A 54,780-nucleotide genomic window follows, 5' to 3' on the forward strand; every position below is an offset into this window, starting at 1 on the left:
AGAATTGAGCAAGATCAATAGGATGCACGGCGGCAGCAGGGAGTGGGGGTTGGTTCGTTTGGCGACTGCCAATTTACCCACTTCCCTGACTGTCAACTCGCTCTTCCCCCAGACTCCGCGAAGAACCCGAATTTACTCGCCAAGCAGGCCGAAGGTCTGCCCTGTGAGGTGAAAGGGGCAGCTGCGCTGCCCTTGGCGAATAAATTCGCCCCCACAGGTAAAGCCGCTAAGAGTCCGCCGTCAGGGCACCAGCATCGCCTTGGCGATCTCGTTGCGCTTGGCCTTGCCGCACAGCTGCTCCACCAGGGTCAGGGCGAAGGCCAGGGCGTTGCCCGGCCCCTGGGCGGTGATGCAATTGCCATCCACCACCACCGGCTGGTCGACGAAGGTGCAGCCGGAAAGGCGGTCGCTGAAGCTCGGGTAGCAAGTCATGCGGCGCTGGCGCAGGACGCCGAAGGGCTGCAGGGCCATGGCCGGCGAGGCGCAGATGGCGGCGAAGAAGCGGCCGGCCTTGGCCTGCTCGCGAACCTTTTCGCCCAGCGGCTCGTGCTCGCCCAGACGCTGGGCGCCGGGCATGCCGCCGGGCAGGACGATCAGGTCGTAGTCCTTGGCCAGCACGTCCAGCAGCATGGTGTCGGCGGTCAGGCGGGTGCCGCGGGCCAGGGTGATCATGCGGCGAGTCTCGATGCTGGCCACCACCGTCTTGATCTCGGCGCGCCGCAGCACGTCGATCAGGGTCACTGTTTCCAGGTCTTCCACGCCTTCGGCGACGGCGAGCAAGGCCTGGAGATGGGGTTGGGTTTGCATGGCGTTCTCCTGTTCCTGGATACCGAAGCTGTCCGTCCGGTCACAAATTCACCGCTCCCGGGTGAGCTGGTATGATGCGCGCCTTTTTTCAGACTGGCAGAGAAAACGCCACGGCGCCCGCGTGCGCCGTGCATTTGTGCTTTTCTTTTCGCCAACTGGATGACAACGACGCACGGCGTCACGGGGAGCCACACATGCTGGAAAAGCTGTTCCAACTCAAGGCGCACGACACCAATGTGCGCACCGAGATCCTGGCGGGTCTGACGACCTTCCTGACGATGGCCTACATCCTCTTCGTCAACCCGGCCATCCTCGGTGAAACCGGCATGGACAAGGGCGCGGTGTTCGTCGCCACCTGCCTGGCCGCCGCCATCGGCTCGGCCATCATGGCGCTGATCGCCAACTACCCCATCGCCCTGGCGCCCGGCATGGGCCTGAACGCCTTCTTCACCTACACCGTGGTGCTGCAGATGGGACACACCTGGCAGGTGGCCCTGGGCGCGGTGTTCCTCTCCGCCTGCATGTTCTTCCTGCTGTCGATCTTCAAGATCCGCGAATGGATCATCAACAGCATCCCGCTGGAGCTGCGCTCGGCCATCGCCGCCGGCATTGGCCTGTTCCTCGGCCTGATCGCCCTGCAGAAGGCCGGCATCGTCAGCGCCCACCCGGTGACCATGGTGACGGTCGGCGACCTGTCCAAGCCCGAGCCGATCCTCGCCGTGCTCGGCTTCTTCCTGATCGTCGCCCTGGAAGCGCGCAAGGTGACCGGCGCCGTGCTGATCGGCATCCTCGCCGTGACCATCGCCGGCATCGTGCTGGGCGTTTCCCAGTTCGGCGGCATCTTCTCCATGCCGCCTTCGCTGGCTCCCACCCTGCTCCAGCTGGACATCGCCGGTGCCCTGGAGATCGGCCTGGTGAGCGTGATCTTCGCCTTCCTCTTCGTCGACCTGTTCGACAACTCCGGCACCCTCATCGCCGTGGCCAAGAAGGCCGGCCTGATGCGCGCCGACGGCTACATGCCGAAGATGGGCCGCGCGCTGATCGCCGACTCCACCGCAGCCATGGGCGGTTCCCTGCTGGGCACCTCCACCACCACCAGCTACATCGAATCCGCCGCGGGCGTCAGCGCCGGCGGCCGCACCGGCCTCACCGCCCTGGTGGTCGCCGTGCTGTTCCTGCTGGCCCTGTTCCTCTCGCCGCTGGCCGGTAGCGTGCCGGCCTTCGCCACCGCACCGGCGCTGTTCTTCGTCGCCGTGCTGATGGCTTCGGGCCTGGCCGAGATCGACTGGCATGACCTGACCACCGCCGCGCCGGTGCTGATCACCGCCCTGGCCATGCCCTTCACCTATTCCATCGCCGACGGCATCGCCTTCGGCTTCATTGCCTGGGCCGCGATCAAGACCCTGGCGGGCCGCTTCAAGGAACTCAGCCCGGCGCTGGTGATCCTGGCCGTGCTCTTCGTTATCAAGATGGGTTTCTTCCACTGATGAGTCGTCCCCAGTTCGACCCGGCGGCCTACGCCGCCCAGCTCACCGAGAAGACGCAGCGCCTGAAGGCGCTGCTGGCGCCCTTCGACGCCCCGGAACCGGAAGTCTTCGAGTCCCCCCGCGAGCATTACCGCCTGCGCGCCGAGTTCCGCCTGTGGCGCGAGACCGGCAACGAAACCCGCCACTACGCGATGTTCGAGGCCGGCGACAAGTTCACCCCGGTACTGATCGAGGACTTCCCCATCGCCAGCCGCCGCATCAATGAGCTGATGCCGCGTCTCAAGGCTGGCTGGCAGGCGAGCCACGCGCTGTCGTTCAAGCTGTTCCAGGTGGAGTTCCTCACCACCCTGGCCGGCGATGCGCTGATCACCCTTTGCTACCACCGCCCGCTGGACGAGGCCTGGCAAGTCGAAGCAGAGAAGCTCGCCGCCGACCTGGGCGTGAGCCTGGTGGGCCGTTCCAAGGGCAAGCGCATCGTCATCGGCCGCGACTATGTCGAGGAAGCACTGACCGTCGCCGGCCGCGTGTTCCGTTATCGCCAGCCGGAAGGTGCCTTCACCCAGCCCAACGGCGAGGTGAACCAGAAGATGCTGGGCTGGGCCTTCGATGTGCTGGGCGAACGCCAGGACGACCTGCTGGAGCTGTACTGCGGCAACGGCAACTTCACCCTGCCGCTGGCCACCCGCGTACGCAAGGTGCTGGCCACCGAGATCAGCAAGACCTCAGTGAACGCCGCGCTGGCCAACCTGGCCGACAACGCTGTGGATAACGTAACCCTGGTGCGCCTCTCCGCCGAGGAGCTGACCGAGGCGCTGAACGAGGTCCGCCCGTTCCGCCGCCTGGCCGGCATCGACCTCAAGGGCTACGAGTTCGGCAGCGTCTTCGTCGACCCGCCGCGTGCCGGCATGGACCCGGACACCTGCGAACTGACCCGCCGTTTCGACCGCATCCTCTATATCTCCTGCAATCCGGAAACCCTGGCGGCGAACATCCAGCAGCTCCACGACACCCACAAGGTCGTGCGCTGCGCATTGTTCGACCAGTTCCCCTATACGCACCACATGGAATCGGGCGTGCTGCTGGAGCGGCGCTAAAGCTCGCCCCCTCTCCCCCAGGGAGAGGGGCTGGGGGTGAGGGTAGCCACGCCCGGCTCGGTATCCCCGGAATCGTTGGGCTTCGCTGCGCTCAGACCAACCTACCCCCGCCGGATGGGTTGAGCGAAGCGAAACCCATGCCGCTGAACATCTCCATTGGAAATATCAGCCATCCAGCCTGCGCAGTGCGACGAAGGCGAGGACCGCCGATACCGCCTCGAACAGCAGCGCGTAGAGGTTGAACGTCTGCCCCAGGCCGCCATCCAGCCAGAGCCCGCTGATCCGCCCCAGGGCCAGGGCGACGTAGACCAACACCAGCAGGTCCAGCGCGGCTCGCGTCAGTTGCAGGCGCAGTTGCGCAAGCAGGAGGAACGCGGCGATGCCGAGCGGCAGGCAGCCGTACCAGGCCCGCACATCGGTGACCGCGGCGGGGTCCATCAGCAACATGCCGCTGAGGCTGGCCATTTCTTCCGGGCGGATGAAATGGGCCAGGCCGAAGACGGCCAGGATCAGGGCCTGCAGGCCAAGCAGAATGCGGGTGAAGAGCATCGGCGATGCCTCGCGCGAAGGTCAGGGGAAAGCATAGGCCGCGCGGGAACAGCCTGAAACAGAGCTGTACTTGGTCCGAGCAAGGCACGGAGCTATGCTGCCGTTCTTTGTCTCCGGCCTGCCTGGCCGCAAGGAGTCCACATGCGTTCCCTCCTCCTGCTCACCACCCTGTTCACCGGCATCGCCCAGGCCGCCGAGCCCGTCACCATGGACGTCTACCGCGATCCCAACTGCGGCTGCTGCAAGGAATGGATCAGCCACCTGCGGGACAACGGCATCCAGGTCCGCGACCACGAGGAAAGCGATATGGCCTCAGTGAAGATGCGCCTCGGCGTGCCCTACCAGCTCGGCTCGTGCCACACCGGCGTGGTGGACGGCAAGTTCGTCGAGGGGCACGTACCGGCCAGCGACGTGCTCAAGCTGCGCGAACGTCCCGACCTGCTGGGCGCCGCCGTGCCGGGCATGCCCATCGGCTCCCCGGGCATGGAAATGGGTGACCGCCAGGACGCCTACCAGGTGGTCGGTGTCGCCCAGGGTGGCAAGCTGAGCGTACTCAACGAGTATCCTGCGCGCTGAATCCACGCGTTCACGCAACGGCCGCCCGGTGCGGCCGTTTTCATTGCCCTGGAGTCTGAAATGGAATACTGGCAAGTCGATGTGTTCGCCGAACGTGTCCTGGCCGGCAATGGCCTGGCCGTCTTTCCCGATAGCCGCGGCCTTTCCCCTGCGGCCATGCAAGCGCTGACCCGTGAACTCAAGCAGTTCGAATCGATCTTCCTGGCGCCGCAAGATACCCACAACGCCTTCTCCGCGCGGGTGTTCACGGTGGAGGAGGAACTGCCCTTCGCCGGCCACCCGATTCTCGGCGCCGCCGCATTGCTGCATCAGCTGCATGGCGGTAAATCCGAAGCCGAGTGGCTGCTGCAACTGCCGGAGAAGCAGGTACGCATCGTCACCCGCCGTCACGGCAAGGGCCTCTACGCCGAGATGGATCAGGGGCCTGCGGAATTCGGCCAGGTCCTGGACGATGCCGCCGCCGACTACTTCGCCGCGGCCTTCGGCAGCGAGCGCGACCGCCGCTTTGCGGCCCAGGTGGTCAGCACCGGCCTGCCCTACCTGCTGCTGCCGGTGACCGCCACCGGACTGGCCACGGCGAAACAACGCGAATCACTGGACGACGCCCTGGCAGGCATTGGCGCCGCCTTCGTCTTCCTGATGGATGTGGACGCCCGTGAAGGCCGCACCTGGGACCCGCTCGGCGTGGTGGAAGACGTCGCCACCGGCAGTGCTGCAGGACCGCTGGCCGCCTGGCGCGTGGCCCAGGGGCTGGAGCGCCGCGAGCAGCCCTTCGCCCTGGCCCAGGGCCGGTTCCTGGGCCGCCCGAGCCGGCTCGACGTGCGCGTCACCGCAAGCGGCAATGTGCTGGTGGGCGGCGAGGTCCAGCTCCTGGCCCACGCTCGCCTGCTGCCGCCCCTGGCGGAACTGGGCTGACGACTGGGCTGGCGGCAAGAGCCGCCAGCGTCAACACTGAATAACTTGCATTCTTTAGGGAGAGTGGTCATGCGCTGGCAACGAGCGCGTCGCAGCGACAATGTGGAAGACGCCGGAGGCATGGGTGGCGGCCGTATGCGCCTGGGCGGAGGCAGGGGACTGGGCCTGGGCGGCATCGCGATCGTGGTGGTGGTCGCTCTGCTGATGGGCGAGGACCCACTGCAGATCCTCGGACAGATCACCCAGCAGAACGCCTCGGTCAATCCCCAGCAACAGTCGGCCATGCCGACCGGTACCCCGGAGGAGCGCGAGTTCGTCCGCGCCATTCTCGGCGACACCGAGGACACCTGGCGCAGCGTCTTCCAGGCCGCCGGCCGCCAGTACCAGGATCCGACCCTGGTGCTGTTCAACGGCGGCGTGCAATCGGCCTGCGGCTTCGCCTCCTCGGCGGTTGGCCCCTTCTACTGTCCGGGCGATCGCAAGGTCTACCTGGACCTGGACTTCTTCGAGGAAATGGCCAGCCGCTTCCAGGCCGCCGGCGACTTCGCCCAGGCCTACGTGATCGCCCATGAAGTGGGCCACCACGTGCAGACCCTGCTGGGCGTCTCGGCCAAGGTCAACGCCGCCCGCCAGCGCGGTGAACGGGTGGAAGGCGACAACGGCCTACTGGTGCGCCAGGAACTCCAGGCCGACTGCCTGGCCGGCGTCTGGGCCTACCACGCGCAGAAACGCCTGAACTGGCTGGAACCCGGCGACCTGGAAGAAGCCCTGAACGCCGCCAACGCCATCGGCGATGACCGCCTGCAACGCCAGGGCCGCGGCCAGGTGGTCCCCGACTCCTTCACCCACGGAACCTCGGCGCAGCGGGTGCGCTGGTTCAAGATGGGGTTCGAGAACGGGCAAGTGGGCAGGTGCGATACGTTTTCGACGGCGAGGCTCTAGCTCGATGTCATCTACCCTCTCCCCCCGCCCTCTCCCGCAGGCGGGAGAGGGAGCCTGATCGGCGCGACCTGGTCATGCCGAACACGAACCGCCCCCTCTCCCACTCGTGGGAGAGGGCTGGGGAGAGGGTCAGAGCTTACCGAGCGCACGTGCGATCACTTCAAGCACAGCGTCCGTCTCCCCCAACACCTCATGATTCCAGAAGCGCAATACCTGATAGCCCTGTTCTGACAGCCAGCGATCGCGTTCACCATCCAGAGCCGCCTGTTCCTGATGCTGGCCACCATCCAGTTCGATCACCAGGCGCTGCTCCAGACAAACGAAGTCAACGATGTAGCGCCCCACTGGCTTCTGTCGCTTGAACTTGAGTCCGAAGAAACGATGCCCACGCAGGTAGTGCCAGAGGTGTCGCTCAGCCTCAGTCATGTTGCTGCGCAGTTCCCTGGCGAATTTCTTGAGTTCCATTGAGCCTCCTTGCTCGTAATTACCAACTCCTTACCCCCCAACCATCCCCAGCAACTCCCCACAATCCCGCGCGAACCAGTCCGCCAGCTCCGGCCAGGGGTTTTCCGGCAGGTTGACCAGCACAGTGGCGGCCCCTGCGGCGCGGCCGCAGTCGAGGTCGAAGCGGTAGTCGCCCACCATCACCAGGTCGCGGGGCGGGACCTGCCAGCGGTCGGCCAGGTGCAGCAGGCCGCCGGGGTGGGGTTTGGGCGGGGCTTCGCCGCGGCCGAGGATGTCGTCGGTGGCGAAGCAGTCGCCCAGTCCGATGGCGTCCAGGGTCAGCAGGGCCAGTTCATGGGCATTGCGGGTGAGGATGCCGAGCTGGCAGCCGCGCTGGTGCAGTTCGCGCACCAGTTCGATGGCGCCGTCGGCGGGGCGGGCGTTCAGTGCCAGTTCCCGTTCGTGGGCCAGCAGCCAGGCGTGTTTGGCGGCGGCCTCGTCTTCGGGCAGGGCGGCGAGGTGGTGGAGGATGTCGTCCTCCGGCGGGATGTCCAGGGCCACGCGAATCGCGGCGAAATCATGCACGGCGATGGTCAGGGTGCCGTCCATGTCGAACACCCAGTGGCGGTAGCGCCCGAGCCGGGCGGCCGGAAGCGTCATTTCCAGTCCTCGCGCAGGCGGATCAGGCCTTCCTGGGCCACCGAGGCCACCAGCTGGCCAGCGCGATTGAAGATGCTGCCGCGGGAGAAGCCACGGGCATTGCCCGCCCAGGGGCTGTCCATGGCGTAGAGCAGCCAGTCGTCGGCGCGCAGGTCACGGTGGAACCACAGGGCATGGTCGAGGCTGGCCACCTGCATGAACCGCTGCCAGACCGACACGCCGTGGGGGAGCATGGAGGTGGTCAGCAGGCCGAAGTCCGAAGCGTAGGCGAGGATGTACTTGTGGATCGCCGGGATGTCCGGAAGGCTGCCGTCGGCGCGGAACCAGACGTGCGTCACCGGCTCGCCCGGACGCGGGTCGAACGGGTTCCGCACGGTGACCGGGCGGATCTCGATGGGCTTGGCGCAGAGGAACTTGTCGCGCACGCGCTCGGACAGCAGGTGCGCATTCTGCTGCGCCAGTTCCAGCTCGCTCGGCAGGTTCTCCGGCCCCGGCACCTCGGGCATGGTCAGCTGATGCTCGAAGCCTTCTTCGTCCTGCTGGAAGGACGCGCTGCAGGTGAAGATCTGCTGGCCCTTCTGGATCGCGGTGACGCGGCGGGTGCTGAAGCTGCCGCCATCGCGCACCCGGTCCACCGAGTAGACCACCGGCAGGGTGGCATCGCCCGGGCGCAGGAAGTAACCGTGAAGGGAATGCACATGGCGCTCGGGCTCGACCGTCTGGCTGGCGGCGGAGAGCGACTGGCCGAGCACCTGGCCGCCGAACAGCTGGCGGAAGCCCAGGTCCTGGCTGACGCCGCGGAACAGGTTCTCTTCGATGGATTCGAGGCTCAGCAGCGCGACCAGTTCGTCGAGCACCTGGGTCATGACGTTCTCCTCTGCAAGGCTGCCGCTCCGGTCATGGCCGGGGCGGTCTTCGTAGTTCGGGATAGGCCGGCAGCGTTGTCAGGCGCTCGTCCCACAGCGCGCGGCCAATGGTGAAATGGTAAAGGCTTTGCCAGCGACTGTCGGCCATTTCCAGCAATTCATGCACCGCATCGTCGAAGTAGCAGCCGATGCCGGTGCCGGACAGCCCGGCCGCCTCGGCTTCCAGATAGAGCACCTGGCCGATCTGCCCGCACTCCCAGTACAGGCGCGGATAACGCCAGGCGCCCTGCTCCAGGGCAGTGTCGAAGCGGGCCAGCATGGCCAGGGCGACGCAGCCGTCGGCGGCGATCTCCTGGCCGCAGGAGAGAAAGCCCGCCAGGCCACGGGCGTCGCCGTCCAGCAGGCGGTACAGCGGCAGCTCGTCGCTGGCCCGCTGCCAGAGGAAATCCTTGCGCAGACCCTGGGCCAGTTCGCTTTCCGCAGTGGCGCCGCGTGCCAGCCAATAGAGCCCCGGCGCCAGACCCTGCACGCGGTGGACGAACAGCAGCAGGTCGACCCGCGCCTCGCCAAGGCTGGCGAAGGGCACCGGCGAGTGGGCCGGCATCAGGCGGCGCAGCCAGGCCAGCAACAGGTCCGCCTGGATGCCGCTGCGGCCATCCATGGACTGGGCGCTGCGTCGGCGGTGCAGCAGTGGGCGCAGCGGCAGTCCGGGGTTATCCACAACCGCGCGGGCCTCGGCTGCGTGCCAGTCGGACGGTGGCAGGCACGGGGCCCGGCACAGTCCGTGGACCCGTTCCAGTTCCGGCCAGTGACGCTGCTCGCGGGAGAGGCGATTGGGCGCGCCATGCAGCTCCAGCGCGGCGAGGCCATCCAGCAGGCACTGGTCAAGGGCGAACTCCCGTTCCTGCGCCGGGCCTATCCACAGCAGCACATCGGCGTACTCGCGCTCGACGAAGCCGGGCCGGTCCAGCCCCAGCAGGGCATCCAGGGATTCCTCCGCGACCCCGCCCATCACCCGCACCTGCCAGCCGAGGGCGCTGGCGGCGATGGCCAGCGCCACCAGGGCGTGGCCCAGGTCGTGCTGGCAATAGCGATAGGCGCGCTCGCCGTACTTCCAGGCTTCGCGCCAGGGGATGCTGGCAAGCCCCAGCAGGCATCCCCCTGCCGGCAACGCCGCGGACAGCCGTTCGGCCAGGGGGGCTGGCAACTCGCCGCGGATTTCCAGCCCGTGGACGTCCGGGGTGTAGTGGACCAGCAGGGCGCCCTCCTCCACCGCGCCCGCCGGCAGCAGCAGGTAGGCCTCGGTGGGATGCAGATTGCCGGAGGACGGATTGACCCGCAGTGCCCAGCGGCTGGCCCCCGCCTCCTTCCAGGCGGAGATGGCCAGGCTGTCGTAGAGCAGTTGCGACAGGCTCGCGCGATTCAGTGGCGCCGGCGCGCCGAGCGGGGCGGCGAACACCGCGTCGTAGGCCGGCGTTTCTTCCAGCGGGCGATGCCACAGCTCCAGCACGCGCGCGCCGCTGTAGCGGCGGAAGGGCGCCGGCTGGGTCGCCCAGTCGAGCTGGCCGGGCCCCGGCGCGAAGCGGTCCGGGCGGTGCTTGCTGAGTTCGTGATAGGCACGCACGGCATCGTTCATTGCAGGGCTTCCCACTCGGCGCGGCCCAGGCGGTAGAGCAGATGGCGGCGCAGCGGATGCCCCTCGGGCAGGAGCGGATGCTCGAAGTCGCCCTGCATGTCACGCTGCATCCCGATGCGCGTCATCACCGCCTGGGAACGCAGGTTGCCCGGAACGGTGAACGCCACGATCTCCGCCAGCTGCATGGATTCGAAGCCGAGCGCCAGGGCCGCCTGCGCCGCCTCGCTGGCCAGGCCCTGCCCCCAGTAGCGCGGCATCAGGCGCCAGCCGATTTCCACCGCCGGAGTGAAGTGCTGGTCGAAGTTCACATTCTGCAGGCCGACGACGCCGACGAAGCCGCCGTCCCCGCGGTGCTCGACCACCCACTGGCCGAATCCGTACTGGCGGATGTGCTGGTGGATGCGGGCCGCCAGGGCATCGCTCTGCTCGCGGCTCATGCAGGCGGGGAAGTGCCGCATCACCTCGGGGTCGGCATTGAGTTCGGCGAAGGCCGGCAGGTCGTCGTCGCGCCAGGCACGCAGGTGCAGGCGCGGGGTATGCAGTTCGATCGGGGGCACGGGGCTTACTCTTGAACCGGGCTCGGAGCCTCATGATACTGCCCTGCGTCCCGCCCCGAGTGCCGATCGATGTTCCTGCCGCTGGTCTATCACGACGACTACAGCCCGCCCTTTCCGGCGGAGCACCGTTTTCCGATGGAGAAGTTCCGCCTCTAGCGCTTTAAGCTATGCAGTGAAAAATTTTCAAGGAGACTCCCGTGGACCTAAGCACCTCCAAGAAGCGCTACGCAGTGCCGTACATACGGTTTTCCAGCGAGGGACAGCGCTACGGCAGCAGTCAAGAACGTCAGGAAACTCTAGTGGCCGAATGGCTGGCCCGTAACCCCGAGTACAAAGAGTACGAACGGAAGTTCAAAGACTTGGCTGTCAGCGGATTCGATGGTGTTCATGCTGAAGAAGGCGAGCTAGGCAAGCTCCTCGCTGCCATCAAGGACGGATGTATCCCCCCTGATTCTGTGGTGCTGGTAGAGGCAATGGACCGCTTCAGCCGTCTAGAGCCGATGGATACTCTGACGCACTTGCGGAGCATAGTTCAGACAGGAATCGAGGTGATCACGCTGGAGGATAACCAGCGATACGATGCAACCTGCCTGAAGGATCACCGCCTGCTGTATCTGGCAATGAAGGCTCAAGCTGCCCATGACTTCTCTCAGCGCCTATCCGGTCTAGTTGCAGACTCTTACACCGAAAGGGCCAAGGAGGCCAAGGCCGGTAATCCGATCAAGCGCCGTAACCCGTTCTGGCTCACCAGCGAAGGCAAGTGCAACGAGAAGAAGGCAGTGATCGAGCAAGCGTTCCTGATGTTCATCGGGGGGACGCCACTCAAGGCGATAGCCAACCAACTGTCCGATCACTTCGCCAACCGCCAGAGTCTGCGTCATGCCTTGAAAAACCCTGCTGCTATCGGCCATTGGCAACGGGTGAAGGTAGTGAAGGAGAACGGCAAGAATCGCCAGATACCGGGCGAGTTGATCAAGAACGTCTTCGAACCTGCCGTCTCAGACGAAGTGTTCTACCAGGCTCAGAAGATGCTGAACGACCTATCCGAGCAGGCGCCTACCGTTGCCCGGAAGTTCCCTTTGGCTGGCCTGTTGGTGTGCGGTGAGTGTGGCGCCAACATGGTATTGCTCCGGGCAGGTGTGAACGGCAAGACAGATGCTGTCCGCTGCTACAAACGCATGGCAAACAGCGCCAACTGCACCAACCAGAAGACAGTTCCGGTTCCCGTGGTGGGCTGGTTCTTCAATGAGGTCATGCGTCCACACGCTTTCCGTGCCTACCAGCGAACCAAGCTGCCCGAGACACAGCGTCAGCGGATCAAGTTAGAAGGCCAGATTGACCAGCTCCGACAGCAAAAGGCAAGGCAGCGGAAGTTCGTAGACTTGGACCCCGACGACCCAGATGTACTGGCCGAGTATGCGAGTCTCGTAGCGGAAGAGAAGGCGAAGCGACAGGAGCTAGCTTCCCTGCCCGCCATCGGCCACGTTGAGAAAGTGCCCATCGCTGAACTCTACAGGTTCGCCTATGGCGACAGATTCAAGGTGGCCAACCTGCTCCAGTTGGACGGGTTCCGGATCATCTGCCACCGGGACGGCACAATCGAAGAGAACAAGAGTGCCGATGACAATCCGCCGCAGTCAGTCCAGTACATCGGGTACAGCCGAAAGCACAAACGCTGGAGCATCCAGTACCCAGACGGAGACGTTATTTCAGTGGATAGACACGCAAACCAGTGATTCAACTCCAATAATGTTCAGGGAGCCCCCTACAAGCTCGTATACGGGGCTTTCAACGCATGAGCAATACGGTAGTAGCGGGGCGCTCTTAAAACACTCCTGCGGGCCTTGTAGAGCGGTATGGGAAACTGTGCTTATTCGCACAATTGCACACTTCCGTGCAGTTTCACAAAGTCTGCGTTGTTGCAGAGTTCAACTTATGGAGACTAGCGTGACCAATGTTGTAAATCTGCAAGACTACCAAACCCGAGAAGTGGTGATCGACGGCTTCAAGGTCCGTCAGGATGCTGAGGGCCGTTACTGCCTGAACGATGTGCATAAGGCTAGCGGGGGCGAGGAAATCAAGAAACCGAAGGAGTGGCTGAAAAATCAGCAGACTCAGGAGCTAATTACACGTCTGAAGGAAAAGGAGGGAATTCACCCCTTTACGGTAAAGGTTGGCCGTAATGGTGGTACCTTCGCTGTAGAAGAATTGGTGTACGCTTACGCGGAGTGGATCAGCCCGGAGTACCACCTAAAAGTGCTCGGTGTGTACAAGCGTGCTGTCAATGATGGTGTGGCAGTGCATGAGATTTCTGCTGCCGATCTGCTGGACAACCCGCTGAAGTATATGGAGCGATGTATGGTAAGTTGCTCCGCTAGAACCTCCCAGCTACGCCGCAAGAGCAAGCATAGCTCCGTTGTTAGTGCAAGTTTTACTTGACAAAATCATATAAAAATGTCATACTATTATCAAGCGTTGAAGAACTTTTCCCCACTCTCAAGCTGAACTTCCGCAACATCTCCCCCCGCCTCTTCTGGCAATCTCCTGAGTTTTCAGGACATTAACGAATCTCCTGCTCTGCTGGTCTTCCTCCTTTACCAGTGGCGTGCCGTAGCCAATCCGGCCAATGATTGGCATCTATTCAGGCTGGGTTTCCTTCAAGCTTCCCCAGCCAACTCCCCGCAACAAGAATTCTGGACTTCCTGAATTTTTCCAGTTTGCTTGTGCATACTCATCTTGGCCGTATGAGGCGGAAAACGGCCAACTTATTCCACGGTGGAAGTCGAAGAGCATACAGCTCTATTCCATAGAGGGCATTAGTCCTCCTTTAGCCCATCTTGCCAGCAGTAATGTTCGCAAGTTTGGGCTTTTCTTTGCCCCAACACTTTAACTCAAACACACGTTAACAACAGGAGTAACACCCTATGAAAATCCAAAAAGTCCACAAACTAACTTGCATCCAGTGCGGAAAACCATTCTTCGCCAAACGAGCAGGAGCCAAGTTCGATAAGCCAGCCTGTCAAATGGCTCACTATCGGGCATCCCACGAATACCGTCAGAAACAACTTGCCGCTGAATATGAAAAGCAACAGGCAGCCGAACAGAAAACCCAACCAACCGAAACAACAGAGGAATAACCATGACTGAAAAGATTTACCTTGAAGTCTGCAAGAAGACGACTGCCATCCTTGGAGCCACAGACATTCCATTCACCAGTGCTGAACATGATTTAGTTGAGTGCTCCGCTGAAGAATTCCTATTCCTCCAACTGCTGGATGAAACACTTCCGGACGGCTGGGTCACGAGTCTTGAAGACTTGACCACGTATCGCAAGAACAAGGCCGAGGCTGCCGCAAAGATCGCCACCAAGGCTCCCACGAAGCCCGCAGCGAAGAGTTCTGTTTCAACCAGCACCAAACCAGCCCAAAAGAACAAAGATGCTGATAGGGCAAAGCAGAGCCTGATTTCGGACATCAAGAAGCGTAACCGCAAATAATTCAATCCAGATACAGGAGAAAATGAATATGAAAGACACAACAAAACAATACGGACTCGATGTAGTGGAGTTCTTCAAATTTGATCAGGCAGAGTTCGACGCTCTACTAGAAGAGGCCATGGCCACCTACACTCACGGAGTAGAAAGCCTACTCAATAAGCGTAAAGCAGCGAACATCAGTTTCGTTCGGGAGCCGCTTGTAATCGCCCTAGATGAATTGCACAAGAAATTCCTTGCAGGTTACAAAATCCATCGGGATCGCTACTGCGGCGTGAAGGGAATTTCCTTGGACCTAGTGCTTATCAAACCAGCCGAGATGCAAGAGGCAGAAATCGCAGAACTTACGAAAGAAGTTGAAGAGCAATACCTGGCCCAGCTCTGGCAGCGCAATGTAGACGAAACAAATCGCCAAATCGCTATCACTCTTGAACGCAAGGCACGGGAAGTTGAAGCGAAGAAGGCCGCCGCTGAAACCGCTGCTGCTGAAAAGGCACATGCTGCTGCACTGAAAGACTTGCTCGACGCCTACGCCAAATAACCTAACCCACTGGAGGAAACCATGAACAGGAAAATCACTAAAGAAGAAAAGTTTGAACTTAACCGTGATGCAAACACCCGCCACCGCACTGGAGATAAGCCAGTAACCTCGATTAGCTTCCCGCTGGAGATCTATCAGGAACTGCTGACCCACGGCTATAACGCCAATATGGACCTGAGAGACTTTGTGGTGCATCTGGCGGATTGTTACTTGAAAGCCATGAAGAAGGGGTGGAAGTAATGCCGGAACAATCCGTCAGTTGACAATCCCGCCATACTTGCTGTAGATTCGCCAGCCCTCGCCATCCTGTCTATAGGATGGTTGCAGCAACTACCCCCGTATCCAGTACAGACCTCGCTTGACCCGCTCCGAAAGGAAGTCGCTGCCACGGTGGGTTTTCCTGCGCCTGCGTTCCGGGATTACCCCGAGGCTCCGCCCTTACCCCTGCTGATACCCGTGCCCAAACTTCGAAAGAAGTCTCTGGCTACAACGGCATTCTATTGTCCGGGGAAACGCGAAGGGGAAGGCGGGAGGTAGTACAGAAGTACACGTCGCTAATCAGAGCAATCCCTAGTGCCACTATGTCTCCAGTACACCTAGGCATGACCGATATCGGTCAAAACAACCAAGTCCAAGAGGAAAGAACATGAGAGTAAGTCTGAACGATCAGGCCAAGCAAGAGTTAATCGCGCTGATGGAGGCGCGAGGGATGAACAGCCCATCTTGCGTAATCAACGTAGTTATCACCGAGGCGTTCAACGCCTACTTCAATATCCCGATAGGCGAGGATCAACATGGAAGTACAGAACAACGCCGGACAGCGTGAGTACACTTGCACCACCTGTGGCACAGATTATCAAGGCAGGAAGTACATTGCCGATAAGGCCCAGCGGTTCTGCTCCCGCTCCTGTAAAGAGAAGGCAGCCCGAGCAGTCAAGGCGGTAGAGAAGGCCAAGGCCAAGGTAGTCAGTCAGCTCGAACGCTGGTGGAAGAGTGCCAAGGGCCAATACCACATCCGCAAGTGCAAAGATGCAGGTACAGCCCAGATCATGCAGGGGCACACAAAAGAATCCCTGCTCGCCAATGACGAGTTGTACAACCGCTTCTACAAGTGTTACGGCTGGGATGCTGACGAGAAGAAGTCTGTCTTCAACATCTGCCATGTGCAGAGTCAAAAGGGCCGAGATGGTTCCCGTGGCCTCCTCGACTCCCGCCAACTCTTCATCGGCGCTGCAGCCCACAATCAGGTACAGAGCGATAAGCCGGTTCCCGCTGACGCTGGCATGTCCATTCCAGCCCACAAGCTGGACAGGAAGTGGAGCATTCCTGCTGGTGCCACGAATGAGTCAGTGGCCAAGAAAATCCGCTCCCTACTGGGGAAGGAGTTCGATGCTTACCTGCTGTCGGGCACGATCAAGCTGAACAAGCGCTACGCCACGGCCCAGCGAATCTACAACCGCCAGCAGAAGGGTACGGAAGTGAATCGGCTGGATCGCGTCTGGACAAAACCAGAGCTTGAGGCGCTTGAATATGAAGTGCTGGAGGCGATGGACGCCCACCAGAGCGGCAAGGATGTATCCAACAAGTTCAAGCCAGAGGTCTACACCCGTGCCCTGCTGTGCGTGTATGCCGAAGAGCTGGAGCGATTCGGAGAAGTTCTCCCCGAGGGGCGCCACAAGGACAACTGCCGATTCATGCTGCCGCTGGTGCGAGTGCTCGGCATATACATTGCCCAGACCGAAGACGTTCTAGATCGTTCTCACCGTAGTTTCCTGAGCGTGCCGGGAGCTGAGTGGAAGCCGATTCAGCGTAACTCGGGGCTGTATTGGGGTAAGTCGCCACACTCCGTCATGGCCTGTGACTTCGCTTACATGAAGGAAACCATCCTCCAGGGCGCCTTCGATGCATTACAGGGGCTTCGCATCAACAAGGAGCGGTACGAGGACCACCTACTCAAGCGGCTGCTTCCGGGTAGTCTGGTGCCGGTGGTGGACACGCCTACGTCTTGGAGCTGGGTAGCGAGCGGCGGCAACTGGGATGAGTACATTACCCACCTGTACGCAGCCTCAGAGCCTGTGTGGCAAACGCTGCTGGACCTAGACCTGTGTACTGCTAGTGAGGTCGAAGCGGCCCGTGCCGACGTGCTGTGGGCCGTGAAAGACGCAATCGATCGGGGCAGACGGAAGTACAGGGCAGACCCGAAGTTCCAACGTGAAGTGCGTGGCAAGGTGTACACAGCATGGGGGTGGAGGGGTTATCCGCAGTGGCTGGAATACCCCGCTGCTCTGGTGGAGCAACTGGACCTGACTTCCGAGCTGATGGTTGCCTGATGGGGGGGGAACGCCGCCCCCCTTCGCCTCAGCCTCTGGCTTCTTCCAAGTTTCCGTGCAGATCGTGATTCGCCATGAACTGCCGAAGAGTCTCGCCAGCAGCATCTTTGCTCGGGAATGGCCCGATTCGTAAGTACCGGCTGGTTTCAGAGTGAACGTCATGCCCCAGTTCCCGAACCTTCTCCGCAATGGACTGGTATTCCTTGTTCGAGCTGAAGGGCAAGGTGACGAACCAGGGCGTTGATGGAATGGTGCTGCTGGCAATCTTGGGAACTTCGGCAGTCTGGACAGGAACGGGTTCCACTTCACTTCCGCAGTGCTTGCACTTGATGGCCTGTGCCTTGATCAACTCCGCACAGTACGGGCACTCCCGCAGACCATTGGTACTGACGCTCGGTTGCCCTGGAGTAGTCGAGGTAGCATCAGCCACCTCTTCCCATCCACGGCGTAGGTACGAACTGGCGAGGATGCCTCGGATGGTGATGCCATAGACGATAGTTGCGATGGGCAAAGCGAGGATCAGCCCCGGGCCACCAGTTGCCACGGTCACGCCTACCACGGCGAAGGTCCACACGAAGAAGTGAACCCACAGCCCTCGGTACGCCAGATAAAACGCTCCGAAGACGACAACATAGAGCCATGCCTCATCGGGGACTTGCTCAGTGTGACCGTTCGCAGGATTGCGGAAGGTTCTCATCACTTCATCCTCACCGCACTGTAGCCCCGACTGGTCATGCAGAGCTGATAGGTCTGGTTCTGCTTGTGCAGGATGTTCGCCCCTTCCATGAACGTGCCCCGGTACTCGTAGTCGGCCACCTGGACATTGCTCGCCATCATCCGGCAATGGGCGTCGTCTTGAACGACCTCCTGCTCAGTTGCACTCGGCTTCACCATCTGAATTTTCGGTTGAGCTGCACACCCAACCAACAATGCCATAGCCGCAACCATTACCCCGCCCTTGAGTCCCGCTTTCATTCTTCGCTTCCTTCTTCATGTGATTGCATTCCATCTCTCCGATGGAGTCGGCACACCAGACAGAGGAGGCAGGCATAGCATGATGCACCCAATGTCACGATTAGTGTGTTCACGATTAAATCACATGCCGGGACGATGGAGGAATGCCATCCCCACCCAAATCCCCGTCCCTACGCCGTCAATTCGGCAATCGAGTGCGTGAGCTTCGCCAAGCGAAGGGCATCACGCAGGAAGCGTTTGCGGATCAGTGCGGCTTTGCCCGGACGTACATGTCCAGGGTCGAGACAGGCGGTGCCAACCCCAGCCTAGATGCCATTAAGGTTCTTGCGGACGCCCTCGGTATCAGCATCTCTACATTGTTCGATGGCCTTTGAGAACTACACACCACCATCGTTGCCACCACAACGCAACCATGAGATAGGCGGTGCTGTGTTGAAATAGGGCGTGTCCTACAAACCCGCCGATACAGACTGCTCGAAAACTCGCTAGAGAAGTTCAACGAGCGTGGAAAACTTGCGGCAACGCTGATCAAAATCACCGCCACCGCAAGAACTGGCTAAGCCCTACTGAAGTCACTCGTCATACGGTAAAACTGCTGCCGCAATTTTCTCCGCAATTTCCGGTACGGAGTTATGCTCTGTTGTGAATCCAGCCAAATCAGGGAGGAAGCTACTGTACTCCTTCACGTCATCAAACGTGACGTTATGCAGTACGGGAATCAAAGTTGACTTACTCAACAGTACTCCCAGCTCACGTTCGGTCCAGAACCTTCCGGTGAGATACGCCGGGGTCAGCAGCGCAATGCCAGTCCTCGCCTTTCTTAAGCCTGCATCCATTTGAAGCGACTGACTCCGACCTGGAACTATAGCGGCTTCATCAAACCAGACAGCTACGCCAAGTTCCTCAAGGCACTCTCGCAGCTCATTAGCAACTTTCGCCCCATCGATGCGAGCATAACTCAAGAAAGAGTCATACTCCCGAGGATCGATAGTGGCAACAGCTTGATGTACGCGATCCACTAATTGCCGCTCTGAGTCCGTGTATCGAACGGCGCTGGTTGCAGATCGTAAGCTTCGGTTAAGTTCGGCAATAATCTTCCGATTATGTTCGCTAACGCGGCGATTGTGCGCATTAATCGCAGCATTGTGTTGGGCTATAACTTTTTTGTTATGAGCGTCAACCTTGCGATTATGTGCATCGGCCAAGCGCTTGTTTTCACGGTTGACACGATCGACCTCACGCTTTAACGCCTGCTCTGCCTTGCGCTGCGCTTCACGTACCCGACGGTTGAATTCAGCCTGACTGATAGCCATGGATTATTCCTCCTCAGCGTTTCTTGTCGGACTGGGAAACGACCGAACCCGCGAGCGTCTTGGTCGTCTCGCTGTATTTGTCGCTCTGGAGCGCTTTGGCGGCTTTCGCCTCCATGTCGGCCCCCGTTTGCTTACCGGTCGACGACTGAGCTAGTGCAGAAGCTGCAAGGCTCTTCGCGATGGCCGAAGCGTTGGGATCACGAAGGGTCTGAGCTGCGAGAGATGCAACGTCTTGCGAGGTTTGCTTGGAATTGCTCATAGGAATATGTCCCATAGTCAGAGCTGAGAAATCGGCCTCGACTGGGACCTACTCGACAAACGAGCATTGACGTTACCGCCAACAGTTTGGCTGAATAGATACCCCAATCGGGCCACGCGGTTTCCTGCCGTAGTGCGTCTGGTATGGAGCGGGTGATCGCGCTTCGGTCGCCAAACTTGACGTGATCACTCGCTAGCTTCCTTCCCTTCCGCTCATGCCTTCAAGGCGAGCAGGGCTGATAATGCCCCTTCGCTGTCTCTGGGCTTTATCTGTGCACCACGTTAATGCGCTCCTTGGGACATTGCAAGGCGACCCACAACATCTAGCCTGTGGATAACTTGTGGGTGAATTGTGGGTGACTATAAAGTGATCAGCCCAGACACCTAGTGCCACAAGGACCTTGCCGTTCGTCGCCGATGAAAGGACGTTTTGCGAGGTGCGATGGAGCTGTCAATGGCGTAGCAAGCAAACACAATATCTTGTGTTTTTTGTTCTGGTTGGCACGTGCTGTGCTGTGGAGCTGTTCTACTTACAGCCGGGGCATGAGGCGAAACTATCTTGGTGTAGCACGATTGTGGCCATCAGGACTCAATGAATGTGAACGCCTTCGCTGGCGTCGACTGAGCATGTATGCGCTTGTTTACGAGGGATCGCCATGTGTGGACGAGTTGTCACCCCATCAGATCGAGCGATTGAGGCGTATTGGCACATCGGCTCCCGAAACTCAGGCCGCTGGATTCAGAGCTACAATGCGGCCCCGACAACAATCGTTCCGATGGTGAAACTGGGGGACGATGGGGAGCCAGAGGTAATAGCGGCCCGATGGGGTTTGATTCCCTTCTGGTGGAAACAGGCCAAGCCACCAGCACTTAGCTTCAACGCCCGTTCCGAAGAAGCAGCAACCAAACCGATGTGGCGCCAGAGCCTACGAACACATCGATGCATCATGCCCGTTGCAGGCTGGTACGAATGGAACGAACACCAGCAGGTCAGGAACCGATCAGGGCGGCTGGTGAATCAGCCCTACTACCATCACGCCACTGACGATGGGTTGCTTGCCATTGCCGGATTGTGGAGTACCTGGACAGGACCGGAGGCGCAGGACGTGGTTTCCTGTGCTCTGCTCACTAAAGAAGCTGCACCATCCGTTGCCCACATTCATCACCGGATGCCTGTCATTCTCCACCCGGAGCAATGGGATTCCTGGCTCTCGCCCAAGACGCCAAATGAACACGTTCAGCTTGCGATTGCCTTCCCCCGCGAAGACTTCACAGCTCACCCGGTTACAACGGACGTGGGCAACACACGGAACGATTACCCCGAGTTGCTGGAACCTGTAGCAGTCGCTTCGTAAATAGCTACGACGCAAAGGGCGCTCCCAGTCGCCCCCTCCTAACTGATGGCCCGATGTCTTAGTATTCCCGGCCAATACAATCGCCAAGGATGCCAAGCGAATGAAGATTCTTCGAAATGGTCGTTATCGTAATGACGGCTCCGACACTATCGCTGACAGCAAGATGAAGGTTTCCCTTGATGGAGAGGGAACGTTTCTCGCGTCTTTGACGGGCAAGGATCGGGGCAACAACTACAGGTATCGCGTGATCATCTCCCACGAGGAGCTGCTCGAAATGCTCACCCATCAAGTGCTTCAAGTTGCAGAGACAAAGGCTGATAAGGCGGTGGGGCTTGCCGCAGTCGAGTCCATTCGAGTGCTGCTGGACGTGGAGTGACGGAACTATTCCGAAGCCAATCACGATCTATCCCCTTCGTGACCAGATCAGCAATTCTGGTCACACACTCTCCCCCTACACCCGCCCAGTTGCGGGGCTTTCCACCGGATGGGGTTAAGCCAAGCCCCCGCCAAATACGTCAAATTTCTTGACAGATTTCCTCACATCCCCGAATTCTCGGGATCGTTGATCAAAGAATGACCAGCCACCTCAGAACAGAGGCCATCATTACTGCTGATGCCCTTGGCCCTTCACAGTGTGAAGCCCCTGCCACGCCGGGCTCATAAACGACCGTATATGACACCGCGCCAGAACCCGACTTAATCTGGTATCAAAAACTAGCATTGACAATTCTGATACCACTCATCATAATGACACCACCAATTTGACACCAAGGAGTGACACCAGATGAGCCGGACCTTCATGTATGCCCGCGTATCCACCGCAGACCAGACCACTGATAATCAGGTGCTGGAGGTCAAGACTGCTGGCTTCGATGTGCAGGCTCAGCGTGTGATCACTGAGACGGTATCCGGCTCCGTTGCTGCCAGTGAGCGGAAGGGCTTCCAGAAGCTGCTAGAACGCATGGAAGACAGTGACGTACTGATCGTTACCAAACTGGACCGCCTGGGCCGTAATGCGATGGATGTACGTTCCACAGTGGAACTGCTGGCCAGCCGTGGTATCCGTGTCCACTGCCTCGCTCTGGGCGGTGTGGACCTCACTAGTGCAGCCGGGAAGATGACTATGCAGGTGCTGAGTGCCGTAGCTGAGTTTGAACGTGACCTGCTGATCGAACGGACACAGGCAGGGCTGGAGCGTGCCAAGGCAGAAGGCAAGGCCCTGGGTCGCCCCACTGTCACCAGTGCTGATCAGGTACAGGAACTGAAGGCCAAGGGTATGAGTCAGTCTGCTGTGGCCGCTGAACTGGACATCAGCCTCGCAACAGTTAAGCGTCGCTGGAACGTCTAGCTTCCCCAATCCTCGCCACACAGGCCGCCCTGAGCGGCCTTTTTCATGCCCGTCGATATTCGGTCGAAATTGACGCTCGGGCAGTCCGGGCCGGGAGACTGGGTTTGATACCGACCCACCCAGAGTACGGCGTCAGTAAACTTTATTAAGACCACTCGACGTTCAGCCCGAAACTTCTATAGACCGTTCTTAGCCAAACTAATATCCAACAAATTCACTTTATCTATCTTGCTGTCGTGCACAACAATAGTAAGCTTTGCAGGATACTTAAATCGCATCTCGCTAATTCTAAAAGTCCACAGCATGATTTTCAGCAATTCCTCATCGCTAATTCCTCTATGTTCCTTGATTCGTGTTATCCCCGAGCCAAACACAGGAACAGCGACGCTTTTTTGCGCATAAACCCGATTAATATTGTCCCAAAACTTAATCAGAAACCCCAGGTACTCTGGCATCGTAAGGACAGCCCTATTACCTTCATCGAATTTCGTAAAAGCCGCCAAGATGAAGTCCCCGTAAAGGCATACCGTCCCTATTTCATACTTTTGTTTCTTGCCGGAACGCCTATCTTCGTTAAGCTCCGCCAGATCACCATCCTCAAACTGGTAGCTTGCCAAGTGCCGCTCAAGACCATCGAGCCCTTCAGGAAGATGTTCATTTATAAAGATTCCATTCAATGATTTGGCAGATATAACCCTATCATCAACCTGAGTATCGAAGTACTCATTGAACGCAATAACCTTGAAATCTGGCTCTTTGAACAGATCGCCAACTTTGACGGTTACAGCACTACCTTCAATATCTAGAGTAACCGTCGTTAGGCGATTCGACCTTACCCAACTAGCAAGATAAAAGACTCCGAGAAAAAGCAAGAACAAGCCCCCAGCATAAAGCTTACATCCCCCCGGAATATCAACAAAGATCAGCACCAGAGACACAACAGTGCTAATCCAAGAAACATTCTCCTTAAACCCTGCCCATAGACTTTTGTCGAAAAATTTTACCTTGGCCATTCCACATCCCTACTAAGCAACAGCCTCACCCAAGAGCATCAAATCTTATACCAATAGTTGCCTGGATTAGTTTTTCCTGACACAGTAAATTCGGAATCCCCCAAAGCAGACCTTATGAGCTCCTTCTTCATTGGAACATGCAATACCGGTACATTACCCATATACAACTTTAACGACGGAAGCTTGTTCCAAAGAGCCTTAATTGCCGACTTCAGCTCTCCTCCCGCCACCAGATCAGTCTTCTCACTGTACTCAGGATAAATGATAATAACCGGCAAACCCTGATTACCAATACCATACTCAATCTCTTCCTTGACCGCCCTCGACTCAAAAGTATTGCTACTAAGAAAAAGAACAATATTCTTTGAAGACTGTAGACGCTCACGCAGCCGTGGCTTCAGCGTGCTCTCCCAATCGCTGCCGTCTCTAACGCTGTAAGTTTTTGCATGCGAGTCATTGAAGGGGAATGAAGTGTCCTGTGCTTTCCATGCCTTAAGCATGTTGAAGTAGACGAAGTCTTTTGTCGCATTTGCACCTAACGCACTCGGATAAAATGGTTCAGCAACATAGAAGGCGCAATAATTTCCATTTCTGTATGCCATAAAAACTTCTCCTAGATAGTTTCTAAGTCGCCATTCATCGTTCGCAAATCAGAATGAAGCGATCCCGACAAGCACTGCTACAGAATTCCCCTCGTCTGAAAAAGCAGTGGCGGCATAGTAACAGCAAGCATTAGCTACGTGGCAGCCATGCCGTTGCAATCGGCATTACCCAGCTCTGAGGCAAGTGCCCAAAGTACTTGAAAAAACAATATCACTGCATATCTAGAAATTCTGCCTGCTCTACGAGCACCTGCTGGACAGCGGCCTGACCAGCGACGCGCGCCTGCACCGTCCGGGCGTCTGCCCGCCCGAGGTGCTCGCGCTCGCCCATTGCCCCAGTTACATCCGGCGTTTCCTCGACGGCGACCTGGGCCGCGAGGAACAGCGCCGCCTCGGCCTGCCCTGGAGCGAACCCCTGGCACGGCGCACCGTGCGCGCGGTGGGCGGTTCGCTGCTGGCCGCCGAGCTGGCCCTCGAACACGGCCTGGCCTGCCACCTGGCCGGTGGCACCCACCATGCGCACTTCGACCAGGCGGCGGGCTTCTGCATCTTCAACGACCTGGCGGTGATCAGCCGCTACCTGCTGGAGGCGGGCAAGGTGCAGCGGGTGCTGGTCTTCGACTGCGATGTACACCAGGGCGACGGCACCGCGCGCCTGCTGGCCGAGACCCCGGACGCCATCACCGTCTCCCTGCACTGCGAGAAGAACTTTCCCGCGCGCAAGGCCGAGAGCGATTGGGACATTCCCCTGCCGATGGGCATGGGTGACGCCGACTACCTGCAGGTGCTGGACGACGCGCTGAACTACCTGCTGCCGCTCTACCAGCCGGATATCGTGCTCTACGACGCCGGCGTGGATGTGCACAAGGACGACGCGCTGGGCTACCTGCAACTTACCGATGCCGGCGTGGCCGAGCGCGACGAGCGGGTGATCCGCCATTGCCTGGGGCGCGATATCCCGGTGATGGGCGTGATCGGCGGAGGCTACGACAAGGACCGCGCCGCCCTGGCCCGGCGCCACGGCATCCTCCATCACAGCGCCGACAAGGTGTGGCGGGAGATGGGGTTGGAGCGCTGAGCACTGTGCTTTTCCTGTGGGGGCGAATTCATTCGCTATGGGCGGCGAAGCTGCCCCGAGGAAGTCTGCGGGGGCTATGGCCTGCTCAGCGATTGAAATCGCCCCCACAACATGCCGTGTCCAGCCAAGCGGCGTGCATTAGAATGCGCCCTCTTCCATTTTCCGCCCCGACTCATCCCCATGAACGATTCCTCCCCCTTCGTCGCCGTCATCGGCGGTGGCCCAGCTGGCCTGATGGCCGCCGAAGTCCTGGCCCAGGGCGGCGCGCGGGTGGAGTTGTTCGACGCCATGCCCTCGGTGGGGCGCAAGTTCCTGCTGGCCGGCGTGGGCGGGATGAACATCACCCACTCGGAAGCGAAGGCCCCCTTCGTCGGCCGCTACGGCGCACGCCACAAAGAGGTGGGCGCGTTGCTGGAGGATTTCGGCGCCGACCAGTTGTGCGCGTGGATTCACGCTCTCGGCATCGACACCTTCGTCGGCACTTCGGGCCGGGTCTTCCCCACCGACATGAAGGCCGCCCCGCTGCTGCGTGCCTGGCTCAAGCGCCTGCGCGAGCAGGGCGTGGCCATCCACACCCGCAGCCGCTGGCTCGGCTGGGCCGCGGACGGTGCCCTGCGCATTGCAAGGCCCGCCGGTGAAACCAGCCTCCGTGCCGACGCCTGCGTGCTCGCCCTGGGCGGCGGCAGCTGGGCGCGGCTGGGATCGGACGGCGCCTGGGTGCCGCTGCTGGAACAGCGCGGCGTGGCCATTGCACCACTGCAACCCAGCAACTGCGGTTTCGAAGTGACCGGCTGGAGCCCGTTGCTGCGCGAGAAATTCGCCGGCGCGCCGATCAAGTCGACGGCCATTCGCCTGGATGACCAGCCAGCGCGCCTGGGTGAATTCGTGCTGACCGAAAGCGGCGTGGAAGGCAGCCTGATCTACGCCCTTTCCGCCGCCATCCGCGAGCGGATCAACGCCACCGGCAGCGCCACCCTGTACCTGGACCTGCTGCCCCACCACTCTGTGGACAAGATCACCAGGGCCCTGGCGCGCCCGCGTGGTTCGCGCTCCATGGCCAAGCACCTGCACAGCCAGCTGGGCCTGGACGGTGCCCGTGCCGGCCTGTTGCGCGAGCTGTCGGCCAGGGACGACTTCCTCGACCCCGCGCGCCTGGCCGCCGTGATCAAGTCCCTGCCGCTGACGCTGGTGCGGGCGCGCCCGCTGGACGAGGCCATCAGTTCGGCCGGTGGCGTGCCCTTCGAAGCGCTGGATGAACGCCTGATGCTCAGGCAGCTGCCGGGGGTGTTCTGCGCCGGCGAGATGCTCGACTGGGAAGCGCCCACCGGCGGCTACCTGCTCACCGCCTGTTTCGCCAGCGGCCGTGTCGCCGCGCGTGGCGCGCTCGACTGGCTGTCGCGGGGCTGACGGGCGACCGCTCGGCGCCTGGAACGAAACAGCTGATCGGAAGCCGGCGGCGAGCTATCGGCTGGCACGCGGCAGCGTCTATGCTTGCCCACAGCCCAGCTTCTGCATGCGGTGCCCCCAAGGTGATTCCCCTCCTCGTCTGCGACGATTCGATGATGGCGCGCAAGCAGTTGATTCGCGCGCTGCCGCTGGACTGGCCGGTGCATATCACCCAGGCGAGCAACGGCGAAGAAGCCCTTGAGGCGATGCGCCGAGGCCAGGGCCAGGTGGTCCTGCTGGACCTGACCATGCCGGTGATGGATGGCTACCAGGTGCTCAGCCGCATCCGCGCCGAGGGCCTGAACTCACGGGTGGTGGTGATCTCCGGCGATATCCAGGCCGAAGCCCAGCGCCGCGTGCACGAGCTCGGCGCCCTGGCCTTCATCCGCAAGCCGGCCGATCCGGACGAGCTGCGGGACACCCTGATCCGCCTGGGCCTGCTGCGCCCGGCGCCGTCCACCAGCCCGCTGAACGGCATTCCGCTGCGCATCGACCCGGACCTGCGGGTGAACTTCCGCGATGCCCTGCGCGAGGTCAGCAACGTCGCCATGGGCCGCGCCGCCGCCCTGCTGGCGCGGGTGCTCGGGGTGTTCGTGCAGCTGCCAGTGCCCAACGTCAACCTCTTCGAAGTCAGCGAACTGCACATGGCCCTGGCCGACGCCCAGCGCGGGCAGCGGCTGTCGGCGGTGTGCCAGGGCTTCATCGGCGAATCCATCGCCGGCGAGGCGCTGCTGCTGTTCCACGATGCCGAGAGCGCCGAGGTGGCGCGCCTGCTCGGCTGCCGGCCCCAGGGCGAGAGCGAGGAGGCGGAAATCCAGCTGGACCTGGCGAGCATCCTGATCGGCGCGTGCCTGGCCGGCATCGCCGAGCAGATCGATGTGCGCTTCTCCCAGGGCTACCCGCAACTGCTCGGCCGGCACAGCTCCATCGAGCGGCTGTTCCAGCTCAACAACCGGCGCTGGCGCAAGACGCTGGCGGTGGAGATCAGCTACGCCATCGAAGACCACAACCTGCACTTCGACCTGCTGCTGCTCTTCACCGAAACCTCCATCGCGCGCCTGACCCAGAAGATCCACTACCTGATGGACTGACCCCATGCCGACGCAGATCGACTTCAAGGAACTCCACTGGCTGCTGGATATCGTCCAGTGTCTGGACGTCGGCGTGGTGGTCCTGGACCGCCAGTACCAGATCGAGGTGTGGAACAGCTTCATGGAGAACCATTCAGGCCTCGGCTCCGACCGGGTACAGGGCAGGAACATCTTCGAGCTGTTCCCGGAGATCGACCGCAACTGGCTGCGGCGCAAGGTGGACAGCGTGCTGCAACTCGGCACCCGCGCCTTCAGCCTGTGGGAGCAACGGCCTTACCTGATCCGCTTCGACAACTACCGGCCGATCACCGGCGAAGAGGATTTCATGTACCAGAACCTCACCGTCCTGCCCCTTGCCACCGCCAGCGGCAAGGTGGAGCGCGTGTGCCTGGTGATCAACGACATGACCGAAGTCGCGCGGTTGAAGAAGCGGTTGGCGGAAGCCGGCAGGTCATAGGTCCTGCTCCGGGGGTCCTGGAATCTTGTGGGGGCGAATTCATTCGCCAAGCAGGCCAAAGGCCTGCCCTATGGAGTCCCCTGGGGCTGCTACGCAGCCCTTAGCGAATGAATTCGCCCCCACAGGGAAAAGCGACGCCCCCTTCCGCTATTTGATGTACCACCCCCAGGGCTCCGCGCTGCGGTACTCGGTGACCTGCTTCACTTCCAGGTAATTCTCCAGGCCCCAGCGCCCCAGCTCGCGGCCGATGCCGCTCTGCTTCATGCCGCCCCAGGGCGCCTGGGTGAAGGTGGGCTGCGAGCAGTTGACCCAGACGATGCCGGCGCGCAGGCCGTTGGCCACCCGCGCGGCGCGCTCCAGGTCAGCGCTCATCACCGCGCCGGCCAGGCCGAAGCGGCTGTCGTTGGCCATGCGCAGGGCTTCGGCCTCGGTCTTGAAGCGCTTCACGCAGAGCACCGGGCCGAAGATTTCCTCACGCCAGATGCGGCTGTGCTCCGCCGGTTCGTCGAACACCGTCGGCTCGATGAAATAGCCGTGGGACAGATGTGCGGGGCGCTTGCCGCCGGTGAGCAGGGTGGCGTCCTGCCTGCCCTGCTCGATCATGCCGACCACCTTCTGGTACTGCCCGGCACTCACCAGCGGCCCCAGCAGCACGCCGCGCTCCAGGCCGGGACCGATGTTGATGCGCCGGCTCTCTTCCACCAGGCGCTCGATCAGGCGCGGGGCGATGCCTTCCTGCACCAGCAGGCGCGACGTGGCGCTGCACACCTGGCCCTGGTTCCAGAAGATGCCGAACATGATCCATTCCACGGCGGCGTCCACATCGGCGTCGTCGAACACGATGAAGGCGGATTTGCCGCCCAGTTCCAGGCTGATGTTCTTGATGTCGGCCGCCGCCGCCGACATGATCTTCGACCCCGTCGGCACGCTGCCGGTGAAGGCCAGCTTGTCCACTCCCGGATGCTGGCTGAGCGGCCCGCCCGCCTCGCTGCCCAGGCCCGTGACCACATTCAGCACGCCCGACGGCAGGCCGATGCGTTCGGCGGCGCCGGCCAGTTCCAGGGCGGACAGGGGCGTCAGTTCCGACGGCTTGAGCACGCAGGTGGCGCCCGCCGCCAGGGCCGGGGCGACCTTCCACGCGGCCATCAGCAGCGGGTAGTTCCAGGGGATGATCTGCCCCGCCACGCCCACCGGCTCATAGCGGATGCGGCAGCTGAAGCGCTCGTCCGGCAGCGCCAGCGGCTCGTCCTGGCGCTCGTCCAGCTCCCGCGCCAGTTCGGCGTAGTAGCGGAAGCAGCCGATGGCGTCGGCGATGTCCCACTGCGCCTCCGGCAACGGCTTGCCGTTGTCGCGCACCTCCAGCACAGCCAAGGCGTCCTGGCGGACTTCCAGTTCGCTGGCCAGGGCCTCCAGCCAGCTGGCGCGTTCGGCCCCGCTGCTCTGTCCCCAGCCACGGTTGAAGGCCTGGCGGGCGGCATGCACGGCATGGTCGATGTCTTCCTCGGTGGCCGCCGGTACGCGCTGGATCAGGTCGCCGCTGCTGGGGTCCAGCACCTCGAAGTAACCGCCCAGGTCGGGGCGGACCCATTGCCCGTTGATGTAAAGCTGGTCACGCATGGCTCTGCTCCATGGGCGCTCAGGCGCCGCTGCGGCGGTTCTGCAGGTAGCGGGAAGTGAACAAGAGCGCCAGGGAGACGCAGATGATCACCGTGGAAATGGCGTTGATCTCCGGGGTGATGCCCCGGCGGATCGACGAGAAGATGTAGATCGGCAAGGTGGTTTCCGAGCCGGCGACGAAGAAGGCGATGATGAAATCGTCGAAGCTGAAGGTGAACGCCAGCAGGAAGCCGGCGAGGATGGCCGGGGCGATCTGCGGCAGGGTCACCCGGCGGAAGGTTTCCAGCGGCGGCGCATAGAGGTCGGCGGAGGCTTCCAGCAGGGCCTTGTCGAGGGCTTCGACGCGGGTGCGGACGATCACCATCACCAGCGCCATGGTGAACAGCGAGTGCGCGGCGATCACTGTGAACAAGCCCATGCGCAGGCGCGGCAGGCCGGCCCCCAGGAGCAGGTCGAGTAGCGGGTTGACCACTTCGAACAGGCTGATGAAGGCGATCAGCGTGGCGATGCCGATGACGATGCCGGGAATGATGATCGCGCAGTAGGTCATGGCGTCGAAGAACAGCCGCACCCGCTTGCCCACCCGCTGCAGGCCGAACACCGCGAGGGTGCCGAAGAGCGTGGCGAGCACCGCCGAGCAGAAGGCGATCAGCGCGCTGGTGCCCAGCGCCTCGATGATGAACGGATTGCCGAAGGCACGGCCGAACCATTGCACCGAGCAGCATTCGAAGGACAGCCCGCTGCGCCCGGCATTGAACGAAAACAGCACGATCAGCGCGATCGGCGCGTAGAGGAACAGGTAGAGCGAGGTGGAATAGCTGCGCAGCCACATCAGAGCATCCCCTCCGTGCCGCGCTTGCCGTAGCGCGCCACCAGCTTCAGGTAGAGGGCGATGATCAGCAGCATCATCGCCACCAGGGTCATGGCCACCGCGCTGCCGAACGGCCAGTTGCGCGATTGCAGGAACAGGTCCACCAGGGCGTTGCCGACGAAGAACACCTTGCCGCCGCCGAGGATGGCCGGGATCAGGAACTCGCCCATGAGCAGGATGAACACCAGCATGCTGCCGGTGATGACGCCGGGTGCGGAGAGCGGCAGGGTCACCCGGCGGAAGGTCTCGAAGGCACCGGCACCGAGGTCCGACGAGGCCTCCAGCAGGCGCTTGTCGAGTTTTTCCAGGCTGACGTAGATGGGGAACACCATCAGCGGCAGGTAGCCGTAGACGATGCCGATCAGCACCGCCGTCGGCGTATTGATCAACCGCACGCCGTCCAGGCCCACCATCGCCAGCAGCGCCGGGATGCCCTTGCCGCCGAGGATGAAGATCCAGGCATAGGTGCGGATCAGGAAGCTGGTCCAGAACGGCACGATCACCAGGGTCAGCAGCAGCGAGCGGCTGCGCTGCACTTTCACCGCGAGGAAATAGGCCAGCGGGTAGGCGGCCAGCAGGCATACCAGGGTACCCAGCGGCGCCAACGCCAGGGTGTTGTAGAAGGCCTTGGCCCGCGAACCGAGGTTCAGGTAGTTGTCCAGGGTCAGGGCGGCGCTGTAGCCACCTACGGGGCTGCGCTCGCCCAGGCTGAAGACCAGGATGATCACCAGCGGCAGCAGGAGCAGCAGCAGGAACCACAGGGTGGACGGCAACAGCAGGAGCAGCGTGACACGCCGGCCGAGGCTGCGGCTTTCGGCCGGCGCGGCCTGGCCGGCATCGGCCAGCGCGGGGGCGCTGAGGGCGACGTTCATGGAGGATTCCCTACGGTTCATGGAAGCGGCTTTTGTAGGAGCGAGCTTGCTCGCGAATCTGCGAACCTGCCTTCGCGAGCAAGCTCGCTCCTACAGGACGGCGGCGATCAGGCCGCCTTGAAGCGCGCCATCAACTCCGCCCGCGCCGGACTGGTGAGGGTGGCGGCGGCGCCGAACTCCAGGGCACTGAGCAGGTCGGCAGCCGGGTACATGATCGGGTCATCGAGCATGGACTTGGGCAGCAGCGCATCCACGCGCTTGTCGCCGGTCGGGTAGCCGTGGGCTTCCACCTCCAGCTTGTTCACCTGCGGGTCGAGCAGGAAATTGATGAAGGCGTAGGCGGCGTCACGCCGCTCGGCGCCCTTGGGAATGGCGAAAAAGTCGCTCCACAGCTCGCCGCCCTCGCGGCCCAGCACGTAAGTCATCTGCGGCAGGTCGCGGTGCAGCTGCGAGGCGTCGCCGGTCCAGCACATGGACATCCATGCATCGCCGTTGCGCAGGGACGGCTGGTAGTCGGAGTTGATGGCGAACAGGTGCGGCTTGACCTCCAGCAGCAGCTTCTCGGCATCGGCCAGTTCCTTCGGATCGAGGGAGTTGAAGCTGTAGCCGAAGGCCTTCAGCGCATTGCCGATCACTGTCAACTGATAGTCGTGGACCATCACCCGGCCGTCGGCCTCGCCCTTGGCGAGCTCCCAGAATTCCTTCCAGGTGGTGGGCCGGGCCTTGATCTTCTCGCTGTCGTAGACGAAGCCGGTGGTGCCCCAGTTCTTCGGCACGGCGTAGGTCTTGCCGTTGATCACGCCCTGCTCCATGAAACGCTTCTCGTAGGAGGCGGGATCGAAGTTCGGCAGGCGGGACAGGTCCAGCGGCTCGATCAGCCCCAGCTCGGCGTAGGTGCTGATGGTGTAGTTGGTGGGCACGAAGACGTCCCAGCCGCTGCCGCCGGCCTGCAGCTTGGCGAGCATCTCTTCGTTGGAGCCGAAGACGTTCATCTGCACCTGGGCGCCGGTCAGTTCGGCGAAGGCGGCGAAGTTCTCGGCGTTGTGGTAGTTCGGCCAGGTGGCCAGGACCACGCGGTCGCCGAGGGAGCCCTTCTCCGCGGCGAACGCGCGGTTGCTGGTGAGCAGGCCCGGCATGTTCGCCGCCATGACCGCCATGGCGACGCCGAGGCCGGTGCGGCCGAGGAACTCGCGACGGCTGATGGAGCCGTTCTGCCAACTGCGCAGCTGCTTGATGAAGTCTTTCCGATCCATTGTTGCCACCTGCCTTTCGAGGGTTGGTTGTTCTGGTCCTTCGCCTACTGCGTCTTGCTACAGCGCCATCGCCAGGCCGCTGGCCTGATCCCAGCCGATGCGTACCGGCGAGCCGTGCTCGAACGCCGAACGTTCGTGCTGGCCATGGCGTGGTACGCGCACGCAGACGATGCCGAACGGCTCGGTGCGCACACGGTATTCGGTGAGGTTGCCGAGGTAGATGCGATCCACCACCTGGCCGGGCAGGCTGATCTCGCGGGGCAGCGCCTCCGTCCCCGCGCCGATGGCGATCAGTTCCGGGCGCACCGCGATGCAGCCCGGCTCGGACGCCTTGAGGGCCGGGCCGGTGGGCGTCTGCGGGCTGGCCAGTTGCAGGCCGTGGGTGGTGTCCAGCAGCACGCGGCCATCCTCGATGCGCCGCACGGTGCCGTCGAACAGGTTGGATTCGCCGATGAAGTCGGCCACGTAGCGGCTCGCCGGGGTTTCGTAGAGCTGTTCGGGGCTGGCGCTCTGCAGGATCCGGCCGTCCTGCATGACGCTGATGCTGTCGCTCATCGACAGCGCCTCTTCCTGGTCGTGAGTGACCAGCACGAAGGTGATGCCCACCTCGCGCTGCAGGCGCAGCAGTTCGGACTGCATCTCCTTGCGCAGCTTGCGGTCGAGCGCCGCCAGGGGTTCGTCAAGCAGCAGCACCGTGGGCTTGTTCACCAGGGCGCGGGCCAGGGCCACCCGCTGTTGCTGGCCGCCGGAAAGCTCATGGGGCTTGCGCTGGCCAAAGCCGGACAGGCGCACCATCTCCAGCGCCTCGTCAGCCATGCGGCGCTGCTGGGCGCGGTCCGGACGCGGCTGGTGGTAGCGCAGGCCATAGGCGATGTTTTCCGCCACCGTGAGGTGCGGGAACAGTGCATAACTCTGGAACACCATGTTCACCGGCCGCTGGTGCGCCGGCACCCCGGCCACCGAACGCCCGGCCAGCAGCACCTCGCCTTCGCTGGGCTGCTCGAAGCCGGCGATCATCCGCAGGGTGGTGGTCTTGCCGCAGCCGGAGCTGCCGAGAAAGGAATGGAAGGTGCCGCGCCGCACCTTGAAGTTCAGGCCGTTGACCGCCGTCACCGTGCCATAGCGCTTGACCACATGGCGGAACTCGATATCGAAGAACTCGCTTGCATCGCTCACGGCCGGCCCCTTTTTTCAGGTGTTCTTGGCTGGTGGCAACAGGCTAGCGACAGCGGTTTTCGGCTGTATATATCCCTCGGGGGATAGACGCGCACTCCACAGAAACTGTGGAACATGGTGTGGATAAGTTATGGATGGGGGGCTGGAGGTCCCGTCCGGCGGGGATTTGCGAACGATGGTCAGATTTTGAGCAGACGCTCGCCCTGCCCACAATTTCTGTGCAAATCATTGTGGATAAGTCGTGGGCACCCGCGCCGGAGGCCGATGGCAGCTGATCCGGCTTGTGCTGGATGGTTATTGAACAGCGCCCTTAAAATCGCCAATAGCGATAAAGCTAGACCGCCTTGGGCAGCGCTTCGGGTTCGTCGCGCTGGCCGGCCAGTTCACGCACGAACAGCCCGAGAAGCTCCGACTGGCTACCGATGCCCAGCTTGGCGTAGATGTTCTTGCGATGGATCTTCACCGTACCGGGGCTGATGGCCAGGTGTTCGGCCACCGAGGCGCTGGAGTGGCCGCGCAGGAGCATCTGCACCACTTCCTGCTCCCGCGCGGTCAGCACGTGGGCGCCGAACTGGTCGAAGGCCTCGCGGATCTTGTAGTCCAGGTCCTGCGCCGGGCGCGGCGCGTGGGCACGGGCCAGGTCCCAGGCCTCGTTGACCACCTGCTCGACCACCGGTTGGGCACAGTCCAGCAGTTGCATCTCGTCCCGGCTGTAGGCCGGGCTGCAGGCGCTGCGCATCAGCGAGAGCACCGCCTTGGCGCCGTCGGCCAGGTCGACGAAGAAGGCGATCTCCTCGGTCAGGCCGGTCTGCTGGTAGTAGGTGACGTAGTACTCGCCCAGGTAGAAGTGGTCCGGCGCGAACTGGCGCAGGCGCCAGAGGCCGGGGGCCTGGTTGCGCGTGCAGGCGAGGTAGAAAGGGTCCAGCAGATAGGGGCCGACCTGGTAGTCCTCGACATACACATGGCGCTTGTCGGGTGGGAAGGTATCGAACAGAGCCAGCGGGCGGTGATTGCCTTCATAGACGAAGAGCACGTAGTGGTCGACATGGCAAATCTGCTGCAACCACTGGCTGAGGGCGAGCAGACGGGGGCGCCCGGCGGGTTGGGCAAGCAGGTGGGCAACACCGGCGGTCCAGTGTTTGAGTTCCTTGTGGCGCATGGGGAATTGCCTGAGGTTGGGCTGCGCTTCAATCACTATAGGCGTTCAGCATTTCCCACAGAAATGCAGGAAGTGCGCCAACACCCTGCAAGCCCAGCCGCCCGCTCTGGCACGGGCGTACCGGTTCGCCGCCCAGCCCCAATCCGGGTCCCGTTGCCCCATCAGGCGTCACCCATCACCACAATGCGGTGACGCCCGGGCCGGGAATCAGCCCTTCTTCGCCTTGCCGAATCCCGGCGCCTTGCGCACCGCCCTGACCTTGGGTTTTTCGCTGTCGATCCAGCGCCCCAGCGCCGCGCCCTTGCCTGCCTTGCCGGCGACGGCCTGGGGCTCTTTCGGTTTCTTGGGCTTCTTCGGCTTTTTGATCACCTGGCCGCTGGCATCGGTCATGGGCACCCGGTGATCGGGGATGAAATCCGGCTCTTCGCGGCGCTGGAGGGTCTGGCGGATCAGCACTTCGATGGCTGCCAGCAGTTGCACCTCGTCGGCACACACCAGGGATACCGCCTCACCGCTGGCGCCGGCGCGGCCGGTACGGCCGATGCGGTGCACATAGTCTTCGGCGACGATGGGCAGGTCGAAGTTGACCACCAGAGGCAGGTCGTCGATATCCAGGCCACGGGCCGCCACGTCGGTGGCGACGAGGATCTGCACTTCCCCCGCCTTGAAACGCTGCAGGGCGCGCAGGCGCGAGGGCTGCGGCTTGTCGCCGTGGATCGAGTCGGCGCTGATGCCCCGGGCCTGGAGTTCATCCACCAGCTGGTCGACACCCTTGCGGGTCTTGGCGAAGACCAGCACCTGGCCCCAGCCGCGATCCTCCAGCAGGTGCAGGAACAACTCGGCCTTGCGCTTCTTGTCCACCGGGATCAGCCACTGGCGCACGCTCTTGGCGGCGGCGTTGCGCGGGCTGACCTCGATGGACAACGGGTCGCGCAAGAGTTCGCCGGCCATCTGGCGGATGGCGTCGGAGAAGGTGGCGGAAAACAGCAGGGTCTGGCGGCGTTTCGGCAGCGCGGCGAAGAGCTCGTCCAGCTCACGGGCGAAACCGAGGTCGAGCATGCGGTCGGCCTCGTCCAGCACCAGCGCCTGGAGCTGGTTGAACTTCACGGCGTTCTGCCGATAGAGGTCGAGCAGCCGGCCGGGGGTAGCGACGAGGATGTCGATGCCCTTGCGCAGCCGCATCATCTGCGGGTTGATGCTGACGCCGCCGTAGACCGCGTAGTTGCGCAGCGGCAGGTACTGGCCGTAGACGCGGAAGCTTTCGTTGACCTGCTCGGCCAGTTCGCGGGTGGGCACCAGCACCAGGGCGCGTACCGAGTTGCTGGCCACCTGCGGGCCTTCCTGGGTGAGTTTCTGCAGCAGCGGCAGGGCGAAGCCGGCGGTCTTGCCGGTGCCGGTCTGGGCCGCGGCCATCAGGTCGCGGCCCTTGAGGACGGCGGGAATCGACTCGGCCTGTACCGGCGATGGGGTCTGGTAGCCGAGCGCCTCGGTGGCGCGCAGCAGGGGTTCGATCAGGCCGAGGGAAGCGAAGGTCATCGGGGCAGCCATAGTGTGCGGAAAAGGCGCAATTCTAGCAGGCCGCCCATCACCACCGGGATCAACTGGTCTGCTGTTGCAGCGCTTTGTCCGCCGGCGCCTTTTCTTCCTTGCGCTCGCGCCATTGCGGCAGGCCGATCAGCACCACGGCACCGATGATCACCAGCATCGCCAGACCCTCTTCAAGGCCGATGCTTTCGCCGGCGAAGGCAATCCCCAGCAGCACCGCCACCACCGGGTTGACGTAGGCGTAGCTGGTGGCCGCCGCCGGACGCACGTTCTTCAGCAGGTAGAGGTAGGAACTGAAGGCGATGATCGAGCCGAACAGGATCAGGTAGGCCAGCGCGCCCCAACCGGCCAGCGTGGGGGCGGCGACCATACGCTCGCCGCTCAGCAGGCTGCCGGCCAGCAGGGCGACACCGCCGGCGAGCATTTCCACTGCGCTGGCCATGGGGCCGGCGGGAAGCTTGAGGTTCTTGCTCCACATCGAGCCGAAGGACCAGGCTGCCGCGGCAAAGATGATCAGCACGGCCCCCAGCGGACTGGCCTGGAGGTTGGAGCCGAGGTTGAGCAGGCCGATGCCGATCAGCCCGAGCAGGATGCCCGCCCATTCCAGGCGCGTGGTGCGCTGGCCCCAGATCAGCCCGAACAGCAGGGCGAACAGCGGCACGGTGGCCACCGCCAGGGCGGCGACGCCGGAGGCCACGCCGAGGTCTTCGGCCAGGGTCACCCCGCCGTTGCCGCAGCTCAGCAGCAGGAAGCCGATGGCGGCGGCGGACTTCCACTCCTGCCTGGTCGGGTTGGGCACCCCGCGCCAGCGCAGGAAGCCGTACATCAGGGCGCCGGCCACCACGAAGCGGACCCCGGCCATCAACAGGGGCGGCCAGGATTCGACACCGATGCGAATCGCCAGGTAGGTGGAACCCCAGATCAGGTAAAGAGCGATGAAAGCCCCTATGAGCAGGAGCGGAACGCGGCGCGCAGGCATGATCGGAACTCGACACAGGCAGGAATGAAGTGTCTATTCTATGAAAGGCACCTACGGTGAAATAAGACAGAAAGCCTGCTTGATCACCGCTCAGGCTTTGCAATTCATCGAACTGAGCGGCCTAAACCTTCGATTCGAAGAAAGCCACTTTCGGAGGCACCTGTGGACAAGTACGACCGCCTGCTGCTGTTGGCCCTGATCGAGAACGGCCGCGCTTCTTTCGCCGACCTGGCACGCCGGGTCAACCTGTCACCGCCGGCGGTGGCCGACCGCGTGGCCAAGCTGGAAGCCGCCGGGATCATCACCGGCTACCACGCCGGCGTGGACCTGGCGAAGCTGGGCCTGCCCATCGAATGCGTGATCGAACTGCGCATCACCGACCGCGACTACAAGCGCACCCAGGAAGCCCTGGAGGAAATCCCGCAACTGACGCTCTGCCACCGGGTCACCGGCGATGCCTGCCTGCTGATCAAGGCGGCCGTGGCATCGATGCCGGAGCTGCAGGACCTGATCGACCGGATCGGCCAGTTCGGCGCCACCAAGACCTCGCTCATCCTCTCCACGCCCTTCGAACAGCGTGTTCCCGCCGTGCTGCAGGAACGCGGCAAGGTGGAGCCCCTGCGCACGGTCAAAGCCTGATCTGCGCCCGTAGGTTGGTCCGAGCCCGGCGAGGCCCAACGATTCCGGCTCGACTCCGCTGTCGGGCTTCGCTCCGACCAGCCTACGAGGACGTTCAGGCTTCCCGATGCCGCCTGAGCGCTTCGGGGACCTTGGCCGCAGGCAGCTTCTGCAGGCTGCACAACAGCTGGTGGGAAACCTCCGCGATGCCGTGCCTGTCCCGCAGGCGGCCGGCGATGTGCAGAGTGAGGTTGGCGGCCATCTCGGCGTCGGCCAGGGCGCGGTGGGCCTTGCCGGTATCCGGCAAGCGCGCCCAGGCGTTGAGGGTGCCGAGCTTGTGGTTGGGTGCTTCGGGCAGCAGGCGCCGGGCCAGCAGCAGGGAACAGGCGAAGGCCTGGCGGCGCTTCCGGCCGATGCGGCCGAGTTCGTAGTCCCAGAACTTCTGGTCGAACGAGGCATTGTGCGCCAGCAGCGGCAGGTCGCCGATGAAGTCGGCCGCCTCGCCCATCACCTGCTCCACGGGCGGCGCCTCGCGCAGCATGGCGGTAGTGATGCCGGTCAGGCCCTGGATGAAGGCGGGTACCGCAACACCGGCATTCATCAGGCTCTGGTAGCGGTCGACGATGCGCCCGCCCTCCAGGATGACGATGCCGATCTCGGTGGCGCGACAGTTGTTGCCCGGCGTAATGCCGGTGGTCTCGAAGTCGATGACGGCGATGGGGTCCACGGAATTGTCCAGATGGGGGCGGGTTTCAGTTGCGCAGCAGCAGCGGGCTTTCGATGGGCTGGTAGCGGCTGGCGGCGCGGATCAGCGATTGCGCGGTCAGGCCGGGCACGCCGTAGACCAGGGTTTCCACGCCGTGGGCCTTGGCCACCCGTTCCAGCAGCAGGTCGAAGTCGCCATCTCCGGAGGCGAGCACGATGAGGTCCACGCGCGGCGCGGCGTCCAGTACGTCGATGGTGATGCCGACGTCCCAGTCGCCCTTGGCCGAGCCGTCGCTGCGCTGGATGAAGGGCTTGAGTTTCACGTTGAAGCCGAGGTTGCGCAGGATCTGCTGGAACTGTTGCTGGCGCGGATCGCCGCGATCGATGGCGTAGGCGTTGGCTTCGACGATATCGCCCTCGGCGCTGACGCTCTGCCAGAACGCGCCATAGTGGAAATGGCAGCCGTAGGTATGACGCACCGTGTAGTAGAGGTTCTGCACGTCGGCGAATACTGCGATTTTCTTCAACGCGGTTCCTCGTGACTGGCTGGGGCGACCGGCTGGCGGCGACTGTATAAGGGTAGATGGCGGCCAGTATGCCAGCCTCCGGGAATGGAAGGTGGATCGAACCCTGCAGAATGCTCCCGGCGCCCTGCCGGCACCCTCCCAGCCGTGTGGGGGAGGTGCTGCGCGAAGCCGGGCTGGACGACCTCTGCCGCCCCTTAACGACTATCATGGCGCTCCCGTCTCCCCTCCCGCGGAACCCCGATGTCCCTTTACGACCGGAACCTGGCCCTGCTCGACGATCACGCCATCCCCTACCGGGAGGTCAGCCACGAAGCCGTGCTCGACTACCCCACCGCCCACGCGGTACGCCAGCGCTTCGGCCTGCGCGGGGTGGAGAGCAAGAGCCTGTTCCTGCGGCTGAGGGGCGGCGGCTACGCCATGCTGGTGACCCTGGAGGGCGCGCGGGCCGACTGGGCGCAGCTCAAGGCACTGCTGGGCGCGCGGCCGAGCATCGCCAGCGACGAGGAACTGGTGGAGCTGACCGGCTGCGTGCCCCAGTGCGCCTGCCCCCTGGGCCATGCCGAAGACATTGCCCTGGTGTTCGACGAGGCGATCCTCCGCCACGACTACCTGATCTACTCGCCCGGCCCGCCGGAACGCACGCTGGAAGTGGCCACCGCCGACCTCGCCCGCCTGCTGCCCCGGCTACCGAACCGGGTGCTGAATTATCGTTCCGACTGAAGTGCCCTTGGGAGGTGCCCCGGCTTGGGCTAAAGTGCCCAAGACCCACTGCCGCAAGATATGAATGCCCGCCGATGAATCCGTTCGAGCTGCTGCGCGCCTCCTGGTACTTCTTCTCCCGCAACGCCGGCGAAATCGCCCTGCTCTGCCTGCCGGCCATTCTCATCGAAGCGATCGCCCAGCAGGGGTTGATCGCCTGGCTGGGAGCGGACAAGTCCCAGGGCGCGTCGATCGTCGTCAGCATGCTGTTCTATCCACTCTACGTCGGCGCGCTGATCATCTTCGTCGACAGCCGCAGCCATCGCATCCGCCTCAAGCCCCGTCAGGTGCTGGAGATGGCGCTGTTCCGCTGGCCCAGCTTCGCCGTGCTGGCCGCCATCAGCACGCTGCTGATCATGGTCGGCGTCTGGATGCTGGTGATTCCCGGCGTCTACGTGATGATCAAACTGGCCTTCGCCGAGTACCTGCTGGTGCTGGAGGGCAAGTCGCCGCTGGACGCGATCAAGGAAAGCTTCGCCCTGACCCAGGGCCACTTCTGGACCATCCTCGCCTGCGTGCTGCTGGTGATGGGGCCGATCTGGCTGGTGGACTGGTTCGCCTATCGCGAACTGGGGACAACCCCCGACCCGGTGGGCACCGTGATACTGGAAAGCTTCAACAGCTTCTTCCAGCTGTTCGTCAGCATCGCCCTGTACCGCATGTTCACCCTGGTCACGGAACGCGCGACGGAGCAGTGACCGTTTGACCACCCGGGACCAGTCGCAGCCTGCACAAGGAGGACCTCCCATGGCTGAAAATCCCAGCATCCTCTCCCACGTTTCGGTGGGCACTAACGACTTCGAGCGCGCCGTCGCCTTCTACGACAGGGTCCTGCCCACCCTGGGCTGCAGGCGCATCATGGAGCACCCAGGCGCCGTGGCTTACGGCCGCGACTACCCGGAATTCTGGGTGCAATCCCCCATCGACGGCCGTCCGGCAAGCGTCGGCAACGGTACCCATATCGGTTTCTTCGCCGCCAGCCGGGAAGCGGTGCTGGCCTTCTTCGAGGCCGCGCTGGACGCCGGCGGCAAGGGCGATGGCGAACCCGGACCACGTCCCGAATACGGCGAGCCCTACTACGGCTGCTTCGTCCGCGACCTCGACGGCCACAAGATCGAGGCCGCCTTCTGGGACATGGAGCTGGACCCGGGCTACGAACTGTACGTCGAGCCTCACGCCCACTGAGTACGAGGACCGTATCGCCGCGCGGCGCCCAGCCTCATGCCGGAGCCCGGATCAGTCCTGCAGCTGGTGATGGGTTCCATCGCAGAGCGGCGCCGAGTGGCTATGTTTGCAGCCGCAGAAATACAGGGGCCCACTGGCATCTGCATGGAATTTGAGGGGCGCCAGGCCAGTTCCCTTGTGGGAACCATCGCAGAACGGCTGCTGCTGGCTGCGGCCGCAACGGCACCAGAAGTAATCCCGGCCAGCCTCCACCTCCACTTCAAAGGGGCCCCGCTGGGCGATCCGCACCTCGCTGTCCACGGCATTCCTCCCGGACGCGCCTGGCTTGGGCCGCGGCAGCGGCTCGGGTATGCTCGCCCTCTTCCAGCATAGATGCCTGCCCTTGCCGATGCCCCGAGTTCTGCGTTTCGCCCTGCTCAGCCTGCCGGTCCTCGCCGTTGGCCTGCTGGCCCTGACCTACGCGCTGACCTGGCATCCCGCAGCCCGCGCACCTGCCGCGCTGGCCTGCCAGGGCGAAGCGCCGCAATTGCAGCCCGGCCAGGCCCTGAAGGTGATGACCTGGAACCTCCAGTACCTGGCCGGCAAACGCTACGTCTTCTATTACGACCTGCCCGATGGCGAAGGCCCGGACGAACGCCCTACGGCGGAAGACCTGGCCTACAGCCTGGACGAGGTGGTGCGGGTGATTCGCGAGGAACAGCCGGACATCATCAATCTCCAGGAACTGCACGAAGGCGCCCGCGCCACCGACTACCAGGACCAGCTGGCCCTGCTCCAGGAGCGCCTGGCGGACGTCTACCCCTGCGCCAGCCAGGCTTTCTACTGGAAGGCCGCCTTCGTACCCGATCCCCATATCCTCGGCAGCGTCGGCCTGAAGCTGGCGACCCTCAGCCGCTTCCACATCGAGAGCGCCGAACGCCTGCAACTGCCTCTGGAAGCGAACGATCCGCTCAGCCGCCAGTTCGACAAGAAGCGCGCCCTGCTGGTGAGCTACCTGCCGATTCGCGGCGGCGGACGCCTGGCCGCCGTCAACACCCACCTGGATGCCCTGGACGACGCCCCGGAAACCCTCAGGCGCCAGGTGGCCATGACCCGCGGCCTGCTCGACCAGCTGCAGAGGCAAGGTCTGCCCTGGGTGCTGGCCGGCGACTTCAACCAGTTGCCGCCCGGCCAGTACGAGCGCCTGTCCGACCTCCAACGCAGCCGCTATCCCCGCGACAGCGAACTGAAGGCGCTCTGGAGCCGCTACCCGATGATTCCCAGCGTCGAGGAAGCCAGTGGCGCGCAACAGGCGCAGTGGTTCACCCACTACCCCAACGACCCTCGGGTGAAAGGCCCCGACCGCACCCTGGACTACGTTTTCCACAGCCCCAACCTGACCCGCATCGAGGCGCGGGTGCGCCAGCACGACACCCTGCGCATCTCCGATCACCTGCCGCTGACGGCGCGGTTCTTCCTGCCGCCAGCGCAGTGAGCTGGCAACGCACCTCATTCACCAAGGGCAGCGCTGCTGTCCCGTAGGTTGGTCCGAGCCCGCGAGGCCCAATGTTCGTCGTCTACCCGCAGCCCCGAAGGGCGGGCCTTCGGCTCGCTTGTCGATTGAAATCGCCCCCACAAGAAGTCGCGCCCAGCCTGGTAGCCCGTATATGGACTCCTCCTCTGGCGCAAGTAGCAAGATGGGGATCAACGCGACCGTATATTCGACTTCGTACAGGGAGCCGCCGCTCCCGAGCCTAGATGGGACGCCTGCAATCTCCTGATATAGCTGCTGTATTGGTCAAGCCCGCAGCACACATCAATCGACCCGCTATCGAAAATCGGCAAGAGTTTCCATCAGCCATCCAAATTCGCTTGCCCGGAATACGGGCACCATAAAAAATCCCCATACTGACCAAGCAGTTAATAGGCTGGGTCGCTAAATCACATCTCAAGATTTTCTGAATAGCAGCCACCTGCAATAACTACCAAGCGAATCGTATGGTCAACGAGGCGGGCATATGACCAAGGACATCAACGACTGCATTAAGAAGAAAATCATAAATACCTCATCAGAAGCTTCGTTCACTCACCTTGATACCAATGACGTAATTACCCACGCCAAGTCGCTACCGAACTGGAGCCAGGAATACCTACAGATTAGCCCAGGTATATTTCATGGCTCACTTAGCAACATTTCCCTCGGCCCTGCTCAACTGTTCAGGGAATCAATGAACAAAGCAGTTGATCGGCATGCACAGGCCTGGCCAAACTGTTTAGCAATCGGAATTCCACTAAAAATAGAAGGTGATGGATTCTGGTGCGGCGACAAGCTTCTGTGTGACTCCATACTTTTCCTCAAGCCGAATGCAGAACTGAAGTTTAGAAGCCCATTGATGTCCGACATCTTAGTAGTCGCAGTGGATATCGAGTTATTCATCAATTACTCAAAGGAAACGGGATTTTCCATAACCGGCGACCTCAATCACCTGAACGGAGTCACACCCGTCTCAAAGGAGCTATGCGACAGTCTGCGAGAGCGTTTCCTCAGGATTTTGGAAAAAGTCAAAAGCTCCCCCCGCATACTCAAGGAGCAAGCTACACGACACGCTTTAACCATCGAAATAATGTCTGTATTACTTAGCAGCCTTTCCTCACTGGGAAAAATAACACCTCGCCATCCTGGTCAATTTGTTCACCGACACATAGTCGAGAAAGCACGGGAGTACATTCTTTCGAGAAAAGGAAACCCGCCAAATGTCCTTGAAATATGCAATGAGCTGCACATAAGCCGCCGCGCACTCCATTATGCCTTCCAGAAAGTTCTGACCATCAACCCGGTTACTTTCTTGCGCTACATACGACTCCACGGCGCGCGCCAGGAACTTATCACTGAGCCCAGCGGAAAATACTTGATTAGCGAGATTGCTGCGCGCTGGGGATTCTGGACCCCAGGGATATTTTGCAATTACTACAAGGAGCTGTTCGGAGAAACTCCGACTGCCACACTGAGGCAACATAAAAAAGTCCAGATAATCACCTGACTCTACTTAGGTATCCCCAAGTATCTCGCTACGCACATCGCCATGACTTCATGAACCAAGTAACTGTGACTCCAGCAATGCTGCGAAGCGTTTGCACGAGCATCACATTCGTCCTGAAGACACCAGGTTCTCTTTCCGCAACCACTCCCACGCCAAGTGCAGACATCTAGCGTCAACACCAATACGTGAAGCCACGGACAGCAGATCCTGTGCTGGCGTAGGAACCTGCAGGTGCTCGATCAAGTTCGAAAGCTCGACACCTGCAATAAATCTGACGCCGCGCGGGTGTTCGGGTGTTACCACGACGCGTCGAGGAACGATGTAGCCGTCCTCCACCACTGCTCTCACATCAAGCATTGCGGAGTACTGCGCGCGAGTTGACATCTGCAGGTCGGCAGACCACGTCTGACGCACCCGCCAGAACGGGCTGTCTGACCACCTCGACTCGCTCAGGTAATGCTCACGCCCAGCCTGGCAACGATGCTGGAACGTAGTAATGGCACGATCAAAATAATAGGTTCGCGCCAGGTCCAGATCGGCCGGCCTGCAGAGGATGGTATTAATCACTGGTGCAGCAGCGAAGGCTCCAGAGACAGCCTCGTACATGCCATGGCCGGACAACGGATCGTTGCAGTACGCGGCATCGCCCACGCGAATCATCTTCTCGGTGATTAGCCCCCCTCTGAGCACCGGTTGTACACCACGGGCTCTCGCCTCTCCGAGCGGCCAGAAGTTGCCCAGCATTGAGGGAATCGTCGAGAGGTTCTCCAGCATTTCCTGGTGGATAGAACTCAATCCATATTCCGGTCCATCAGAAACTGATTTGGGCGAGACAGTTAGCTGGATGCTCGCCTTTCCGTCGACATCTCTTGTGCACCATGCCCAGCCATCCCTGAACGATTCGGTGCAGGTCTGGCGAGAGCCTTTGACCGAGCTTTGAAAGCTACGAGTCAATGCCACGCTCGTGGGACCCGCCACAATGTCCGGGGCAGTCTTGGGGGCCGAGCGCCCCCTCGCTTCAACCAGAAAGTCCCCTTGCAGGGTGAAAGACTTCTCGATGCTTTCGCCGAAGGTTACCGACCAGCCCTGCTGCTCGCTCTTCACGCCCAGGACAGTTCCTTGGAAGAAATCAATTTCATGACGTTCCAGGTCATCCAGCAACGAGCCTTCAAACAGCGAACGTTCGATTACGTGTTCACCGTTAATCTCTCGATACTCCCCCGCCCAGCTTGCGGCCCTCGCCCAACTTGGGCCGAGGACCTCGAGAGCGTCAATGCAACCGGCCCGCTTCAGACCCTCGGCCACTCGCGGAGAGGCGCCTTCAAGGACCGAAAGCTCGCGCGGGCGGCCGATGACTATCACCCGATGCCCGTAACGCTTGAGCAGAATTGCACTGACGATTGCTGCCGGACCAGTTCCCAGGACCAAAACAGTTCGCATGAGCTCATCTCCTGGCCGATAGGCCAACATTCGGTAAAAGGAGAGTCCCCAGCACCATGGCGATTAGCCCCGCCCAAACGAAGGAAACCAAGGGGAAGCGTCGAATGACCACGAGGCTTTGCACTTCGCCTGTAGCTGATGCCTTGCTCGCCCCTACCATCAGTCGGGAGGTAGCAGGAATCCACACCTGCAGGTCCTGGTCCCAGCTGCGCAGAATGAAAGGGTGTAGGACGTACCCCGGATCTCCTGCATAGCGGGCATAGCGGTAATCAAGGATTTCACAGAGTTGGCGAACCGGGCCTTGGTAGGCCGGCGGCAACTGCCGTGCATCCTGGAATAAGGCATGCCCGCCGTGGACAGTTCCATCCGCGCGCAACTCGACTTGAGCAACGGCTCGATACCCCGAGTTATCTTCCTGGTCACTGAGAGGCAGTACGCGAACCTGGAGTTTATTGGAGACCTGGTGCCAGTCTTCTGGAGACGCGGCCAACGACAGAGACAACGGTACATACGAATTCAAGGCGGTTGCGCTCAGTCCACCGACCAGTGCAATGACCGCGCCGGCATGGATGAGCACCAGACTGCCCGTATGCCGTAATGTGGCCAAGCGTCGATTGCGCCAGACACTCAACGCGCACCAGCCCAGGCATGCAACCAACAGGTAGAGGCCACTGAACAGAGCCGCATCGAGCCAGGGCAAGGTCCTCACAACGCTCTGGGACAGGATCCCTTGACCGGAGTACTGGTCAGTCAGCCAGCCACCCGATGTGCCCATCGCAACGGTGAAGATAGCCATGAGAAGCGAGATCCCAATGGCGATTCGTGGTCGGACGCATTTACGTATGAACGAGTGGCCACCCAGAAGACCGATGAATGCAATAACTGGCAGCATTCGACGCCCAAGCTCATGGCCATCGATATCCCATTGGTCAAAAGCCTTGCGCAAACCGGCCAGTTCAGTACCACTCGCCCACGTGGTCAAGGTTTCATAAAACGGCTTCAGCGCGACGTCCTTTTCGAGCCCAATCCATTCGAAGATATGCGCTTGCGCCAACCCAAGCGAGGCAAGTACTGCTGCGCCGACGAAGAGATAGATGGCGCCGGTAAGTGTCCAGTCCCCCCCTTTGCCATTGCTGGTCTGCCGCCCCTGGAGAGAACGCCAAAGCCCCCAAAGCAACAGGCACGAAAGAATGCCTGCAAGCCCCAAGTGGCTGAGCCACGAGGTTGTACCGATATAGCGATGCGAGCTAGGTAATACCTCGCTGCGCGTGACGGCCATGGCGATGCAAGTAACCACGGCGGCCAATACACTCAGAGCAGGAAGCAGACGCCATAGCTTTCCACCGGGCTTCCAGCGCCTCGCGCCATGTAGTACTGCCCCCAGCAACGCCCATACGGCAAACGCGCAAGTCTGGACCGGATCCCAATGCCAGATGTGCCCGAAGGTGAAATCCTCAAGGGCCCAAACCATTCCGAAGCCAATTCCTGCTGTCAGCACCAGCCAGGAGCGTCGGCCATAGATCACGGCGTATTGCCGGTAGTAGGTGTTAGCCCCCCGCAGCGCGTCGATCGCAGCTCCTGCCGGAGCAATTGCCCAGGCATAGGCCGCAAGGATCAGCGGGGCATGGAGAGCCATCCAGAACGTCTGAAGATGGGCATTCATCCCCTGGCTGGCCTGTGCACTCAGCCAGTCGGCTGGTGTTCCAGTGAAGGGAGCAAGCCAGGCGGCGTATCCGGTGTACCAGGCTGCGATCAACGCAGTGCCGATGCCGGACCAGCCAGGCAGCGACATGAAGCGGACAGCACAAGCCATGATGAAGGTGGCCAGCAGTAGAACGGTACCTTCATCTCCGCCCCAGAGATTGGAAGCCTTGAGGTAAGCGGGGAGCGATGCGCTGCTGTACAACCATACGTATCGCAAGTCGAAATGGTCGGCGAGCAGATGAGCCATGAGGGCGATGCAGGTGCCAACCAACATGGCCAGCGCTATCACCCAGAGATGCGCTCGGAGCGCGTGATTGATCGTGCCCATCACGATGATCGCGACGGTTCCCCAAATCGCCCAGTTGCCCGCTGACGGGAACAGCCAAAGCGCAATGGCACTCAAGAGCAGGACCGGCGCAAAGCAACTGAACAGACGGCGCTTTGACGGCATCATCAATGTTTTCCCACTCATGCCAGCCGGCGCTCCCGTCCCAGGTATGAGGCCCCCAAGCGAAGCACCATCTCGACACTTTGGGGCGTATTGAATCCCGTTCCCATGTAGCGGGCGATCTTCCCCGCGAACCGGGCACAGGCGAAGCTTGAACCCCCGCCACGATCCGGCTCACCCGGGACCACAAGCGGATTGGCGCCGAAGTCAATTTGCGCAGAGCAGAGCCAGGAGTGTTGATCGATGGCGCATCTCGCATCACCAGAAACGGAGATGCAGTTGGGCAGTGACGCAGGATATACGGCTCCTCCACGCGCCGGAGCCGAGGCGACCAGGATTACGCCCTTTTCCGTGGCCCTTTTGCAGGCCTCTAGCAAGGCAGGTGAGGGCGAACTCAAACCGAAGCTCATATTGATGATCTGAGCGCCGGACTCGACGAGCCAGTCCATCGCTTCGACCACCCTCATGACAGGCGCCTGTCGGGTTTCGGAGAATATCTGAGCGATCAGAAGCCTCGTATCGGCACATTGCTCCAGTACCAATTTTGCCAAGGTACTGCCGTGGGCAATCCGATCTATTTGCGCTTCGCCACCGTACGCCTCTTCCGTAAAGCAACGCGATGCTTTCACACAAGGCAGGATGTCGTCGCTCAGGCCGCTATCGATAATGCCGACCAAGGGATTCATGGTTGGGTCTCCACGGTGTATTCCCCCAGATCAATAGTCAGGTCGAAATGGGCGCCAGGTAGTGGTCGGTGGCTGATGATGATTCGTGTTCTACCAGCGAAAAGCCGATCAATTTCGCGATGGATCAAGGACTCCTGCGCGAGATCGATTCCGGATGTGCTTTCGTCCAGGATCAGCACTTTCGGCTCCACCAGGATTGCTCTGGCAAGGGCAATACGCTGCTTCTGCCCACCAGAAAGAGAGCCTCCACGCTGGCCTACCTGGGTAAGGAGGCCATCAGGCAGCGAATCGGCGAATTCGTTGACACCCGCCATGCGAGCAATGGCCAACACCTCGTCATCGCTGGCATCGGGCCGACCGTAGCGAATGTTTTCGAGGATGCTGCCGGAGAACAGGTGGACCTCTTGGGATACCACACAGACCGTGCGGCGCAGGCATTCAAGATCAATCGCTCGCAGATCCACGCCATCAAGGGAAATGCACCCCACGGTGGGATCGAAATGTCGCTGCAGCAGATCGACCAGCGTGCTTTTCCCAATCCCTGAAGGACCGCGCAATGCCACGCGACTTCCAGCGGGGACTACCACCGTCAGGCTTTGGAACACAGGCTTGTCTGTGCCCGGGTAACTGAACCCAACGTCTTTCAGTTCAATGTTTCCGCGCCCCACAACGACGACTCGGTCCTGGGCGCGCGGGGCAATGATGTCTGGAGATTGACGTGCTAACTCCTGGACCCGAACCAGGCTCACCTTGGCACGCTGATAGCCGACGTAGAGTCCGAGCAATGTCTGCACTGGCCCACTGGCACGCTGCATGTAGGTGACGAAGGCGATCAACACGCCGAGAGTCATGGTGCCTTCACTCATGATCTGGTGACTGCCGAAGAGGAATACCGCCGCAGTCGCCAGCGACAGGACGAGGCTTGGAACCGTGCCCGCGACATACCCCAGCATCTGCAGATTCAGGGTTTCGCGCCGAAGGTTTTGGTGAAGCGTCAAGAGGCGAGCATTCTCGCGCTGTTGGCCGTTGAAGATCTGGACGCACTTGGCGCAGCCCAACACCTCAACGAAGAATGCCGCGATGTCAGAACCACGCTCGCGGACTCTTCTGGTCGTGGACTCGATGTACGGGCGGATCAGCTTGAGGAACAAGCTGTTGAAAACGAGCACCAGGAACATCAGTGCGGTCAGTTCCCAGCTCATCAGCCCTAGGATCAGTACAGACCCCACCAGAACGACCACACTGTTCACCGCAGTGAGCAGCGAGTCGACAGCAAAGCGCTGAATCTCGCCTATGTCGCCATCAAGTCGGACGTGTATGTCCCCTTGCCGCGTTCGGGCGTAAAAGCTCGGCGAGAGTGTCATCAGGTGCCTGAACAGCGCTTCACGCATGGCATGAAGGATCCTGGCCGATGCATTGGCGTACAGGTAACGTGTGCTGCCGCCCAAGAGAGCGGACGTCATCGCCAACCCCACAATGAGCGAGACGCATTGAAGGACGAGGTCGAATCGTCCTGGCAAGATTCCGTCGTCGATCAGGTGCTTGGTCAGCAAGGGCTGAACCAAGCCAGCGCCAGCCGCCACCAGCGACAGCAGCAGCACGATAGAGAGTTGCCGCCACTGGGGAACGACAAACTCGAGCAACCACTGCCACGTTTCCTTCCGGACATGAGGATCTTCGCGGCATTGGGAAGGCATGCCGGCTGGCATGCCTTCCGCTGCCCCATGAGTCGCATAGGCTCTCATGGGAGGTCACTCAGCGATGTACAACACGCAGGGAGGTCAACACCTGATCGCCACCACCGGGGATCATGATCTTGCCTTTCTGCTCCAGCGTTTCCGAATCGTAGACCGCGATGTCATCGACAGTGCCGCCGATGTACAGCTCCTTGCCATCGCTGGAAACGTTGACGTTGTAGTAGGTGTGGTCCAGGTCAACACGCTTCAGCAGCTTGCCAGTATCAACATCGGTTTTGGTTAGCTGTGTGTAGACCGTGTATGCCTCATTGCGTCGGACAGGGTTGATGGTCGTCGAGAACAGTACAACCGAGGCATCTTCGAATTCGGAGAAGCGGACCTTGTCTTTCTCCAGATCCAGCGCCCAGATACCGGCCTTCTGCGTCGTCTTGCCATCCTTGTCGGTGTAGTTGACGTAGTAGGGCGTGGCGTACTGGTTGGTCTGTTCAAACTGCGGCCAGATCGCCAAGGTGTCAGGCTCGCCGAAACCCTCCCGTTTCCAACTGCGCCACGGGTGCATGCCGATTTGCTCACCGGTCTTCGGATCCAGTACCAGCATGTCCCAGCTATAGGCATACAGCCGCTTGTAGTCCGGAGAGTAGATGATCGACGAAACGCGGCGCGGTGCCTTGAGCTTGCGGAGCGGCTTCGCGTTTACACCGGCACTGGTGTCGAAGACGGCGATGTAGGGATCCTCCACGTGATACTCACCCGCAAGCAGCCGAGTCTCGTTCACGTAGACCGCCAGCTCCTTGCCATCGGGACTGAGATCAATGGCGTAAGGTGCCTTGGCCCTGATACCCGGGCTGGAGAGTTCTGCGCGAAAGACCTCTTTGCCGGTGTCCATGTCGATACCGGACACGGTTTCCCAACGGTTGTGAATCACATAGGCAACCTTCCCACCTTTCGATGCGACGAGAGCGCCCGGGCTGTTGCCCATCGAGGTGTTGGGGATCTTGTGGGTCTTGATTACCTTCCGAGCCTCTGCGTCCACCATCACCACCAGATTGGGGCGAGCTGCAGTGATCAGGTAGTCCTTGGCCATGGCCATCTGACTCATCAGGCTGACGCCCAGGCCCAGGGCGCCCAGTCCGAGAGCCATGCGCCGAACGGTAAATTTCTTGTTGTTCATATAACGTCCTCTGGCCTGCAGCGGCGCTCGCTGCCAGGCCTGATGCATTGGCGATGATTACTTGGGGAAAACGGCTTGAAGCTTCGCCCAATCGTTCGGAGCGGAGTCGTTACCAGTGCTCCACTCTGTGTACGTATGCAGCGTGTCGGGCACCTGGGCCGGCCACCAGCAAGGGTCGGAGCAGCCATACAGATCCGCCTCCATCGGCTGGCAGAGACCGGCAACCCCGAGGAACGGGTCAACCTCCCACCCCGGGTCGAACGTCGTGGCACAACCGACGATTGCCGACATTGCCACCACTTCATCGGTCTCGCCTTTCTCCACGGCGAGGTCGACCTGATGGGCCTTCATGTTCATGGGTTTCATGTGGTTCATAACTGGACACTCCTGGTGCTCAGGTGTTGTTTGAAGAAGAGCGGGTTCTTCTGCAGGATCTCCATGTAGATCTCGATGCCGAAGTCGATCCACTCACGCATCAGGTCGCAGTAGTGGTAGGTCGGAGACAACGGGTCGCCGAAATGGGCGTATGACTCGTGGTAGCAACCACCCGCGCATAGATTGCGAATGCGACAGGTCGAGCAACCCTTGTTGGACCGGTTGGTAGCACCTTCCAGGAAGGCACCCAGCTCTTTCTTGGCGATCCCCTCGTCAACGTTGCCGAAGCGCGGCATGTCAGAGCCGGTGAAACGGTGGCAAAGGTTGAGGTCACCCTTGTGATCCACGGCGAGCAGCCCGACGCCAGCGCCACAAGGAAGCGCTTTTTTGCGGCCCTCGTAGAGATCGCTCATCAGCTGATGCATGTTGGAGAAGCCGTTATTGCGCCCCTCCAATGCCGCATCTCGATAGTCACGACCAAGTGCCATCATGCTGTCGAAAACAGCACGAAGCTCTTCATTGCTCAGGTTGAAGACCGTCACGGGGCCCGAGGTCGCAGGGGCTACGCCAACCTCGAAGAAGCCCAGGTCGTTCTTCAGATGGTCATGAATCGCCACCACATCGGTGAAGCCCGCAGTCAACGTGACCCGGACGCCTACCGGCTTGGAACGGTAGCGCTCAATCAACATGCGCGCCTTCGCTGCAACCACCGCGTATGTGCCCTGACCGCTGACGGTAATCCGCCGCCGGTCATGGACTGCCTGGGGGCCATCCATGCTGATGGAGATACCGAAGCGATGACTATCGAGGTAGTCGACGATCTCTTCGGTGAGCATGGTGGCATTGGTGGTCATCGAGAAATCGACCTTTTTGCCCACCTCTGCACAACGCTGCTCGGTGTACTCCACCACCTGCTTGATCAACGGCAGATTCGTCAGAGGCTCGCCGCCGAAGAAAATGACGTTGATCCGATCATGGGCAGCTCCTTCCGCAAGGAGCAGTTCGATGCTCTTGCGGGCGGTGTCGAAGTCCATTTTTCGTCCCTTGGTGGGGACAGCCAGGTCTTCCTTGTAGCAATAGGTGCAGCTGAGGTTGCAGCCGGTATTTACGTTCAGCACCACAGTACTGATCGGAAACTCACGGATCTCCACCTGCATGCCGGCATCCGGCTTCGCCGGCTCGTCTCCCAGGATCGACAGCTCGCGAAAACTCTCCAGAGTTTTCGCCAGATCCGTGGGGGCGACTCGACCACCGAAGCGCTCACGTACGCTATCGAACGAGATCTGCTCGTTCTCCTTGAGGAAGTCGATGAGTGAACTGCCCAAGTCATCCAGCTCGAACAATCCGCTGGATGGAATGTGGAACAGCACGCGACGACCCTCCAGCTCCACATCGTGGAAGCTGTAACGGTTTACATAAAACGCGCTCATGGCATCGCTCCTTCCCACTGCTTAGCGGATCGGCGGGTCGTTCCAACGCTGGACGGTTACAACCAGCGGTTTGCTGGCCTTGACCTTGTGACCGTCTTCTTCGAAGACAGCAGTGACTTTCAGCTCGCCGGCGTTGTTGGTGCCAAACTTGCGCTTGGGGTTCGGACCTGCGTCACCTGGAATGAACAGGCCGTTCGGCTGCATGGAGCCGGCGAACTTGGCATCCTGCATTTTCTCGGCGTAGGCATTCAGATCCGCAACGGACCAACTGGCTGCCATCTGGCCCAATCGAATATCGTCAGCCGTTCCTTTCTTGCCGTCGGGGCCAAAGGTGTAGCCAATGCTTTCGAACTGGACGGGGATCTTCGGACGCACACCACCATTTCCGCCGATGATGGCCATGGCTTTACCCGGTTCGATGCTCAGGTAATCGACCTTGTGGTAGACGGCGAGCCCTTGTTCCAGGCTCGATTTGCCAACGCTGATCAGCCGCACGCCGTCAGTCGCCTCACCGGAGGCTTGAGCTTCGACGACAAGCTTGCCCGGGGACTGCTCGAGGACTTTCACGACCTTGATGCCATCGCCCAGATCGATATCACCAGACAGGTTGTTGCCCAAGAGACTGATTCGCTGAGTAGTGCCCGCCTTGATGTAGCTCGGCTCCACCGCCATCAAGCGCTCCGCAGTTCCTGCTCCGCTACGGACGGCCTGGAGACGTCCTCCAAGAGAGTCCACACCAGCCTTGTGCCAACGCCCCGCCAAGGTTTGCCCATCTTCCGAGAGGGTAAAGACCTGGACTACTTCATCGTCACCTTGCTTGACGAACGCGCGCCACTCGTAGCCCGTGTAGAGAACTGCCTTGCCTTCTGCGCTTTCTTGCTTCCCGTTGGCGTAGCTCAGCTGCATTTTCAGCTTGTAGCGGTCTTTGCCATCCGCCTCGACGGTGGCCGTCCCCTCGTAAGTGCCCCAGCCAGGACGGTGGCCGACAACACGCCAGCTACCGGCAACGTTGGCCACCTCATGCTTGAGCCATTTACTCCAGGCTTCGCTGTCGTAGGGGTACAACTTACCGAGTGCCTTGGGCACGTCCTGGGAAGCAATCTCCCACCAGTTCCGATCACGCCCACTCGCCTGAATCTCGATGGTGGGGAACTGTCCGACGTGGAAATTGGCGAGCTTGCGCCAGTCATCCTCGGTACGGCGCTGCAGTGCGATTCGCCCGTAGGAGTGGCAACGCGCGCAGGTGTCAGCCACCAGCTTGTCGTCAGGGGTTTCAACGTGAACGAACTCGCGTTCGAGCAGGTAACGACGACCCGCGGCCTCTTCGGGAGCGAGACCATGCGTGTCCGCCAGGTACTTCACCAGCACCTGCCGCTCATCCGACGTGAGGCGCACACCGTGCGCGGCGATCATGCGCCCGATGGTCATATCCCAGCCTTCCGGGGTACGACGAGATTGATCAATACGGTTCATGCCACCCTTTTCCTGCGGGAGGTGGCATGCGACGCACTTGCTGTTGAGCAAGGCTTGCGGGTCAGGGGTCGATTCGGCGTGTACAACCAACGGCGAACTTGCCATGGCGATTGCAAACGCGAGGTTTCGCAACGGTGATGGGTATGCACTGCGCATGCGCATTGTTGGCTCCCTAGTTCTTGTTAAGGGTTGGGGTAGCTCTGACTGATTGGGCGCCAAGGTTGGAAGCCCTGGTCA

General features: G+C 61.5%; 58 protein-coding genes and 1 pseudogene. 27 read left to right on the top strand and 32 right to left on the bottom strand.

Going from position 1 to position 54,780, the window contains the following annotated elements; all coding sequences use genetic code 11:
• Window positions 1-240 precede the first annotated feature (240 nt).
• A complete protein-coding gene (locus ACFW0B_RS21600) occupies window positions 241-807 on the bottom strand; it encodes a DJ-1 family glyoxalase III (protein WP_449151022.1) in 567 nt (188 codons plus the stop codon).
• A 194-nt stretch (window positions 808-1,001) separates the two neighbouring features.
• Between ACFW0B_RS21600 and ACFW0B_RS21605 the strand changes: the two genes are divergently transcribed.
• Together ACFW0B_RS21605 and trmA are read left to right on the top strand one after the other, a co-directional pair.
• Window positions 1,002-2,294, top strand: coding sequence for an NCS2 family permease (locus tag ACFW0B_RS21605; protein ID WP_449151023.1), 1,293 nt, complete (start codon window positions 1,002-1,004; stop codon window positions 2,292-2,294).
• Complete coding sequence (gene trmA, locus ACFW0B_RS21610; RefSeq protein WP_449151024.1) at window positions 2,294-3,388, top strand: tRNA (uridine(54)-C5)-methyltransferase TrmA; 1,095 nt, start codon at window positions 2,294-2,296, stop codon at window positions 3,386-3,388. The genes ACFW0B_RS21605 and trmA overlap by 1 nt, the downstream gene beginning before the upstream one ends.
• Window positions 3,389-3,553: 165 nt before the next feature.
• Here trmA and ACFW0B_RS21615 read toward each other — a convergent pair whose 3' ends face one another.
• A complete protein-coding gene (locus ACFW0B_RS21615; protein ID WP_449151025.1) occupies window positions 3,554-3,937 on the bottom strand; it encodes a DUF4345 domain-containing protein in 384 nt (127 codons plus the stop codon).
• Between the two features lie 141 nt (window positions 3,938-4,078).
• Between ACFW0B_RS21615 and ACFW0B_RS21620 the strand changes: the two genes are divergently transcribed.
• The 3 genes from ACFW0B_RS21620 (at window position 4,079) to ypfJ (ending at window position 6,370) form a co-directional block, all read left to right on the top strand.
• Window positions 4,079-4,513 carry a DUF411 domain-containing protein gene (locus ACFW0B_RS21620; RefSeq protein WP_449151026.1) on the top strand — a complete coding sequence of 145 codons (435 nt, stop codon included), beginning with the start codon at window positions 4,079-4,081 and terminating at the stop codon, window positions 4,511-4,513.
• 60 nt (window positions 4,514-4,573) lie between these two features.
• Window positions 4,574-5,428, top strand: coding sequence for a PhzF family phenazine biosynthesis protein (locus ACFW0B_RS21625; RefSeq protein ID WP_449151027.1), 855 nt, complete (start codon window positions 4,574-4,576; stop codon window positions 5,426-5,428).
• 69 nt (window positions 5,429-5,497) lie between these two features.
• Window positions 5,498-6,370, top strand: a complete 873-nt coding sequence (gene ypfJ / locus ACFW0B_RS21630; protein ID WP_449151028.1) for a KPN_02809 family neutral zinc metallopeptidase — start codon at window positions 5,498-5,500, stop codon at window positions 6,368-6,370.
• A gap of 129 nt (window positions 6,371-6,499) precedes the next feature.
• On the opposite strand, the gene ACFW0B_RS21635 is transcribed toward ypfJ, so the two are convergent.
• Genes ACFW0B_RS21635 through ACFW0B_RS21655 form a run of 5 tightly spaced genes read right to left on the bottom strand, consistent with a single transcriptional unit; the run spans window position 6,500 to window position 10,533 of the window.
• A complete protein-coding gene (locus tag ACFW0B_RS21635; RefSeq protein WP_449151029.1) occupies window positions 6,500-6,835 on the bottom strand; it encodes an endonuclease domain-containing protein in 336 nt (111 codons plus the stop codon).
• 30 nt (window positions 6,836-6,865) lie between these two features.
• Entirely contained in the window at window positions 6,866-7,474 is a 609-nt protein-coding gene (locus ACFW0B_RS21640; RefSeq protein WP_449151030.1) for an HAD family hydrolase, read from the bottom strand.
• Window positions 7,471-8,340, bottom strand: coding sequence for an acyl-CoA thioesterase II (gene tesB, locus ACFW0B_RS21645; protein ID WP_449151031.1), 870 nt, complete (start codon window positions 8,338-8,340; stop codon window positions 7,471-7,473). The genes ACFW0B_RS21640 and tesB overlap by 4 nt, the downstream gene beginning before the upstream one ends.
• 31 nt (window positions 8,341-8,371) lie before the next feature.
• Complete coding sequence (locus ACFW0B_RS21650) at window positions 8,372-9,976, bottom strand: nitroreductase family protein (protein ID WP_449151032.1); 1,605 nt, start codon at window positions 9,974-9,976, stop codon at window positions 8,372-8,374.
• Window positions 9,973-10,533: a GNAT family N-acetyltransferase gene (locus ACFW0B_RS21655; RefSeq protein ID WP_449151033.1), complete on the bottom strand. Its 561-nt coding sequence runs from the start codon at window positions 10,531-10,533 to the stop codon at window positions 9,973-9,975. The genes ACFW0B_RS21650 and ACFW0B_RS21655 overlap by 4 nt, the downstream gene beginning before the upstream one ends.
• A gap of 197 nt (window positions 10,534-10,730) precedes the next feature.
• Here ACFW0B_RS21655 and ACFW0B_RS21660 point away from each other — a divergent pair, with 197 nt between their 5' ends.
• The 8 genes from ACFW0B_RS21660 to ACFW0B_RS21695 all read left to right on the top strand — a co-directional run bounded on the left by ACFW0B_RS21660 (window position 10,731) and on the right by ACFW0B_RS21695 (window position 16,897).
• Entirely contained in the window at window positions 10,731-12,269 is a 1,539-nt protein-coding gene (locus ACFW0B_RS21660) for a recombinase family protein (protein WP_449151034.1), read from the top strand.
• 211 nt (window positions 12,270-12,480) lie between these two features.
• A complete protein-coding gene (locus tag ACFW0B_RS21665; RefSeq protein WP_449151035.1) occupies window positions 12,481-12,972 on the top strand; it encodes a KilA-N domain-containing protein in 492 nt (163 codons plus the stop codon).
• 485 nt (window positions 12,973-13,457) lie between these two features.
• Window positions 13,458-13,670 (top strand): hypothetical protein, encoded by a 213-nt coding sequence (locus tag ACFW0B_RS21670; RefSeq protein WP_449151037.1) that lies wholly within the window; start codon window positions 13,458-13,460, stop codon window positions 13,668-13,670.
• A gap of 2 nt (window positions 13,671-13,672) precedes the next feature.
• Window positions 13,673-14,029, top strand: coding sequence for a hypothetical protein (locus tag ACFW0B_RS21675; RefSeq protein ID WP_449151039.1), 357 nt, complete (start codon window positions 13,673-13,675; stop codon window positions 14,027-14,029).
• A gap of 28 nt (window positions 14,030-14,057) precedes the next feature.
• Complete coding sequence (locus tag ACFW0B_RS21680; protein ID WP_449151040.1) at window positions 14,058-14,567, top strand: hypothetical protein; 510 nt, start codon at window positions 14,058-14,060, stop codon at window positions 14,565-14,567.
• A gap of 21 nt (window positions 14,568-14,588) precedes the next feature.
• Window positions 14,589-14,807, top strand: coding sequence for a hypothetical protein (locus ACFW0B_RS21685; RefSeq protein ID WP_449151041.1), 219 nt, complete (start codon window positions 14,589-14,591; stop codon window positions 14,805-14,807).
• A gap of 406 nt (window positions 14,808-15,213) precedes the next feature.
• On the top strand, window positions 15,214-15,393 hold the full coding sequence (locus ACFW0B_RS21690; RefSeq protein ID WP_449151042.1) for a hypothetical protein: 180 nt from the start codon (window positions 15,214-15,216) through the stop codon (window positions 15,391-15,393).
• A complete protein-coding gene (locus ACFW0B_RS21695) occupies window positions 15,362-16,897 on the top strand; it encodes a hypothetical protein (protein ID WP_449151043.1) in 1,536 nt (511 codons plus the stop codon). Before ACFW0B_RS21690 ends, ACFW0B_RS21695 begins: the two co-directional genes overlap by 32 nt.
• 28 nt (window positions 16,898-16,925) lie before the next feature.
• On the opposite strand, the gene ACFW0B_RS21700 is transcribed toward ACFW0B_RS21695, so the two are convergent.
• Together ACFW0B_RS21700 and ACFW0B_RS21705 are read right to left on the bottom strand one after the other, a co-directional pair.
• A complete protein-coding gene (locus tag ACFW0B_RS21700) occupies window positions 16,926-17,594 on the bottom strand; it encodes a zinc ribbon domain-containing protein (protein ID WP_449151044.1) in 669 nt (222 codons plus the stop codon).
• Window positions 17,594-17,872: a hypothetical protein gene (locus ACFW0B_RS21705; protein WP_449151045.1), complete on the bottom strand. Its 279-nt coding sequence runs from the start codon at window positions 17,870-17,872 to the stop codon at window positions 17,594-17,596. The genes ACFW0B_RS21700 and ACFW0B_RS21705 overlap by 1 nt, the downstream gene beginning before the upstream one ends.
• Window positions 17,873-18,015: 143 nt before the next feature.
• On the opposite strand from ACFW0B_RS21705, the gene ACFW0B_RS21710 reads away from it, so the two are divergent.
• Complete coding sequence (locus ACFW0B_RS21710) at window positions 18,016-18,246, top strand: helix-turn-helix domain-containing protein (RefSeq protein WP_449151046.1); 231 nt, start codon at window positions 18,016-18,018, stop codon at window positions 18,244-18,246.
• Between the two features lie 198 nt (window positions 18,247-18,444).
• Here ACFW0B_RS21710 and ACFW0B_RS21715 read toward each other — a convergent pair whose 3' ends face one another.
• Together ACFW0B_RS21715 and ACFW0B_RS21720 are read right to left on the bottom strand one after the other, a co-directional pair.
• Window positions 18,445-19,185, bottom strand: coding sequence for a toll/interleukin-1 receptor domain-containing protein (locus ACFW0B_RS21715; RefSeq protein ID WP_449151047.1), 741 nt, complete (start codon window positions 19,183-19,185; stop codon window positions 18,445-18,447).
• Between the two features lie 13 nt (window positions 19,186-19,198).
• Window positions 19,199-19,444: a hypothetical protein gene (locus tag ACFW0B_RS21720; RefSeq protein ID WP_449151048.1), complete on the bottom strand. Its 246-nt coding sequence runs from the start codon at window positions 19,442-19,444 to the stop codon at window positions 19,199-19,201.
• Between the two features lie 655 nt (window positions 19,445-20,099).
• Here ACFW0B_RS21720 and ACFW0B_RS21725 point away from each other — a divergent pair.
• The 3 genes from ACFW0B_RS21725 to ACFW0B_RS21735 all read left to right on the top strand — a co-directional run bounded on the left by ACFW0B_RS21725 (window position 20,100) and on the right by ACFW0B_RS21735 (window position 22,146).
• Complete coding sequence (locus ACFW0B_RS21725; protein WP_449151049.1) at window positions 20,100-20,798, top strand: SOS response-associated peptidase; 699 nt, start codon at window positions 20,100-20,102, stop codon at window positions 20,796-20,798.
• Between the two features lie 100 nt (window positions 20,799-20,898).
• Complete coding sequence (locus ACFW0B_RS21730) at window positions 20,899-21,174, top strand: hypothetical protein (RefSeq protein WP_449151050.1); 276 nt, start codon at window positions 20,899-20,901, stop codon at window positions 21,172-21,174.
• A gap of 408 nt (window positions 21,175-21,582) precedes the next feature.
• Window positions 21,583-22,146 carry a recombinase family protein gene (locus tag ACFW0B_RS21735; protein WP_449151051.1) on the top strand — a complete coding sequence of 188 codons (564 nt, stop codon included), beginning with the start codon at window positions 21,583-21,585 and terminating at the stop codon, window positions 22,144-22,146.
• Between the two features lie 176 nt (window positions 22,147-22,322).
• Here ACFW0B_RS21735 and ACFW0B_RS21740 read toward each other — a convergent pair whose 3' ends face one another.
• The gene (locus ACFW0B_RS21740; RefSeq protein WP_449151052.1) at window positions 22,323-23,159 is read right to left on the bottom strand and encodes a macro domain-containing protein; all 837 of its coding nucleotides are present in this window, start codon (window positions 23,157-23,159) and stop codon (window positions 22,323-22,325) included.
• Between the two features lie 38 nt (window positions 23,160-23,197).
• Window positions 23,198-23,761: a TIR domain-containing protein gene (locus ACFW0B_RS21745; protein ID WP_449151053.1), complete on the bottom strand. Its 564-nt coding sequence runs from the start codon at window positions 23,759-23,761 to the stop codon at window positions 23,198-23,200.
• A gap of 226 nt (window positions 23,762-23,987) precedes the next feature.
• Here ACFW0B_RS21745 and ACFW0B_RS21750 point away from each other — a divergent pair.
• From ACFW0B_RS21750 to ACFW0B_RS21765, 4 genes and pseudogenes are all read left to right on the top strand, one after another.
• A pseudogene (locus tag ACFW0B_RS21750) lies at window positions 23,988-24,839 on the top strand (histone deacetylase family protein); the annotation flags it as partial.
• A gap of 180 nt (window positions 24,840-25,019) precedes the next feature.
• Entirely contained in the window at window positions 25,020-26,246 is a 1,227-nt protein-coding gene (locus ACFW0B_RS21755) for a TIGR03862 family flavoprotein (RefSeq protein WP_449151054.1), read from the top strand.
• A gap of 155 nt (window positions 26,247-26,401) precedes the next feature.
• Window positions 26,402-27,376 carry a response regulator gene (locus tag ACFW0B_RS21760; RefSeq protein WP_449151082.1) on the top strand — a complete coding sequence of 325 codons (975 nt, stop codon included), beginning with the start codon at window positions 26,402-26,404 and terminating at the stop codon, window positions 27,374-27,376.
• Window positions 27,377-27,380: 4 nt separating this feature from the next.
• Window positions 27,381-27,833 (top strand): PAS domain-containing protein, encoded by a 453-nt coding sequence (locus tag ACFW0B_RS21765; RefSeq protein WP_449151055.1) that lies wholly within the window; start codon window positions 27,381-27,383, stop codon window positions 27,831-27,833.
• Between the two features lie 147 nt (window positions 27,834-27,980).
• On the opposite strand, the gene ACFW0B_RS21770 is transcribed toward ACFW0B_RS21765, so the two are convergent.
• The 8 genes from ACFW0B_RS21770 to yedA all read right to left on the bottom strand — a co-directional run bounded on the left by ACFW0B_RS21770 (window position 27,981) and on the right by yedA (window position 37,305).
• Window positions 27,981-29,450: an aldehyde dehydrogenase family protein gene (locus tag ACFW0B_RS21770; RefSeq protein WP_449151056.1), complete on the bottom strand. Its 1,470-nt coding sequence runs from the start codon at window positions 29,448-29,450 to the stop codon at window positions 27,981-27,983.
• Between the two features lie 19 nt (window positions 29,451-29,469).
• Window positions 29,470-30,282, bottom strand: a complete 813-nt coding sequence (locus ACFW0B_RS21775) for an ABC transporter permease (protein WP_449151057.1) — start codon at window positions 30,280-30,282, stop codon at window positions 29,470-29,472.
• A complete protein-coding gene (locus ACFW0B_RS21780) occupies window positions 30,282-31,193 on the bottom strand; it encodes an ABC transporter permease (RefSeq protein ID WP_449151058.1) in 912 nt (303 codons plus the stop codon). The genes ACFW0B_RS21775 and ACFW0B_RS21780 overlap by 1 nt, the downstream gene beginning before the upstream one ends.
• Before the next feature lie 107 nt (window positions 31,194-31,300).
• A complete protein-coding gene (locus ACFW0B_RS21785; protein ID WP_449151059.1) occupies window positions 31,301-32,446 on the bottom strand; it encodes an ABC transporter substrate-binding protein in 1,146 nt (381 codons plus the stop codon).
• A 57-nt stretch (window positions 32,447-32,503) separates the two neighbouring features.
• Window positions 32,504-33,622, bottom strand: a complete 1,119-nt coding sequence (locus ACFW0B_RS21790; RefSeq protein WP_449151060.1) for an ABC transporter ATP-binding protein — start codon at window positions 33,620-33,622, stop codon at window positions 32,504-32,506.
• A gap of 334 nt (window positions 33,623-33,956) precedes the next feature.
• Complete coding sequence (locus ACFW0B_RS21795; protein ID WP_449151061.1) at window positions 33,957-34,781, bottom strand: response regulator transcription factor; 825 nt, start codon at window positions 34,779-34,781, stop codon at window positions 33,957-33,959.
• Between the two features lie 207 nt (window positions 34,782-34,988).
• Complete coding sequence (locus tag ACFW0B_RS21800) at window positions 34,989-36,317, bottom strand: DEAD/DEAH box helicase (RefSeq protein WP_449151062.1); 1,329 nt, start codon at window positions 36,315-36,317, stop codon at window positions 34,989-34,991.
• A 61-nt stretch (window positions 36,318-36,378) separates the two neighbouring features.
• Complete coding sequence (gene yedA, locus ACFW0B_RS21805; protein WP_449151063.1) at window positions 36,379-37,305, bottom strand: drug/metabolite exporter YedA; 927 nt, start codon at window positions 37,303-37,305, stop codon at window positions 36,379-36,381.
• 162 nt (window positions 37,306-37,467) lie between these two features.
• Between yedA and ACFW0B_RS21810 the strand changes: the two genes are divergently transcribed.
• Window positions 37,468-37,944 (top strand): Lrp/AsnC family transcriptional regulator, encoded by a 477-nt coding sequence (locus tag ACFW0B_RS21810; RefSeq protein WP_449151064.1) that lies wholly within the window; start codon window positions 37,468-37,470, stop codon window positions 37,942-37,944.
• 94 nt (window positions 37,945-38,038) lie between these two features.
• Here the strand turns inward: ACFW0B_RS21810 and ACFW0B_RS21815 are convergent, their stop codons facing one another.
• Complete coding sequence (locus tag ACFW0B_RS21815; RefSeq protein ID WP_449151066.1) at window positions 38,039-38,650, bottom strand: 3'-5' exonuclease; 612 nt, start codon at window positions 38,648-38,650, stop codon at window positions 38,039-38,041.
• A gap of 25 nt (window positions 38,651-38,675) precedes the next feature.
• Window positions 38,676-39,155 carry an NYN domain-containing protein gene (locus tag ACFW0B_RS21820; protein WP_449151067.1) on the bottom strand — a complete coding sequence of 160 codons (480 nt, stop codon included), beginning with the start codon at window positions 39,153-39,155 and terminating at the stop codon, window positions 38,676-38,678.
• Window positions 39,156-39,395: 240 nt separating this feature from the next.
• Here ACFW0B_RS21820 and ACFW0B_RS21825 point away from each other — a divergent pair, with 240 nt between their 5' ends.
• The 3 genes from ACFW0B_RS21825 to ACFW0B_RS21835 all read left to right on the top strand — a co-directional run bounded on the left by ACFW0B_RS21825 (window position 39,396) and on the right by ACFW0B_RS21835 (window position 41,099).
• Window positions 39,396-39,875 carry a YbaK/EbsC family protein gene (locus ACFW0B_RS21825; protein WP_449151068.1) on the top strand — a complete coding sequence of 160 codons (480 nt, stop codon included), beginning with the start codon at window positions 39,396-39,398 and terminating at the stop codon, window positions 39,873-39,875.
• Window positions 39,876-39,949: 74 nt separating this feature from the next.
• A complete protein-coding gene (locus ACFW0B_RS21830) occupies window positions 39,950-40,612 on the top strand; it encodes a YciC family protein (RefSeq protein WP_449151069.1) in 663 nt (220 codons plus the stop codon).
• Between the two features lie 49 nt (window positions 40,613-40,661).
• Window positions 40,662-41,099, top strand: coding sequence for a VOC family protein (locus tag ACFW0B_RS21835; protein ID WP_449151070.1), 438 nt, complete (start codon window positions 40,662-40,664; stop codon window positions 41,097-41,099).
• A 51-nt stretch (window positions 41,100-41,150) separates the two neighbouring features.
• Here the strand turns inward: ACFW0B_RS21835 and ACFW0B_RS21840 are convergent, their stop codons facing one another.
• Window positions 41,151-41,399 carry a CDGSH iron-sulfur domain-containing protein gene (locus tag ACFW0B_RS21840; protein WP_449151071.1) on the bottom strand — a complete coding sequence of 83 codons (249 nt, stop codon included), beginning with the start codon at window positions 41,397-41,399 and terminating at the stop codon, window positions 41,151-41,153.
• An 88-nt stretch (window positions 41,400-41,487) separates the two neighbouring features.
• Between ACFW0B_RS21840 and ACFW0B_RS21845 the strand changes: the two genes are divergently transcribed.
• A complete protein-coding gene (locus tag ACFW0B_RS21845; protein ID WP_449151072.1) occupies window positions 41,488-42,573 on the top strand; it encodes an endonuclease/exonuclease/phosphatase family protein in 1,086 nt (361 codons plus the stop codon).
• 523 nt (window positions 42,574-43,096) lie between these two features.
• Window positions 43,097-44,119: a helix-turn-helix domain-containing protein gene (locus tag ACFW0B_RS21850; RefSeq protein ID WP_449151073.1), complete on the top strand. Its 1,023-nt coding sequence runs from the start codon at window positions 43,097-43,099 to the stop codon at window positions 44,117-44,119.
• A 102-nt stretch (window positions 44,120-44,221) separates the two neighbouring features.
• Here ACFW0B_RS21850 and qhpG read toward each other — a convergent pair whose 3' ends face one another.
• The 8 genes from qhpG to peaA form a co-directional block, all read right to left on the bottom strand.
• On the bottom strand, window positions 44,222-45,559 hold the full coding sequence (qhpG, locus tag ACFW0B_RS21855; protein ID WP_449151074.1) for a flavin-dependent monooxygenase QhpG: 1,338 nt from the start codon (window positions 45,557-45,559) through the stop codon (window positions 44,222-44,224).
• A 4-nt stretch (window positions 45,560-45,563) separates the two neighbouring features.
• The gene (locus ACFW0B_RS21860; protein ID WP_449151075.1) at window positions 45,564-47,735 is read right to left on the bottom strand and encodes a heme lyase CcmF/NrfE family subunit; all 2,172 of its coding nucleotides are present in this window, start codon (window positions 47,733-47,735) and stop codon (window positions 45,564-45,566) included.
• Complete coding sequence (gene qhpE / locus ACFW0B_RS21865; RefSeq protein ID WP_449151076.1) at window positions 47,732-48,397, bottom strand: subtilisin-like serine protease QhpE; 666 nt, start codon at window positions 48,395-48,397, stop codon at window positions 47,732-47,734. Before qhpE ends, ACFW0B_RS21860 begins: the two co-directional genes overlap by 4 nt.
• Complete coding sequence (locus ACFW0B_RS21870) at window positions 48,394-50,040, bottom strand: ABC transporter ATP-binding protein (protein ID WP_449151077.1); 1,647 nt, start codon at window positions 50,038-50,040, stop codon at window positions 48,394-48,396. Before ACFW0B_RS21870 ends, qhpE begins: the two co-directional genes overlap by 4 nt.
• Before the next feature lie 112 nt (window positions 50,041-50,152).
• A complete protein-coding gene (gene peaD / locus ACFW0B_RS21875; protein WP_449151078.1) occupies window positions 50,153-51,265 on the bottom strand; it encodes a quinohemoprotein amine dehydrogenase subunit beta in 1,113 nt (370 codons plus the stop codon).
• Between the two features lie 57 nt (window positions 51,266-51,322).
• Window positions 51,323-51,640 carry a quinohemoprotein amine dehydrogenase subunit gamma gene (gene qhpC / locus ACFW0B_RS21880; protein WP_449151079.1) on the bottom strand — a complete coding sequence of 106 codons (318 nt, stop codon included), beginning with the start codon at window positions 51,638-51,640 and terminating at the stop codon, window positions 51,323-51,325.
• On the bottom strand, window positions 51,637-53,070 hold the full coding sequence (peaB, locus tag ACFW0B_RS21885; RefSeq protein WP_449151080.1) for a quinohemoprotein amine dehydrogenase maturation protein: 1,434 nt from the start codon (window positions 53,068-53,070) through the stop codon (window positions 51,637-51,639). Before peaB ends, qhpC begins: the two co-directional genes overlap by 4 nt.
• A 21-nt stretch (window positions 53,071-53,091) precedes the next feature.
• Window positions 53,092-54,705 (bottom strand): quinohemoprotein amine dehydrogenase subunit alpha, encoded by a 1,614-nt coding sequence (peaA, locus tag ACFW0B_RS21890; RefSeq protein ID WP_449151081.1) that lies wholly within the window; start codon window positions 54,703-54,705, stop codon window positions 53,092-53,094.
• Window positions 54,706-54,780: the final 75 nt, after the last annotated feature.

This window comes from Metapseudomonas phytobenefica (assembly GCF_043392685.1).
GTDB lineage: Bacteria > Pseudomonadota > Gammaproteobacteria > Pseudomonadales > Pseudomonadaceae > Metapseudomonas.

What these genes read in the sequence shown, in the direction of transcription:
- ACFW0B_RS21600 (WP_449151022.1), bottom strand. Translation starts at nt 807, where the DNA reads ATGCAAACCCAACCCCATCTCCAGGCCTTGCTCGCCGTCGCCGAAGGC.
- ACFW0B_RS21605 (WP_449151023.1), top strand. Translation starts at nt 1,002, where the DNA reads ATGCTGGAAAAGCTGTTCCAACTCAAGGCGCACGACACCAATGTGCGC.
- trmA (WP_449151024.1), top strand. Translation starts at nt 2,294, where the DNA reads ATGAGTCGTCCCCAGTTCGACCCGGCGGCCTACGCCGCCCAGCTCACC.
- ACFW0B_RS21615 (WP_449151025.1), bottom strand. Translation starts at nt 3,937, where the DNA reads ATGCTCTTCACCCGCATTCTGCTTGGCCTGCAGGCCCTGATCCTGGCC.
- ACFW0B_RS21620 (WP_449151026.1), top strand. Translation starts at nt 4,079, where the DNA reads ATGCGTTCCCTCCTCCTGCTCACCACCCTGTTCACCGGCATCGCCCAG.
- ACFW0B_RS21625 (WP_449151027.1), top strand. Translation starts at nt 4,574, where the DNA reads ATGGAATACTGGCAAGTCGATGTGTTCGCCGAACGTGTCCTGGCCGGC.
- ypfJ (WP_449151028.1), top strand. Translation starts at nt 5,498, where the DNA reads ATGCGCTGGCAACGAGCGCGTCGCAGCGACAATGTGGAAGACGCCGGA.
- ACFW0B_RS21635 (WP_449151029.1), bottom strand. Translation starts at nt 6,835, where the DNA reads ATGGAACTCAAGAAATTCGCCAGGGAACTGCGCAGCAACATGACTGAG.
- ACFW0B_RS21640 (WP_449151030.1), bottom strand. Translation starts at nt 7,474, where the DNA reads ATGACGCTTCCGGCCGCCCGGCTCGGGCGCTACCGCCACTGGGTGTTC.
- tesB (WP_449151031.1), bottom strand. Translation starts at nt 8,340, where the DNA reads ATGACCCAGGTGCTCGACGAACTGGTCGCGCTGCTGAGCCTCGAATCC.
- ACFW0B_RS21650 (WP_449151032.1), bottom strand. Translation starts at nt 9,976, where the DNA reads ATGAACGATGCCGTGCGTGCCTATCACGAACTCAGCAAGCACCGCCCG.
- ACFW0B_RS21670 (WP_449151037.1), top strand. Translation starts at nt 13,458, where the DNA reads ATGAAAATCCAAAAAGTCCACAAACTAACTTGCATCCAGTGCGGAAAA.
- ACFW0B_RS21675 (WP_449151039.1), top strand. Translation starts at nt 13,673, where the DNA reads ATGACTGAAAAGATTTACCTTGAAGTCTGCAAGAAGACGACTGCCATC.
- ACFW0B_RS21680 (WP_449151040.1), top strand. Translation starts at nt 14,058, where the DNA reads ATGAAAGACACAACAAAACAATACGGACTCGATGTAGTGGAGTTCTTC.
- ACFW0B_RS21685 (WP_449151041.1), top strand. Translation starts at nt 14,589, where the DNA reads ATGAACAGGAAAATCACTAAAGAAGAAAAGTTTGAACTTAACCGTGAT.
- ACFW0B_RS21690 (WP_449151042.1), top strand. Translation starts at nt 15,214, where the DNA reads ATGAGAGTAAGTCTGAACGATCAGGCCAAGCAAGAGTTAATCGCGCTG.
- ACFW0B_RS21695 (WP_449151043.1), top strand. Translation starts at nt 15,362, where the DNA reads ATGGAAGTACAGAACAACGCCGGACAGCGTGAGTACACTTGCACCACC.
- ACFW0B_RS21700 (WP_449151044.1), bottom strand. Translation starts at nt 17,594, where the DNA reads ATGAGAACCTTCCGCAATCCTGCGAACGGTCACACTGAGCAAGTCCCC.
- ACFW0B_RS21705 (WP_449151045.1), bottom strand. Translation starts at nt 17,872, where the DNA reads ATGAAAGCGGGACTCAAGGGCGGGGTAATGGTTGCGGCTATGGCATTG.
- ACFW0B_RS21710 (WP_449151046.1), top strand. Translation starts at nt 18,016, where the DNA reads ATGCCATCCCCACCCAAATCCCCGTCCCTACGCCGTCAATTCGGCAAT.
- ACFW0B_RS21715 (WP_449151047.1), bottom strand. Translation starts at nt 19,185, where the DNA reads ATGGCTATCAGTCAGGCTGAATTCAACCGTCGGGTACGTGAAGCGCAG.
- ACFW0B_RS21720 (WP_449151048.1), bottom strand. Translation starts at nt 19,444, where the DNA reads ATGAGCAATTCCAAGCAAACCTCGCAAGACGTTGCATCTCTCGCAGCT.
- ACFW0B_RS21725 (WP_449151049.1), top strand. Translation starts at nt 20,100, where the DNA reads ATGTGTGGACGAGTTGTCACCCCATCAGATCGAGCGATTGAGGCGTAT.
- ACFW0B_RS21730 (WP_449151050.1), top strand. Translation starts at nt 20,899, where the DNA reads ATGAAGATTCTTCGAAATGGTCGTTATCGTAATGACGGCTCCGACACT.
- ACFW0B_RS21735 (WP_449151051.1), top strand. Translation starts at nt 21,583, where the DNA reads ATGAGCCGGACCTTCATGTATGCCCGCGTATCCACCGCAGACCAGACC.
- ACFW0B_RS21740 (WP_449151052.1), bottom strand. Translation starts at nt 23,159, where the DNA reads ATGGCCAAGGTAAAATTTTTCGACAAAAGTCTATGGGCAGGGTTTAAG.
- ACFW0B_RS21745 (WP_449151053.1), bottom strand. Translation starts at nt 23,761, where the DNA reads ATGGCATACAGAAATGGAAATTATTGCGCCTTCTATGTTGCTGAACCA.
- ACFW0B_RS21755 (WP_449151054.1), top strand. Translation starts at nt 25,020, where the DNA reads ATGAACGATTCCTCCCCCTTCGTCGCCGTCATCGGCGGTGGCCCAGCT.
- ACFW0B_RS21760 (WP_449151082.1), top strand. Translation starts at nt 26,402, where the DNA reads ATGGCGCGCAAGCAGTTGATTCGCGCGCTGCCGCTGGACTGGCCGGTG.
- ACFW0B_RS21765 (WP_449151055.1), top strand. Translation starts at nt 27,381, where the DNA reads ATGCCGACGCAGATCGACTTCAAGGAACTCCACTGGCTGCTGGATATC.
- ACFW0B_RS21770 (WP_449151056.1), bottom strand. Translation starts at nt 29,450, where the DNA reads ATGCGTGACCAGCTTTACATCAACGGGCAATGGGTCCGCCCCGACCTG.
- ACFW0B_RS21775 (WP_449151057.1), bottom strand. Translation starts at nt 30,282, where the DNA reads ATGTGGCTGCGCAGCTATTCCACCTCGCTCTACCTGTTCCTCTACGCG.
- ACFW0B_RS21780 (WP_449151058.1), bottom strand. Translation starts at nt 31,193, where the DNA reads ATGAACGTCGCCCTCAGCGCCCCCGCGCTGGCCGATGCCGGCCAGGCC.
- ACFW0B_RS21785 (WP_449151059.1), bottom strand. Translation starts at nt 32,446, where the DNA reads ATGGATCGGAAAGACTTCATCAAGCAGCTGCGCAGTTGGCAGAACGGC.
- ACFW0B_RS21795 (WP_449151061.1), bottom strand. Translation starts at nt 34,781, where the DNA reads ATGCGCCACAAGGAACTCAAACACTGGACCGCCGGTGTTGCCCACCTG.
- ACFW0B_RS21800 (WP_449151062.1), bottom strand. Translation starts at nt 36,317, where the DNA reads ATGACCTTCGCTTCCCTCGGCCTGATCGAACCCCTGCTGCGCGCCACC.
- yedA (WP_449151063.1), bottom strand. Translation starts at nt 37,305, where the DNA reads ATGCCTGCGCGCCGCGTTCCGCTCCTGCTCATAGGGGCTTTCATCGCT.
- ACFW0B_RS21825 (WP_449151068.1), top strand. Translation starts at nt 39,396, where the DNA reads ATGTCCCTTTACGACCGGAACCTGGCCCTGCTCGACGATCACGCCATC.
- ACFW0B_RS21830 (WP_449151069.1), top strand. Translation starts at nt 39,950, where the DNA reads ATGAATCCGTTCGAGCTGCTGCGCGCCTCCTGGTACTTCTTCTCCCGC.
- ACFW0B_RS21835 (WP_449151070.1), top strand. Translation starts at nt 40,662, where the DNA reads ATGGCTGAAAATCCCAGCATCCTCTCCCACGTTTCGGTGGGCACTAAC.
- ACFW0B_RS21845 (WP_449151072.1), top strand. Translation starts at nt 41,488, where the DNA reads ATGCCCCGAGTTCTGCGTTTCGCCCTGCTCAGCCTGCCGGTCCTCGCC.
- ACFW0B_RS21850 (WP_449151073.1), top strand. Translation starts at nt 43,097, where the DNA reads ATGACCAAGGACATCAACGACTGCATTAAGAAGAAAATCATAAATACC.
- qhpG (WP_449151074.1), bottom strand. Translation starts at nt 45,559, where the DNA reads ATGCGAACTGTTTTGGTCCTGGGAACTGGTCCGGCAGCAATCGTCAGT.
- ACFW0B_RS21860 (WP_449151075.1), bottom strand. Translation starts at nt 47,735, where the DNA reads ATGAGTGGGAAAACATTGATGATGCCGTCAAAGCGCCGTCTGTTCAGT.
- qhpE (WP_449151076.1), bottom strand. Translation starts at nt 48,397, where the DNA reads ATGAATCCCTTGGTCGGCATTATCGATAGCGGCCTGAGCGACGACATC.
- peaD (WP_449151078.1), bottom strand. Translation starts at nt 51,265, where the DNA reads ATGAACAACAAGAAATTTACCGTTCGGCGCATGGCTCTCGGACTGGGC.
- qhpC (WP_449151079.1), bottom strand. Translation starts at nt 51,640, where the DNA reads ATGAACCACATGAAACCCATGAACATGAAGGCCCATCAGGTCGACCTC.
- peaB (WP_449151080.1), bottom strand. Translation starts at nt 53,070, where the DNA reads ATGAGCGCGTTTTATGTAAACCGTTACAGCTTCCACGATGTGGAGCTG.
- peaA (WP_449151081.1), bottom strand. Translation starts at nt 54,705, where the DNA reads ATGCGCATGCGCAGTGCATACCCATCACCGTTGCGAAACCTCGCGTTT.